Origin of the sequence: Hathewaya proteolytica DSM 3090 (assembly GCF_900142225.1) — a bacterium.
GTDB lineage: Bacteria > Bacillota > Clostridia > Clostridiales > Clostridiaceae > Hathewaya > Hathewaya proteolytica.
Genome location: NZ_FRAD01000006.1, coordinates 115,343 through 163,733 on the forward strand (window position 1 = coordinate 115,343; position 48,391 = coordinate 163,733).

The 48,391-nt window shown below is 34.0% G+C and carries 51 protein-coding genes, 2 pseudogenes and 2 other annotated features (1 of these 55 only partly in view); of the genes and pseudogenes, 10 read left to right on the forward strand and 43 right to left on the reverse strand.

Translation table 11 applies throughout. From position 1 onward, the window contains the following. Together aspS and thrS are read right to left on the reverse strand one after the other, a co-directional pair. Positions 1-226 carry the 5' portion of an aspartate--tRNA ligase gene (gene aspS / locus BUA73_RS04320; protein ID WP_072902756.1) on the reverse strand. It extends 1,532 nt beyond the left edge of the window, so 226 of the gene's 1,758 nt are visible here — the first part of the coding sequence; the start codon lies at positions 224-226; its stop codon lies off the left edge, out of view. A 150-nt stretch (positions 227-376) separates the two neighbouring features. Continuing rightward, positions 377-2,308, reverse strand: a complete 1,932-nt coding sequence (thrS, locus tag BUA73_RS04325; RefSeq protein WP_072902758.1) for a threonine--tRNA ligase — start codon at positions 2,306-2,308, stop codon at positions 377-379. Between the two features lie 85 nt (positions 2,309-2,393). Next, positions 2,394-2,634: a binding site (T-box leader), on the reverse strand. Between the two features lie 171 nt (positions 2,635-2,805). On the opposite strand from thrS, the gene rbr reads away from it, so the two are divergent. The 5 genes from rbr (at position 2,806) to BUA73_RS04350 (ending at position 6,501) form a co-directional block, all read left to right on the forward strand. Further along, on the forward strand, positions 2,806-3,393 hold the full coding sequence (gene rbr / locus BUA73_RS04330; protein ID WP_072902760.1) for a rubrerythrin: 588 nt from the start codon (positions 2,806-2,808) through the stop codon (positions 3,391-3,393). Between the two features lie 206 nt (positions 3,394-3,599). Continuing rightward, entirely contained in the window at positions 3,600-4,076 is a 477-nt protein-coding gene (locus BUA73_RS04335; protein ID WP_072902762.1) for an RNA polymerase sigma factor, read from the forward strand. Next, complete coding sequence (locus BUA73_RS04340) at positions 4,073-4,771, forward strand: zf-HC2 domain-containing protein (RefSeq protein ID WP_072902764.1); 699 nt, start codon at positions 4,073-4,075, stop codon at positions 4,769-4,771. The genes BUA73_RS04335 and BUA73_RS04340 overlap by 4 nt, the downstream gene beginning before the upstream one ends. Before the next feature lie 173 nt (positions 4,772-4,944). After that, positions 4,945-5,916 (forward strand): biotin--[acetyl-CoA-carboxylase] ligase, encoded by a 972-nt coding sequence (locus BUA73_RS14225; protein ID WP_278319401.1) that lies wholly within the window; start codon positions 4,945-4,947, stop codon positions 5,914-5,916. 21 nt (positions 5,917-5,937) lie between these two features. Next, positions 5,938-6,501, forward strand: a complete 564-nt coding sequence (locus BUA73_RS04350) for a biotin transporter BioY (RefSeq protein ID WP_072902769.1) — start codon at positions 5,938-5,940, stop codon at positions 6,499-6,501. Between the two features lie 83 nt (positions 6,502-6,584). Here BUA73_RS04350 and BUA73_RS04355 read toward each other — a convergent pair whose 3' ends face one another. From BUA73_RS04355 to BUA73_RS04365, 3 genes are all read right to left on the reverse strand, one after another. Next, positions 6,585-7,253: a hypothetical protein gene (locus BUA73_RS04355; protein WP_072902771.1), complete on the reverse strand. Its 669-nt coding sequence runs from the start codon at positions 7,251-7,253 to the stop codon at positions 6,585-6,587. Positions 7,254-7,356: 103 nt separating this feature from the next. Further along, positions 7,357-8,217, reverse strand: coding sequence for an AraC family transcriptional regulator (locus BUA73_RS04360; RefSeq protein ID WP_207649859.1), 861 nt, complete (start codon positions 8,215-8,217; stop codon positions 7,357-7,359). A gap of 194 nt (positions 8,218-8,411) precedes the next feature. Beyond that, on the reverse strand, positions 8,412-8,897 hold the full coding sequence (locus BUA73_RS04365; RefSeq protein ID WP_072902773.1) for a radical SAM protein: 486 nt from the start codon (positions 8,895-8,897) through the stop codon (positions 8,412-8,414). A 137-nt stretch (positions 8,898-9,034) separates the two neighbouring features. On the opposite strand from BUA73_RS04365, the gene BUA73_RS04370 reads away from it, so the two are divergent. Next, the gene (locus BUA73_RS04370) at positions 9,035-9,520 is read left to right on the forward strand and encodes a ferritin family protein (RefSeq protein ID WP_072902776.1); all 486 of its coding nucleotides are present in this window, start codon (positions 9,035-9,037) and stop codon (positions 9,518-9,520) included. A 64-nt stretch (positions 9,521-9,584) separates the two neighbouring features. On the opposite strand, the gene BUA73_RS04375 is transcribed toward BUA73_RS04370, so the two are convergent. The 37 genes and pseudogenes from BUA73_RS04375 to BUA73_RS04545 all read right to left on the reverse strand — a co-directional run bounded on the left by BUA73_RS04375 (position 9,585) and on the right by BUA73_RS04545 (position 41,435). Then, on the reverse strand, positions 9,585-10,385 hold the full coding sequence (locus tag BUA73_RS04375; protein ID WP_072902779.1) for a TspO/MBR family protein: 801 nt from the start codon (positions 10,383-10,385) through the stop codon (positions 9,585-9,587). Between the two features lie 136 nt (positions 10,386-10,521). Beyond that, positions 10,522-10,659 (reverse strand): VOC family protein, encoded by a 138-nt coding sequence (locus BUA73_RS13870; RefSeq protein WP_143146971.1) that lies wholly within the window; start codon positions 10,657-10,659, stop codon positions 10,522-10,524. 52 nt (positions 10,660-10,711) lie between these two features. Beyond that, positions 10,712-11,263 (reverse strand): GNAT family N-acetyltransferase, encoded by a 552-nt coding sequence (locus tag BUA73_RS04380; protein ID WP_072902782.1) that lies wholly within the window; start codon positions 11,261-11,263, stop codon positions 10,712-10,714. Positions 11,264-11,332: 69 nt separating this feature from the next. Continuing rightward, positions 11,333-11,404: pseudogene (locus BUA73_RS14540) on the reverse strand (MBL fold metallo-hydrolase); the annotation flags it as partial. An 88-nt stretch (positions 11,405-11,492) separates the two neighbouring features. After that, a complete protein-coding gene (locus BUA73_RS04385; protein ID WP_072902784.1) occupies positions 11,493-12,197 on the reverse strand; it encodes a DUF4351 domain-containing protein in 705 nt (234 codons plus the stop codon). 377 nt (positions 12,198-12,574) lie between these two features. Beyond that, positions 12,575-13,270, reverse strand: coding sequence for a flavodoxin family protein (locus tag BUA73_RS04395; RefSeq protein ID WP_072902789.1), 696 nt, complete (start codon positions 13,268-13,270; stop codon positions 12,575-12,577). 216 nt (positions 13,271-13,486) lie between these two features. Further along, positions 13,487-14,092: an HD domain-containing protein gene (locus tag BUA73_RS04400; protein ID WP_072902792.1), complete on the reverse strand. Its 606-nt coding sequence runs from the start codon at positions 14,090-14,092 to the stop codon at positions 13,487-13,489. A 302-nt stretch (positions 14,093-14,394) separates the two neighbouring features. Next, entirely contained in the window at positions 14,395-14,802 is a 408-nt protein-coding gene (locus BUA73_RS04405; protein WP_072902794.1) for an NUDIX domain-containing protein, read from the reverse strand. A 282-nt stretch (positions 14,803-15,084) separates the two neighbouring features. After that, entirely contained in the window at positions 15,085-16,146 is a 1,062-nt protein-coding gene (locus BUA73_RS14495) for a pyridoxamine 5'-phosphate oxidase family protein (protein WP_084672051.1), read from the reverse strand. Positions 16,147-16,390: 244 nt separating this feature from the next. Further along, positions 16,391-18,076: a methyl-accepting chemotaxis protein gene (locus tag BUA73_RS04420; RefSeq protein ID WP_178139220.1), complete on the reverse strand. Its 1,686-nt coding sequence runs from the start codon at positions 18,074-18,076 to the stop codon at positions 16,391-16,393. A 368-nt stretch (positions 18,077-18,444) separates the two neighbouring features. After that, positions 18,445-18,945, reverse strand: a complete 501-nt coding sequence (locus BUA73_RS04425; RefSeq protein WP_072902796.1) for a MarR family winged helix-turn-helix transcriptional regulator — start codon at positions 18,943-18,945, stop codon at positions 18,445-18,447. Between the two features lie 207 nt (positions 18,946-19,152). Then, positions 19,153-19,578, reverse strand: a complete 426-nt coding sequence (gene fabZ / locus BUA73_RS04430; protein WP_072902799.1) for a 3-hydroxyacyl-ACP dehydratase FabZ — start codon at positions 19,576-19,578, stop codon at positions 19,153-19,155. Positions 19,579-19,605: 27 nt separating this feature from the next. Beyond that, positions 19,606-20,844: a beta-ketoacyl-ACP synthase II gene (fabF, locus tag BUA73_RS04435; protein WP_072902801.1), complete on the reverse strand. Its 1,239-nt coding sequence runs from the start codon at positions 20,842-20,844 to the stop codon at positions 19,606-19,608. Positions 20,845-20,867: 23 nt separating this feature from the next. Next, the gene (fabG, locus tag BUA73_RS04440) at positions 20,868-21,605 is read right to left on the reverse strand and encodes a 3-oxoacyl-[acyl-carrier-protein] reductase (RefSeq protein ID WP_072902804.1); all 738 of its coding nucleotides are present in this window, start codon (positions 21,603-21,605) and stop codon (positions 20,868-20,870) included. Beyond that, positions 21,595-22,536, reverse strand: a complete 942-nt coding sequence (gene fabD / locus BUA73_RS04445) for an ACP S-malonyltransferase (protein ID WP_072902806.1) — start codon at positions 22,534-22,536, stop codon at positions 21,595-21,597. The genes fabG and fabD overlap by 11 nt, the downstream gene beginning before the upstream one ends. 45 nt (positions 22,537-22,581) lie before the next feature. Next, complete coding sequence (locus BUA73_RS04450; protein WP_072902874.1) at positions 22,582-23,643, reverse strand: NAD(P)H-dependent flavin oxidoreductase; 1,062 nt, start codon at positions 23,641-23,643, stop codon at positions 22,582-22,584. A gap of 4 nt (positions 23,644-23,647) precedes the next feature. Beyond that, entirely contained in the window at positions 23,648-24,580 is a 933-nt protein-coding gene (locus tag BUA73_RS04455) for a nitronate monooxygenase (RefSeq protein WP_072902809.1), read from the reverse strand. 13 nt (positions 24,581-24,593) lie between these two features. Continuing rightward, entirely contained in the window at positions 24,594-25,529 is a 936-nt protein-coding gene (locus BUA73_RS04460) for a beta-ketoacyl-ACP synthase III (RefSeq protein ID WP_072902811.1), read from the reverse strand. Continuing rightward, positions 25,516-26,340 (reverse strand): acetyl-CoA carboxylase carboxyltransferase subunit alpha, encoded by an 825-nt coding sequence (locus BUA73_RS04465; protein ID WP_242942328.1) that lies wholly within the window; start codon positions 26,338-26,340, stop codon positions 25,516-25,518. The genes BUA73_RS04460 and BUA73_RS04465 overlap by 14 nt, the downstream gene beginning before the upstream one ends. Before the next feature lies 1 nt (position 26,341). Then, entirely contained in the window at positions 26,342-27,274 is a 933-nt protein-coding gene (gene accD / locus BUA73_RS14315; protein ID WP_242942331.1) for an acetyl-CoA carboxylase, carboxyltransferase subunit beta, read from the reverse strand. Then, a pseudogene (gene accC / locus BUA73_RS14320) lies at positions 27,269-28,594 on the reverse strand (acetyl-CoA carboxylase biotin carboxylase subunit); the annotation flags it as partial. The gene accD and the pseudogene accC, both read right to left, overlap by 6 nt. Beyond that, on the reverse strand, positions 28,587-29,090 hold the full coding sequence (locus BUA73_RS04475; protein ID WP_072902817.1) for an acetyl-CoA carboxylase biotin carboxyl carrier protein: 504 nt from the start codon (positions 29,088-29,090) through the stop codon (positions 28,587-28,589). The pseudogene accC and the gene BUA73_RS04475, both read right to left, overlap by 8 nt. 45 nt (positions 29,091-29,135) lie before the next feature. After that, positions 29,136-29,369: an acyl carrier protein gene (acpP, locus tag BUA73_RS04480; RefSeq protein ID WP_072902819.1), complete on the reverse strand. Its 234-nt coding sequence runs from the start codon at positions 29,367-29,369 to the stop codon at positions 29,136-29,138. A gap of 241 nt (positions 29,370-29,610) precedes the next feature. Then, on the reverse strand, positions 29,611-29,808 hold the full coding sequence (locus BUA73_RS04485; protein WP_072902821.1) for a hypothetical protein: 198 nt from the start codon (positions 29,806-29,808) through the stop codon (positions 29,611-29,613). Between the two features lie 53 nt (positions 29,809-29,861). Beyond that, positions 29,862-30,806, reverse strand: a complete 945-nt coding sequence (locus BUA73_RS04490) for an MBL fold metallo-hydrolase (protein ID WP_242942329.1) — start codon at positions 30,804-30,806, stop codon at positions 29,862-29,864. Positions 30,807-30,839: 33 nt separating this feature from the next. Continuing rightward, on the reverse strand, positions 30,840-32,192 hold the full coding sequence (locus BUA73_RS04495; protein ID WP_072902823.1) for a sensor histidine kinase: 1,353 nt from the start codon (positions 32,190-32,192) through the stop codon (positions 30,840-30,842). Positions 32,193-32,358: 166 nt separating this feature from the next. Beyond that, a complete protein-coding gene (locus BUA73_RS04500) occupies positions 32,359-32,802 on the reverse strand; it encodes an ATP-binding cassette domain-containing protein (RefSeq protein ID WP_072902825.1) in 444 nt (147 codons plus the stop codon). Next, positions 32,802-34,184 carry a radical SAM/SPASM domain-containing protein gene (locus BUA73_RS04505; RefSeq protein ID WP_072902826.1) on the reverse strand — a complete coding sequence of 461 codons (1,383 nt, stop codon included), beginning with the start codon at positions 34,182-34,184 and terminating at the stop codon, positions 32,802-32,804. The genes BUA73_RS04500 and BUA73_RS04505 overlap by 1 nt, the downstream gene beginning before the upstream one ends. Before the next feature lie 65 nt (positions 34,185-34,249). Next, positions 34,250-34,387: a hypothetical protein gene (locus tag BUA73_RS14040; protein WP_178139221.1), complete on the reverse strand. Its 138-nt coding sequence runs from the start codon at positions 34,385-34,387 to the stop codon at positions 34,250-34,252. A gap of 238 nt (positions 34,388-34,625) precedes the next feature. Next, positions 34,626-35,351: a LytR/AlgR family response regulator transcription factor gene (locus BUA73_RS04510; RefSeq protein ID WP_072902827.1), complete on the reverse strand. Its 726-nt coding sequence runs from the start codon at positions 35,349-35,351 to the stop codon at positions 34,626-34,628. A gap of 217 nt (positions 35,352-35,568) precedes the next feature. Continuing rightward, on the reverse strand, positions 35,569-35,946 hold the full coding sequence (locus BUA73_RS04515; RefSeq protein WP_072902829.1) for a BlaI/MecI/CopY family transcriptional regulator: 378 nt from the start codon (positions 35,944-35,946) through the stop codon (positions 35,569-35,571). A gap of 101 nt (positions 35,947-36,047) precedes the next feature. After that, positions 36,048-37,346 (reverse strand): hypothetical protein, encoded by a 1,299-nt coding sequence (locus tag BUA73_RS04520; RefSeq protein WP_072902830.1) that lies wholly within the window; start codon positions 37,344-37,346, stop codon positions 36,048-36,050. After that, positions 37,343-37,903, reverse strand: coding sequence for an RNA polymerase sigma factor (locus BUA73_RS04525; protein WP_072902832.1), 561 nt, complete (start codon positions 37,901-37,903; stop codon positions 37,343-37,345). Before BUA73_RS04525 ends, BUA73_RS04520 begins: the two co-directional genes overlap by 4 nt. A gap of 62 nt (positions 37,904-37,965) precedes the next feature. Beyond that, on the reverse strand, positions 37,966-39,501 hold the full coding sequence (locus BUA73_RS04530) for an ATP-binding cassette domain-containing protein (RefSeq protein ID WP_072902833.1): 1,536 nt from the start codon (positions 39,499-39,501) through the stop codon (positions 37,966-37,968). Positions 39,502-39,867: 366 nt separating this feature from the next. After that, complete coding sequence (locus BUA73_RS04535) at positions 39,868-40,587, reverse strand: DUF6199 family natural product biosynthesis protein (RefSeq protein ID WP_072902835.1); 720 nt, start codon at positions 40,585-40,587, stop codon at positions 39,868-39,870. A gap of 223 nt (positions 40,588-40,810) precedes the next feature. Continuing rightward, on the reverse strand, positions 40,811-41,041 hold the full coding sequence (locus tag BUA73_RS04540; protein WP_072902836.1) for a hypothetical protein: 231 nt from the start codon (positions 41,039-41,041) through the stop codon (positions 40,811-40,813). A 16-nt stretch (positions 41,042-41,057) separates the two neighbouring features. Further along, on the reverse strand, positions 41,058-41,435 hold the full coding sequence (locus tag BUA73_RS04545) for a hypothetical protein (RefSeq protein WP_072902837.1): 378 nt from the start codon (positions 41,433-41,435) through the stop codon (positions 41,058-41,060). A 201-nt stretch (positions 41,436-41,636) separates the two neighbouring features. Between BUA73_RS04545 and BUA73_RS04550 the strand changes: the two genes are divergently transcribed. From BUA73_RS04550 to sstT, 3 genes are all read left to right on the forward strand, one after another. After that, on the forward strand, positions 41,637-42,071 hold the full coding sequence (locus BUA73_RS04550; RefSeq protein WP_072902839.1) for an RrF2 family transcriptional regulator: 435 nt from the start codon (positions 41,637-41,639) through the stop codon (positions 42,069-42,071). Between the two features lie 179 nt (positions 42,072-42,250). After that, positions 42,251-43,183, forward strand: coding sequence for a cysteine synthase A (gene cysK / locus BUA73_RS04555; protein ID WP_072902841.1), 933 nt, complete (start codon positions 42,251-42,253; stop codon positions 43,181-43,183). Positions 43,184-43,408: 225 nt separating this feature from the next. Next, on the forward strand, positions 43,409-44,620 hold the full coding sequence (sstT, locus tag BUA73_RS04560) for a serine/threonine transporter SstT (protein WP_072902843.1): 1,212 nt from the start codon (positions 43,409-43,411) through the stop codon (positions 44,618-44,620). A 92-nt stretch (positions 44,621-44,712) separates the two neighbouring features. On the opposite strand, the gene BUA73_RS04565 is transcribed toward sstT, so the two are convergent. Continuing rightward, positions 44,713-46,686, reverse strand: coding sequence for a class I tRNA ligase family protein (locus BUA73_RS04565; protein ID WP_072902844.1), 1,974 nt, complete (start codon positions 46,684-46,686; stop codon positions 44,713-44,715). Positions 46,687-46,754: 68 nt separating this feature from the next. After that, positions 46,755-47,025, reverse strand: a binding site (T-box leader). Positions 47,026-47,215: 190 nt separating this feature from the next. Here BUA73_RS04565 and BUA73_RS14580 point away from each other — a divergent pair. Beyond that, positions 47,216-48,205: a helix-turn-helix domain-containing protein gene (locus BUA73_RS14580; protein ID WP_072902879.1), complete on the forward strand. Its 990-nt coding sequence runs from the start codon at positions 47,216-47,218 to the stop codon at positions 48,203-48,205. Positions 48,206-48,391 lie beyond the last annotated feature (186 nt).

Consider the following 48,391-nt stretch of genomic DNA (forward strand, 5'->3'; position numbering starts at 1 on the left):
CGCCCATAATAGAAATAGTAGACTCAAAGTTTATTTCATCAAATTTTGCCATCATTTCTTCATTGTCAATAACTAACTGAGTCTTTCCGTAAAAATCCCTTATAATAGCAAAGCCAAGATTTTTGCTTACTTTTCTCATATTTTCATACCAGCCAACCAAAGTTACCGATTTACCAACATCATTTATTCTTAATTCGTCACAATTATGTGTTCTAGACTGAATCATATTTTTTCCTCTTTTCTCAATTAATTTTATATTTACTTTGGAAAAACACCATTATGCCACAATCTAGACAGGCATCGTCTCTATGCCTCATAACATCACGACCTTTCAAAAACGAGACCTCACATTTCTATGCAAAGTCTCGCTTATATATTATTCTTCTGAATCCATAACTGGCATTGCCTTTGTATCTATTTCTTCTCTTATTCTTGATATGAACTTCTGAAGGCTTACAATACCCTCATCACCCTTTTGTCTGCTTCTAAGTGAAATAGCTCCTTCGCTTTCTTCTTTTTCGCCCACAACGATGATATATGGTATTCTTTCGTTTCTAGCTTCTCTTATCTTGTAACCAATTTTTTCGTCTCTTCCGTCAAATTGAACTTTAATGTTATTTTTCTTTAATTCTTCTACAACTTTTTCACCGTATTCATTGAATTTATTTGATATAGGTAGCACTATAGCCTGAACTGGCGAAAGCCAAACTGGGAATTTACCAGCAAAATGTTCAGTTATGATACCAATAAATCTCTCTATACTTCCTAAGACAACTCTGTGAATTACTATTGGTCTATGCTTTTCGCTATCAGCACCGATATAATTTAAATCGAATCTCTGTGGAAGTTGGAAGTCAAGCTGTATAGTACCACACTGCCATGTTCTCCCTAAGCTATCCTCAAGATGGAAGTCTATCTTTGGACCATAGAAGGCTCCATCTCCTGCATTAATTTTATATGACATGCCAATTTCATCTAAAGCTGCCTTCAGTGAGCTCTCAGCCATTTCCCATTCCTCATCAGAACCCATAGAATCCTCTGGTCTTGTAGAAAGTTCTACATTGTACTTGAAACCGAATTTAGAGTAAACTTCGTCGATAATTGAGATAACGCCCTTTATCTCAGATTTTATTTGCTCTGGCAACATGAATATATGGGCATCATCTTGAGTAAATGCTCTTACTCTCATAAGACCGTGTAATGCACCGGAAAGCTCATGTCTGTGGACTCTTCCAAGCTCAGCCATTCTAAGAGGTAAATCCCTATATGAATGTGCTTCTGATTTGTATACAAGCATACCACCTGGGCAATTCATTGGTTTTAATGCAAATTCTTCCTCATCTATAATGGATGTGTACATGTTTTCCTTGTAGTGATACCAGTGACCTGAAGTCTCCCACAATTTTTTATTTAACATTATTGGAGTTTCAATTTCTACATAATCATTTGCCTTATGAACCTGTCTCCAAAAATCAACTAAAGTATTTTTCAGCTCTACACCTCTAGGCAAGAAGAATGGGAATCCAGGGCCTTCATCCATAAATGTATATAATTTAAGTTCCTTACCAAGTTTTCTATGGTCTCTCTTTTTTGCTTCTTCAAGATTGTGCAAGTATTTATCCAGCTCCTTTTTGCTAGCAAAAGCTGTACCGTATATTCTCTGAAGCATTTTATTCTTTTCATTTCCTCTCCAGTAAGCACCAGCAACACTTAGAAGTTTAAATGCCTTAAGGTACTTTGTAGATGGGATATGTGGTCCTCTGCAAAGATCAGTGAAATCCCCCTGTCTATACATTGAAATATGTTCACCCTCTGGAAGATCTCTAATCAACTCTAATTTATAAGGCTCTTCCTTTTCAGTCATGAACTTTATAGCATCTTCTCTTGGAAGGTCAACCCTCTCAAAAGCTAAATCCTCGCCAATGATCTTGTTCATCTCAGCTTCAATTTTTGCAAGATCCTCTTCCGTAAAAGGTTTTTCCATATCAAAATCGTAATAATATCCATTTGCAATAGATGGTCCTATGGCAAGTTTACATCCTTCTCCAAATACTCTCTTTACAGCCTGTGCAAGGATATGCGATGATGAGTGTCTTATAACTTGAAGCCCTTCCTCATCTTCTGCTTTTATAATGCTAACTTCGTCCCCGTCATGTAATTTATGAGATAAATCCACAAGAGAACCATTTACTTCACCTACAATGGCGTTCTTTGCAAGACTATTGCTGATAGACTTTGCTAATTCATATACAGTTATATTATCTTCTACTTCTCTTACAGAATTGTCTTTTAATCTTATTTTTATCATAACTTTTTCCTCCTATATCTATACTTTACCTATTTACATTGATGCTCCGCATCATAATTTTAAAAATAAAAAAACATCCATCCCGCACTGGGACGAATGTAATATCCGTGGTTCCACCCAAATTGAATCATACAAACAATTCAATTCTTCTCATTTTAATAACGGTATTCCCGATGGCATTTCACAATGCAAAATATATATCACATCATTACTAAACCATAGCTCCAGGTTAGTTTTCTTATAAACATATCTAGAAATACTTTCAGCGCATCATATTTCCTCTCTAAAGACTGTTTTTATAATACTCTTCCTATCATAGCTGTAAATATATTCAGTTATTCTTACCATGGTTATTAATAACTTAAGCTTAAAGATATATTATCACAGTAAATTATCATTGTAAAGAGCAAAAATAGCATATTTTTTATAACTTTGCAAATGATATAGTCAGCATGATGTAAATTTTAATTTGATAAAACTTAGGAGGAATTTAAATTATGGATCTAAAAGACAGTAAAACAAAAGAGAACCTTATGCGCTCCTTTGCAGGAGAGAGCCAAGCAAGAAACAGATATACCTTTGCCGCTGATGTAGCCAAAAAAGAAAACTACCCAATCTTACAACAACTTTTTACATACACAGCTGACCAAGAAAGAGCCCATGCCTGGGAATTTATGAAAGCACTAAAACAATTTTCAGGACAAAACATTGATATCTCAGCTGGCTACCCTGCTGAAGTAGAGACTACAACTCTACCCTTATTAAAATCAGCAGCTAAAAATGAAAATGACGAATATGCAGATATCTACAAAAACTTCGCTAATGTTGCAAGAGAAGAAGGATTCGATGCCATCGCTGACCTATATGATAGAATTGGATCCATAGAAAACGTGCATAGCCAACGATTTGCCAGGTATGCTGAAGAGCTTGAAAACAACACACTTTTCAAAAAAACCACTGAAGTTAAATGGATTTGTTCAAACTGCGGCTTTATTTTAGAATCCACGGAAGCTCCAGCAACATGTCCCGTATGCAAATATCCTAAAGGGTATTTTATGGTTTTTGAAAAATCACAATTTGAATAACCTTTCTTTTAAATGGGCTACCACATTAACATAAAAAATGCTAGTGTGGTAGCCTGTTCTATTATTGCCCCACCACTGAGAAGTCCAACACAGCTTTTTACTCATAATAATGAATTATACCTTATAACTAAGAGAAAAAAATGTTAAAATGTATGTAACGAATTCTATTTTCATTAGTCATACATATGAGAGAGTGAGGTGAAGTAGTGTTAGATTTCGATAAGATATACGAAGAATATTTTCTTAATATTTACAATTTTATTTTTTCCTTATGTAGAGATTCCTCAATTTCTGAGGACATAACACAAGAAACTTTTTTTAAAGTTATGAAAAACATAGATACTTTTAAAGGCCAATGCAAGTTATCCGTTTGGCTATGTCAGATTGCAAAGAATACTTACTTTTCATATTATAACCGTGAAAAATTATATACTGACTCGGAATCATTAAATTATGCCGATGATAATAACTCTATAGAAGATGCATTTATACGCCGACAATCTGCTTTTGAGATACAAAAGATGCTTCATGAAATTGAAGAACCATATAAGGAAGTATTTTCACTGAGAATCTTTGGAGAGTTATCTTTCAGTGAAATAGCTATAATATTCAATAAAACAGAAAGTTGGGCCAGGGTGACTTTTTATAGAGCAAAATTGAAAATAAAGGAGAAATTGAAATGAAAGATTCATGTGAAATTATTAGGGACTTGCTTCCTCTATATCATGATGAAGTATGTAGCGAAGAGACAAAGCTCATGGTCGAAGAACATCTTAAAGGCTGTATTAGCTGTAGCAAAGTATTAGAAGACATTAGTTATAACATAGATTATCCATCATTAGGTTTAGATTTAAAAGAAAATGCCGATCCAGCAGAAGCCTTAAGAATATTAAAAAAGCAAATAAAGCGAAAACGAGAACCGTGTAGTATAAAGTCTATTATAATTTGTGTTTTCATAATTATTCTTTTTGCCGTCACCGTGTATAAAGTATTTTTTAGTGATACTGCCTATGTAGAAAGAATGGTAAAAGCATTTGATGAATGTAATAAATTTGCCATAGTTAACACTGTTGAAAAAAATAATACGAATAATCTGCATTTATATGACCTAGCTTCACATACTAATGAAGTTTTCCCTTCTTTCATAGAGAGTGTAAAGCGCCCTATATTTAACGATAACTTCAACGAAGTAGAGTCAAAATACAAATATACCGGTTACGATATAATCCTTTATCATGATTATTCTCAGAAACATTCTATGAAAATCTATAAAACAGAAGAAAACGTGAAATATAAAATACTGCTAGCCTATGACAATATCTACAGTTATACTGATGATTCCAATGGGCTCATAGAACTCATGCAAAATCAGGAATAAATAAAAATCCCTTCAACCCTTCAGTTGTTGGGATTTTTTATTTAAAGTATTTTGCTTAATAATTGTTTACCTTTCTAAAATTTAGGTTTACATTCTCTTGTAAGTGGTGTATTATATATTATATAAAATATTTTAATTATTTTTTTTTAATTATATAAAGGAGGTGTATTAAAATAAGCGTAAAACAAGCAACTCTAGATTTATTAGAAAAGAACAAGGGTGAATATGTATCTAGTAAGATCATATGCCACAAGCTAAATGTCACCCGTGCCGCTGTATGGAAAGCCATCAATACTTTGAAGGAAGAAGGCTATAAAATCTCAAGTAAAAGCAATATGGGCTACTGCCTTTGCCATGAATGCGATATTCTCTCTTCTGAGAGTATAAAACCTTATTTCACCGTAGATAAAAATCTCTTTGAAATTCAATGTTTTAAAACCTTGGAATCTACTAATGATTATGCAAAAGATCTAGCTTCTAACGGTGCATGTGAAGGCACTGTAGTAATTGCAGAGGAACAAACTAAAGGACGAGGTAGACTTAATAGAAACTTTTTTTCACCTGGCAACACTGGAATTTATATGAGCCTAATCTTAAGGCCCCATATTAAAGCTGATGAATCACTTTGTATTACCACAGCTGCAGCTGTGGCTGTGTGCAATGCTATTGAAAGTGTTATGAACAAAAAAGTCTCTATAAAATGGGTTAATGATATTTTCTATAAAAATAAAAAGGTATGTGGCATACTAACAGAATCTGCTTTTAATTGCGAAATTGGAACACTGGATTATGTGGTTTTAGGCATTGGCATCAACGTAAAGGCTCCCCAAGAAGGATTCCCTGATGAGTTATCAAAAATTGCTTGTTCACTATCTGAAAATTGCGCTAGTGATATACGAAGTCGACTTGTGGCTTGTATTCTAGAAAATTTTTGGTTATATTACATGGAACTCACAGATAAAAAATATCTTTCCTCTTACATAAAATACTGTAGCTTTCTTGGTAAGGATATAGATATTATCACCAACAATGGCTCTGTACCTGCCAAAGCCTTAGAAATATGTGATGATTTCAGCCTTGTTGCACTTACTAATGATGGAAATAAGTTAAAGCTTAATTGCGGTGAAATTAGTATAAAACTATAATATAATGTGGAGGTTTTCATTATGAAAAAAGTATTAAGCACAAAAAATATGGCACTTTGTGGTATGTTCACAGCATTAATTGCCATTGGAGCTTTTATTAAAATTCCTTTTCCTACAGGTGTGCCTTTTAGTTTGCAATTTATGTTTACCATGCTAGCTGGGTTTCTTCTTGGAAACAAACTGGGTTCCCTAAGCGTACTCATATATCTCTTCATCGGTCTTGCAGGTATCCCCATATTCACCAGTGGCGGTGGTATTGGTTATGTTTTAAAGCCTACTTTTGGTTATATGATTGGCTTTGTCTTATCGACATTCACAATAGGTACCATATCTAGAGCTGAAACAAAACCTTCATACCTTCGTCTTGTTATTGCAAATTTTGCTGGTACATCTATTGTATATATCTGTGGAACAGTATATTTTTACTTTATAATGAAATATGTATCTGGCACTGTTATTGGCTTTAAAGCCCTCATTACCAGCTGCGTTTTAATGACCATCTGGAGCGATATTTTCTTTTGTTTCTTTACAGCATTTATTGCAAAAAAACTTATACCAAAGCTTAGAGATAAAATTGCAGCATAATAAAAGTAGATTACTGTAATAGCCTAAAAGGTAAATCAATAAAATCAAGGTATATGCCATCACCGACATACACCTTGACTTTATTAGTTGATATACTTTATTCTTACCTTGGGGTTATCCTCTTTTTTTATATTATAAACCAATGATCTTTTTTCAGTATAATGAACATTTTTCACCAACTCTTCTTTGGTTATGATTTCATATTGTTTTTCTGGTCCAATTTTTAAATAAAATAAGTACTTATCAATATACATCTCAATATAAAGTATATCTTTATACTTACTTAATATATTTCGCTGCTCTTCAGTTAAAGATTCCTTAACCTTAAAAGAATGCGGTATACCCCAACTTTTAGTTATATCGCTTGCATCTTCTAGAATTAGACTCCAGTAGTTATACTCATTGTTATGCTGAGGATCTTCATAAAAGCCCTGACTTCTTGGGTCTTCTAGAATATTATTTTCTATTAGTTCCTTTGGCGTATACATACAAGAACTAAATTTAACATTTTTCTGTCCTGGTTTTTTATTTACAACGTCATAATATTTCCAAAGTTCATTGTTTTTTTGGTAATCGCCATCATATTGAATATCAAATAGATTCTTATTCTTCATCTGCTCTATACATATTGGATCATTTAAATTATTAATTTCCTTTATCTCCGCCACTGGGCGACTAAAATATATGACTACCATAGTCACACATAAAACTGCTGTCACACCCAAAGCTATCATCTTAAATTTTTTCCCCAAAGAAGATCGCCTCCCCCTAGACATTATTCCCTTAGTCACTATTTGTTAATATCATTATAACATTTAGTTAATATATTGCAACATTTAATTAATATATTGTGTATTATTTTTTATCTACTGGTATCCATATCTCACTTTTGTAATCTTCCGAAGCCATATCCCCCTCTGAATACCACTCCATCTGCGGACCGTCTGCTATTTTATAGTTAGATTTTGGAAACCACTCTGTAAAAATTCTCTTCCATACATTCTGCTGACCCTCTGGAAGTTTTCCTATACACTCAAAAATTACATACGTACTGGCAGTAACTATAAGTTCACACATGTCTTCAGGGACTTCTTTACTTGAACCTGTAGCTATATAATAATCAAATCCCTCTTCATCTCCATGGGCACATACGCCCATGCAACATAGATTTTTATTATCATTGTACCTAATCATAGCTTCACATTTGCCAGATTCACATATTTCATTCCAGAATTTTGGTATTCTCTTAAAATTCTCACCATTTTTCATATCCATTCTTTCCTTGTACCCTACAAGACGAATTTCTCCAAACTCTTCAATACGATAATTCATTGATTCCACTCCTTTAATTGATATTTGAAATGATATTGGAGGGTATGCTTTGATTTTAACTCCTGGTTTTCTTACATCACTGGGATTTACTCCATGAACAGCATAAAAAGCTCTTGTAAATGATCCTGGTGAATCATAGCCATACCTCATAGCCACATCTATAATTTTCCCTTTGGACTCCAAAAGCTCCATGGCCGCCATAGATAGGCGCCGCCTTCTTATATACTCCCCAATAGGAATATCCGTTATAAAGGAAAACATACGTTGAAAATTGAAACTGGAACAACAAGCCTGTCTAGCAACCTGTCCCATATCAATATTACCATCCAAATTGTCCTCTATATAATTAAGTGCGTCATTCATCTTCTCCAACCAGTCCTTCAAATTGAACCACACTCCCCTCGTTACAATACAATTATAGTATCGACTAAATTTTTATTCTCAACTTTTTCTGCACAATAAAGTTAACTAGGATTTTCATCTAAAGAAAAACCATTTTTCCTGATATTCATTTTATTTACCTCAACTTTACTTTTTTTAATATAGTATCAACCACTTCTTTTGCTTCACAGCAACACCTATTTTTGCGAAAACACTCTTATATACTTGTCCACCGTCTCATCAAACTCTACTATAGAAGTTTCCGCCTCTTTTAGTGTAGCTTCTTCAGCCTTGCGCAATAATTCAATGTAATTCATTAGTTTTTTATCTTTAGGTATTTTAAGACTTTCATAAGCTTTGCCAAAAGTACATTGAGTTGCTAATTTTTTCAATTTTTCCTGAGACATAGCCAATCCATTGGATGCGAAATTAAAAGGAATCTCCAATTCCTCAATATAATCCATGATTTCAAATATATCCTTTCTCATTATGGGCTCTCCACCCGTTAAAATAATATATCTTCCACCTTGCTCCTTAAATTCTTTTAATATCTTTTTAATCTGCTCAGTGGACATTTCTGCCACTTTATTATGAATTCCCCCATCTAAATAGCAGTGTTTGCAATGTTGATTACATGCATGGGTAACCTCTATATATAAAGTTTTAATTTGTAAGTATTTCATATCCCTTATCCCCTTTTCTCTTAATAATATAAAATATACTTCATCTCTTCAGATTCTTAAAATACTTCATTGATAATTATTCTCTTATAATGTATCATTTACTTAACAGGTGATTACAAGAAAGGATGGGGAATAATATGTCAACTAATTTTAGTATACTTGAAATGCTGAAAATTGCAATTTTAACCGAAGAGGAAGGACGCAATTTTTATTTGAATGGTGCAAAACACACCTCTGGTAAAGTTAAAGATTTTTTAACCATGGCAGCTGGTCAAGAGCTTATGCACAAAGAAAAATTTGAAAAACTTTTTAATGATTACTCTAATAAAACGGAGAATGATTTGAACTCCGACTACCTTTATGATGCTGAAGTAAGTGAGTATTTGAGAAAGTTAATTGAAAATAAAGCCTTTAAGAAAAATGATGTACCTGAAAATGCCTTTGATAATTTAAGATCCGCCGTTGAAAGTGCGCTTAACTCAGAAAAGCTTACAGTAGAGCTATATACAAACATGTACAAAGGTATTCTTTCTAATGAAGTTAAAGAAATGTTCAATATCATAATCGAAGAAGAAAAAGAACATGTAAACTACTTTTCAAAACTTCTTGAAGAAATAGCTTAATTATCTACACAAAATACAACTAAAAAGCCTAGTAAAGCATTAAAAGCGCTCTACTAGGCTTATTTTACCGGTTTTCGCTATCTGAAACATAAGGTAGTAATTTAAATTTATTTAGATAAAGCTGGATTGCAGCGGCTCCTATTAAAACTACCATGCCACTAAGAGCTACAATTTTTAAAAGCATAAATTTTCCTTCCAAACCTTCTCCAGAATTCAATTGCTGATAAATACCAAAATATGCCCACGCAACGGGAAGTGGCAATACAGCATTTTTATTTCTCCTTAGCAATAGAATTACTACTAACACTGCTACTATAAGCATTACAATAGCTCTAAATTCTTCACTAAATCCAAATCCATTCCAATTTATCTTTACAAGTGATGCCGCTATATTCACAAAGGTCGCTATAACTAACCAACCTGTGTATATTCCAAAACTCAAAGGCAAGAGCCAACGATTGCCGTTGTGTAAACTTGCAACTTTTCGACAAATCAATAGCAAGGAAATCAAAAAACCTATTATAAAGATAACAGACAATCCTAGCTGGACATAAGAAAAAGTAACTATCCATGCAATATTAAGAATACATGAGATCCTAAAAAGAATCGTAATTTCATCAACAGCTTTGTTATAATAAGGATCCTCCTTTTTAATTATCATAAAAACCAATGAAGCTAGTAATAATAAATATATAATGCTCCAAATGCTAAATGTAGACGGGCTTGGTGTAATAGGCGTCAGGTACATATCCGAAACTTCCTTTTGTGACATCCCATTTATTATCCCAAAGGCTCCTAAAGTATTAATAACTAAAGTAATTGCGAAAAATATCACATTAATCCAAGCTTTTTTTGTTCTCTCCATAATGCCCTCCTTTTTATCTCACATTATTATCCATGTTTTCCTTATACGTTTTAAAAAATATACTATTTAGTAAACCCTTATAAGCCTTACCCTTAAATTTATTTTAATACATTCATATTGAATATTCAAATACTTTTTAGAATTTAATGACTCTTGTACAATTCTTGCAATTACCGCCACTATCAAGCACCTTTTCCAAGCCAAACATATCGTGATAAAACTGTTTTGATCTCTCAATGTCCTTAACAACAATCAAAATATTTTTTAATTTCATATTTTCTCACCGCCAAATTCCTATTTATAATATTAAACCTTAAAATTTCTCTTTAAGGATATAAAATATACTTCATATCTTCAATGTCTCGTTCACCTTGTTCTGTCACATATTTGCTCTGCTTTACAAATTTGAAGCCACACTTTTCGATAACTCTCTTTGATTGATTGTTATGCAAAAAGTGCCCAATGGTTAATGCCTCTACTCCACATTTATTAAAGCAGAAATTTATTAATTCCTTTACTGCCTCAGGCATTAGCCCCTTACCCCAATAATCTTTTGAAAGTACATAACCAATTTGTTTTAGTTTAAGCTCCTTATATTCCACCTCATCATTTGCCCATGATTCATGCATCCCCAAGGATCCTATGACCTTACCATTCTCCTTATACACAATAGCAAATACATTCTTACCATCCATGAAAGCCTTTAATATTTTCTTTGAAACTTCTATAGAGCTGTGATGTGGCCACCCCGCCATCTCACCCACACCTTCCACAGATGCATACTCGAAAAAATCATTTAAATCACTTTCTTTCCAAGCACGTAAAATAAGCCTATCCGTTTCCAAAACCGTCTTTGAAATATCAATTATAATATCCATAAAATTCTCACTCCTTTATTTTAAAACTCCATAACCAATCCCGTACTTAATTGATGAACACAATTTCCTGCAACTATTAAAAATCACCAATCCTTTTGTTGTATCAAAAACGAGACTTTGCTCATGAGAGAAATCGTCTGGAATTCATTTCATATTCAATAAAAATGCTCATTCCCTATTCACAAAAAGCTAGTTTACTACTTTAAGCTAGCTTTTAATATGAATTACTCTAAAAGTATCTGTTCAATTGCTCTATAGATTCTAAATCAAAAATATCCATTGCAATAACATCTAGAGTCTCTTCTGGTAATGCTTTTATTTTTTCTCTGTATTCATCAGGTAACTTTTTAAACTTTTTAATAAGCATTTTAATTAATATTTCTGTTTTACCTTCTGCTCTTCCTTCTGCTCTTCCTTTTTCCTTTCCCTCTTGAATTAAACTTTTTCCAAGCTCAGTCAATTTCAATTCCTCCTTTACTTTATTTAACGCTCTTCCACTTAAAAATTTACTAGCAAACGCATATAATATTGATTCTACATCATACTTATATTCACTATACACATTCTTCACTATTTTTATGGCATTGATTATCTTATCTGCTATTTCAGTATTTCCACCCATAATCGGTGTAAATGTTAGAGATATAATATCTTGCTTTGTAATCTTTTCACCCAATTCTATTTTTAATAGAATATCGCTGTATATCTTATCTCCATCCATATCTGCCATAGATATGGAATTAACTTTATACTCATTTATTCCTGTTTTCAGAATGCCATCTGTACTCTTTATATTACCCGAATAAACAACATATGTAACAACTTCTTTTCCAGTTTGATGACTTAGTAAAGCTTCATATGCCCTAAATCTTCTCAAATCAGTTTTTCCTTTATCAGTTGTCTGAAACTCAAAATGTGTAAAAGTATCACCCACCCCTCCATAAACCTAAATTCTGCCTCCATTTTATTATTTCAGCATTTCCATCCACTGATCATTTTCCTTATAAAAATAATATTCTGCTATGTCATCATTATTAAATACCTGTAACATCTTGTCCATTCCTTCAGCAAGTTTTAAATCCATTAATTCACTCATCTTCACCCAGTATACTTGTCCTTCATCCGATGATTTAAGTTCCCCTTTAAAATTATTAGTCAACCTGGAAACGTTATACCAGTATACTCCTTGTCCACTCTATCTTGCACTAATACATATCCATTTTCATCATATACCATGCACATATTTGTTAATATTACTTTTTCACTTCTGTCCATTATTTTCTTCTCCTCTGTTATGTTTTAATATTTTCCCTAAATTTTTATCCAACCTTTATTAACCCAATGCTGATTGTCCACCGATAAGTTTTTCTCATTTTTTGCAGCGTATTTATGCATACCTTTGCAAATTAAGAATTTCATTTTAACGATTATATTCCTGTGAGGCATACAAATTTTTTTATATTTTTTAGCAAGCTTTTTAGTTTTATTTATGATAATATTTTTACGCTTGTCACTTAAATCATTCCAAATAATGCCCTCAAGTAATGGTATTCCTAACTTTTTAATATGAGATATGCCCATCCATGATAAGCTGGTAGCAATGTCTTTCTGGGCTCCACCATTAAAAATGCCAATAGCATTGGTCAAAATTACAGCTTTCTTGTTAAACATTTTTTCTTCAGGCCTGTGTACCATCCAATGAACACACAAATGATCAAGTAAAGTTTTCATCTGCGCTGTAGTCCTTAAAGCATAAACGGGAGAAGCGAAAATTAGCAAATCAGCCTCTAAAATAGCATTCCATATTGGCTTAACATACTCAGCATGTGGACAAAATTCTTCACCTTTTAAAAAGCAATTTTTACACCCACAACAAAAATGTGGTAGATCCTTTGGCAAGTAAAATTCCTTTACTTCATTTTTACCACGCAAAACTTCTAAAAAACTTTCTTTTATATGATAAGTACATCCTCTTACTTCTGTTCCATTTATCACAATGATATTCACATTGACATCTCCCCTATTTTATTCATTCAAATAACTTTTTAAAGTTAACCTGTTTCTTATCTCCACTATATCAACAATGGCGGTAAAACTCATGAGCTTCGATTCTTGTTGCTCCAGAAACCAAACGAACTCCGCAAGCATTGTATTATGCATTCTCTAATTTGAAAATCCATGTTAGTTGCCTCCTATATATCATATTTTTTCTCCATAAAATATTTATCTTACATTTGGCAAAATATCATAAATTAAAACTCCTATTTTCTCCTCAAAAAAGCTCTGTATCTCAAATGTTATCTTCCACTTTTCTAATGTAAATTCATTAAACCCATACCTCATTACAACGTCTATCATTCTCTTTTCTAATATGCAAAATCCCGATGGTAAAGCTAAGGAATCACACATTTGAATCAATTTATCATATGTTGAAAATTCTATATTGTCCAAGTACTCTTTCATAATATTGCGCTCCTCCTCTGTACAATCTTTTTTTCCACATACATCATCAACATTCTTACATAAGTAGCCATGTGTCATACAGATTCTTGCCCATAAGTCATAACCATTTTCCATAGCAAATTTATATCCATCAAAACTATGTCTCTCGTTAGTTACCCCATATCGTCTGCCAATATCATGTAAAAGGCCTAAAATATATGCCACTTCTGAATCTAAACCTTCTACCCGCTCTGCTATTAATTTAGCTGCCTCAGCTACATATAAAGAATGCTCTACCCATGGACCTGGATTTAATTTTTCTGCTTCCTTTAGAAATACCATTGCTTCCTCTCTTGTAGGTACTCCATATTCACAATAATTCTTCATGTATTCATCCCCCTAGATTCAAAATTAGCTTGCTTATTTTTCCTATTTTATTCATTCAAATAACTTTTTAAAGTTGACCTGTTTCTTATCTCCACTATATCCACAATGGCGATAAAACTCATGAGCTTCGGTTCTTGTTGCTCCAGAAACCAAACGAACTCCGCAAGCATTGTATTATGCATTCTCTAATTTGAAAATCCATGTTAGTTGCCTCCTATAATCTGAAATTTATATAGTTATTATATAAATCTGTATTCTTAATTTTAAGATAATCGCTTTCGTTAATTTCATATTAATAATATTTATTCAATGAATTCCTTCGCTTCATTTAGTATTCTTTTTGAACTCTCAAATTGAAAAGCATTCATTGCTTCCTTATATGTCATTAAATAAGCACCTTCTAACTCCTCTTCTTGATAACATAGTTGCTGGTTATCATACTCTGCAACAAAATATATTATTCTTTTAATCACATCTTTCTTTTTAATAATTGGATATTCATCAATTGTCCTAAACCCTGCAAGAATTTGTGGTTTTACACCTATTTCTTCATATATCTCCCTTAACGCAGTCTCTTCTTCAGTCTCATTTCCTTCAATATGCCCTTTTGGAAATCCATAAACCCCTTCTAAGGATTTAACAATAACAAAATAAATATCCTTGCCTTTGCGTGTAAATACTACTGCTCCACTTGAAACTTCATACTGCATAACATACCTCCGTCATGATTATTATACAAATTTCTTATACTTCTCTAAAATCATTCGCTGATTTTATAATCTTCCTTGTTCACAAAAAGCTAGCCTACTTTAAGCTAGCTTTTTGTTTTTCCATCACTGTTATATACAAAAGAGCCACATGGAAGGCATCTCTAATTCTTTTTCGTTGCTAAATGGTAAATTCTCCTGGCACATTTTCATTTGTCCAAGATGAATGCTCATGAAATCTATTGAGAATAAATTCGTTTTCGATAACTGAATTAATGATCTCACTTAAGGTATATCGTCTATAACTGCATAATAGTTATAATCAATAAAGCCATAATTTACAACGTTATCATACTTTAATTTACATGTATATTTTGTTTCTACATGAAAATACTTATCATACACTCTTAATATTTGGTTATACAATTCACCATTGGGTGTTTTCTCATCTGTACGAGTCATGAACATAGCTAGTGTGCCACCTGATTTCAAAAGATTATATACCTTGGGGAATGCGATTTTTTCTGGTATCCATTGTATAGTAGCTGCGGAGTATATTAAATCAAATTTCTTGTTTCCGAAGTCATAAGTTTCAAAATCCCCATGTACCACATTGAAATTATCATAAGAATTAAATTTATTTTTTGTGAAATCCACAAAATTTTCTCCAAGCTCTATGGCCATGTAATCACACCCAGTTTTTAAAAAAGGTTCTGTGGCCTGCCCCGTTCCTGGCCCAATCTCAAGTACTGATTTACTTTCATCTATTTTTGCATATTCTATTACATCATGAAAAAGTTCATTGCAGTACCGTGATCTCCATTTATCAAATTGTTCTGGAATAGCATCGTAGGTTTTTCTAAAATCCTTTTTTACAAGTTCTATGGCTTCTTTGCCAGACATATGTTCTATACACAATTCCAATACGCACACGCGTTGCAGGCTACCCTCTATTTCTTCTTCACGTCCTTGCACCTGATCTGGCGAATATTTTGCTGCCAATACTTCAAGAGCTTTCCTTTTTTCTGTTGGTTCCTCTAAAACACGAATTTTCCCAAAAGCAATGACACTGCGAAAATAAGTAGTATATTCTTCAGGTACTATAGTATCTTCATCAATGACACAGAAAGAAGCTTTATGGTTATTTTTAATAGCATCTATTTTGTGTCCAGTTTGAGCACAGTGAAAAAATACCTTTGAATCACAGTATACATAACTCATTGGCACCGCATAAGGATAACTATCATCACCAGACAAAGCTAGCACACCTGACGTGCCTTTGCTAAGAACTTTAATGGTATCTTCTACTGATAATGCCTGTTTTTTTCTACGCATTTCTCTAAACATTTATACTACACCTCTCTTATTTATCATAATACTTATTTTCTACTTCATTATTAAGCTTTTATATCCATTCCATAAATGTTCAATTTTACTATTAGCATAACTATTTCTCCCCTGATATTTTATTGATAATATGAATATTATAACATATTCTTCTATTTGGTATTTTATATTTTATAAGATAATGCAATAACTAAAAGTACAATAAAAAGGGCTCAACACGTGGTTGAAGCCCTTTTTATTTCAACTATCTTAACTTAAATTCCTGCACCATTGAATTTAAAGTATCTGACTGTGCTGTTAACTCTTCACTAGCCGCAGCACTTTCTTCTGCTATAGCTGAGTTCGATTGTACAACCTCTGATATTTGATCTATTCCAGCATTTACTTGGCTTATAGATTGCGATTGTTCTAAGGTATCAGCTTTTATTTCATTTACTATTTCAGTTACTCGATTTATGTTTTTAACCACTTTTTCTAGAGATCTGGCAGTATCATCTGCTATATTCTTTCCCTTATTTACAGCATTTATTTCTGATTCAATAAGTTTTGCTGTTTGCTTTACAGCCTCTGAACTTTGTTCCGCTAGTTTTCTAACTTCATCTGCAACTACGGCAAAACCTCGTCCTGCTTCCCCTGCCCTTGCAGATTCTATAGCTGCATTAAGCGCTAATAAGTTAGTTTGCTCTGCTATGGCATCAATAGCCTTAATAATACTACTAATATCTGCTGATGTTTTTTCAATTTCATCCATGGCTTTAACCATGTCCACCATTTGCTCATTGCTCTTCTCTATGTTTTCAGCTAATTCCTCAGTAATATCATTTGTATCCTTTGCACGTTGAGCCGTTGCATGAACTTGCTGATTTATTTCATTCATTGATGCTAAAAGTTCTTCAACTACACTTGCTTGCTCTGTAGCACCTTGAGATAGACTTTGTGCTGTAGCTGATACTTGCTCCGAACCACCGTTAACTTGCCCTATAGCTTCTCTGATCTCTAAAAAATTATTATTTAAATATATTATTATGTTTTCTAAGCTATTTTTAATATTAACAAAATCACCTATATACTCTTTTTCAATAGTAACTGTCATGTCTTTTTGTGATATTTTGTTTAATATAGAATCAATATCATCTATATATTCTTTTAAAAATCCTTGTGTCTTTTTTACTGCAAATACTAACTGCCCTAATTCCGTATCATTTTCTTCTATGGGAACTTCAATATTAAGGTTTCCCTGTGATAACAATATAAATTTATCTTTTATTATTTCTATAGGTTCAACTACCTTTGATTTAATTTCTTTATTATAGTGTGCATTTATTCTTAAGATTATAGCTAAAATTACTATTAAAACTATTATAGAAAGAGTTAATATTATTTGTGATATTTTAGATGAATTATTAGCTCTTGTTTCTATCATATCAGCAAACTTTATTGTTAAATTATCTATCTCTTCCTTATCAGTAAAATACTCTTTGTCAAAAAGTATTTTCTCTGCACCATCTTTTTCCCCATTTTTAACATATTCTATTGCTTTAGTTTCTTTTTCTGCTAATTTATTGGACTTATTTAAAGCTTCTTCAATTGTATTTTTTTCCTCCGTCTTTATTCCAATATTATTTATTTCTTCTAAAGCCTTGTCTCTTCTTTTAGTTTCATTTACCTCTTTGTTATAATTATCTAGATATTTTTCATCTCCTGTAATGGCATAGTATCTAACTTGATCTGTTAAATAATCAGAGCCATCTTTTAATTGTTGACTATAAGTATTTAATTTTAATCTTTGAGAGTTTAAGCTACTTGTTTTATAGGATATACCTAAAACTAAAATTGCAGCTACCATACTAACTATCAGCGATATAGAAGTAATTCTGGACATGTTTTTCATCAACTGTGATACACTTACCATTTTTCTTTTTTCATCCATAATTTTTCTCTCCAAAATATTTTTTATATATTTTATCATATTTTTATAAAATATTTTTATCAATATTTAGCGATTTTAAATGAATTTTCGCGTTTATTTTTAAAATACTTTTATTTAATACTCTTATCTACTTTTTTATAATTCTTTAATTTATTTATTAATTTAATTATAAAAATCATACAATACAATTTCTATCAAAATATTCCTTCTAATTATAATCTCAATTTTCAAACTTTTATTATTTTTCTTATTCTAAGTATTAGGTAGATTCCTGACTGTAACTGTTAAAAAATGCGGCAACTACTTTTAAGTAATTACCACATTTTTAAAATTACGTTATTGTTATAGTGTCCAGAAATCCCATGTCATTAATTTTCTTCTAAGTGTCGTCTCGTTTCTCTTTGGATTTCTTCTCTGTAATCAGCCTTTGTCTTAATATTTACTTCTTCCATCAGTTCCTTTGATATAACGTCTAGCATATACTCCATTTTATCTAGGTCCTCCTGTGGAAATCTATTTTTGATACGCTCCATTACTACTCCTATATAATTGTAATTTATAGCATAGTAGTTTAAGAATTTATCCGTCACCTCAAGATAAAATTCCCTCTTATCCAACTCAGACTGTGTTCTTTTTACATACCCCTTCTTCACAAGGCAGTTTACTTTATAAGCAGCATTGGGAGGTGATATCTGTAAAAATGTTGAAAACTCGTTTATGGTAGGCTTGTTCAATGCATATATTGTCTCTGCACAGAAAACTTCTAAAGTTGACAAGCTTGCCTCTCTTGTTTCAAAATTTCTGCATACCTGTGAATAAAAATGGAGTTTAAATTTAGAATAAACATCTAAAAAAACATTAAGTAACATATCATACACCTATCCTAGTATTATTTATCCAATATTCACGTATTTATTGTTTCAATAAATATACTTGAGAAGCAATATAAAATGCGTTTTGGATAATAAAATCTGATTTAAGTTAACTTAAAGCTTATGATAAATCAAGATTTTTCTTCGTATAACTTATATTATACTAAAGCATACTTATCTTTTCAATTGTTATACAAAATATTTCTAGCCCACAGCAAAAGACAACTCAGCTTTTGCAGCAACTTTTCCATTTACTGTAGCCACGGCACTGCCAAATCCAACATTGCCTTTACGGGCAATTATCTCACATTTCAGCTCTAACACGTCTCCAGGTACAACTTGTGCCTTAAATCTGGCATTCTTAATACCACCAAAAAATACTATTTTACCTTTGTTTTCTTCTTCCGTCAATATGGCAATAGCCCCTACTTGAGCTAAAGCTTCTATAATTAAAACTCCTGGCATCACATGCTTTTCAGGGAAATGGCCACAAAACTGCATTTCGTTTACTGAAACACACTTTATGCCCTGTGCCCATTTTCCTGGCTCATAGTCACATATTTTATCCACCAGCAAGAATGGATATCTATGCGGAAGAATTTCTTGTATTTCATTTGAATTCAGTTCCATAAAATCCGCTCCCTTAATATATCATATTTATTTTTCATATTTTTTTAATGCCAGTGTGCCATTATGACCACCAAATCCTAGGGAATTGGAAAGGGCAAATTTTATATCTGCTTTTCTTCCCTGGTTGGGAACCACATCAAGATCACAATCCTCATCTGGAACTTTATAATTTATAGTAGCTGGAGCAAAGCCTTCTTTTATAGCCATTGTTGTAAGTATAGCTTCTATTCCTCCTGCGGCGCCTAGCAAATGGCCTGTCATAGATTTTGTGGAGCTTACCATTACTTTCCTACAATGTTCTCCAAGGGCAGCTTTTATAGCAAGAGTTTCGCCCTTATCATTTAAAGGTGTAGAAGTACCATGGGCATTGATATAGTCTACTTTATCAGGAGTCTCACCTGCATCGTGGATGGCTTCCATCATGCACTTTGCAGCACCTGAGCCGTCAGGTAATGGAGACGTCATGTGGTATGCATCACAAGTAACACCATACCCTACAATTTCTCCTAAAATATTTGCCCCTCTTTTTATGGCATGTTCATAATCCTCTAGTACAATTACTCCAGCCCCTTCACCCAAAACAAAGCCTTCTCTTTCCTTGTCAAAAGGAATAGACGCCCTATTAGGATCTGTGCTTTCACTTAAAGCCCTTAAGGATGTAAACCCACCTAAAGCAAGAGGTGTTATGGTGCTCTCCGTTCCTCCACATATTATTACATCACTATAACCATGTCTTATTTGCCTAAAAGCATCTCCAATAGCATTGGTTCCACCAGCACAAGCTGTTACTGTACATGAACAAATGCCCTTGAATCCAAATTCTATAGCCACTGTGGCAGATGCCATATTGCATATACACATAGGAATAAAATATGGGGATACCTTGTCAAAACCACGTTCTAACCCCCTAGAATGCTCTCTCTCGATAATCTCAAGACCTCCCACTCCAGAAGAAATAATTACTCCACATCTAAAAGGAGCTTCATTTTGCAATTCAATTCCACTTTGCTTTACCGCTTCTCTTGCAGCTATAACAGCGTACTGTGTAAAATTGTCCATGGTACGGATTTCTTTTTTATCAAAATAACTCAGTGGATCAAAATCCTTAACTTCACCACACAATTTTACCTTCTGTTCCGAAGTATCGTAACGAGTTATAGGACCTATGCCACAAACTCCCTTTTTGGCATTTTCCCACATCTCTACAGCTGTATTGCCTATAGGTGATATAGCTCCCATGCCTGTTATCACAACTCTTCTATTCATGTATTCTTTCTCCTTTATACAGATTATATGGCCATGCCACCATCTACGCACAACACCTGACCTGTTATATACTCAGAGCACTCTTCCGCAAAAAATGATACCGCCCTAGCCACATGATGTGCTTCACCTAATTTGTTTAGCGGAATTTGCTTTAAGATAGCATCTTGTATATCCTCTTTTAAAATTGCTGTCATATCAGTCTTTATAAAACCAGGTGCCACCGCATTTACCGTTATATTTCTGCTAGCTAGCTCCTTAGCAGCTGACTTTGTCATGCCGATTATTCCAGCTTTACTAGCTGAATAATTAATTTGACCTGCATTACCTCTTACACCCACCACGCTGCTGATATTGATGATTCTGCCATATCTCTGTTTCATCATTATCCTACATACATTTTTAATGCACAAAAACGCTCCTTTAAGGTTGGTATCTATAACCTGGTCAAATTCCTCTTCTGACATTCTCATAATCAAGTTATCCCTTGTGATTCCTGCATTATTCACAAGTACATCTATTCTTCCAAAATTCTCTACAACCGCGTCTATCATAGCTTTACACTCAGTGTCTACACTTACATTGGCCTTTATAGCCATAGCTTTTACTCCAAATTCCTGGCACTGCTTTACAACTTCCATAGCCTTTTCTTCCCTAGAAGAATAGTTTACAACTATATTGAAGCCCTTTCCCGCCAATTCAATGGCTACAGCTTTTCCAATACCTCTGCTTCCGCCAGTAACCACCGCTACTCTACTTTCCATTTATCTCACCCCACCTATCCTTTAAATCCTCAAAATCCTCGCAATTTTCCACAGCAAAGGTATTCACTGAAGGGTCTATTTTCTTTATAAACCCTGATAGAACCTTTCCCGGTCCTATTTCAATGATATTATCTATCCCACAGCCTATCATGTATCTTACACTATCTTCAAAATAGACACTGCTCTGTACTTGTCTTTCCAAAAGTTCCTTTATAGTTTCACCACTGCCTATTGTTCTACCAGTTACATTAAAAACAACAGGTATATTCATTTCTCTGAATTCCATGGATTTAAACTTCTCTGCAAGTTTATCTCCCGCTATTTTTAAAAGAGATGTGTGAAATGGTCCGCTTACATTCAATGGAATGCACCTTTTTGCCCCTTCACTCATACACATTTCGGAAGCTTTATCCACAGCCTCTGCTTCACCTGCTATTACTAGCTGCCCAGGGCAGTTATAATTTGCTATCTCCACTACGCCATAGCGGGAAGCTTCTCTACATATTTGACGGAGTTTTTCTCTATCCAATTTAAGTACTGCCACCATTTTACTATGAAGGCCCATAACTGCATCTGCCATGGCATTGCCCCTAAAGGCTGCTAGTCTTACTGCCGTTTCACCCTTCATGGCCCCCGCTGCACTTAAAGCTGAATACTCTCCAAGACTTAGACCTGCCACCATGCTAGGAGTTATATTGCAAGATTTTAAAAGCTGTGTCATAGCATAAGCAAAAGCAACCATAGCGGGTTGTGTATTCCTGGTATCCGCCAATTCTGCTTCACTACCATGAAAACAAAGATTTTTAAGTTTACCACCATCATAGTCCACACTATCAAAGGCGTTTTTGAAAGTCTCATACTTATTGTATAAATCACTACCCATGCCTTCCTTTTGACTTCCCTGACCTGCATATACAAATGCTGTTTTCATATTCATATCCTCACTTTTAACCTAAGCAAAATCATCTCATAATACTTAATAATCATTGACCTTGCCCATCAATTCATCTATGACATCATGAACTTTTACAATTTTGTCCATTTTATACCCTTCTGCACCTACAAAAAACAATCCTTCTTCATAGTTCCCATGTTGCGCTTCAATTAAGGCTTTAGTTATGCAATAAGGTGTAGTTGAAGGATTGCATGGAACAATACAATTGATGCATCTTTCATGTCTTATATTCTTTTCTTTCTCCATCCGCTGTATAAGTGGAGTGTATAAGGCCCTCCCCGGCATGCCTACAGGACTTTGAACTATTCTAATGTCTTCTTTAGTTGCATTTATTACAATATCCTTGTATCCTTTAGAAGCATCACACTCTTCAGTGGCGATAAACCTTGTAGCAACCTGCACCGCATTTGCACCAAGATCAAGGTACTTTTTTACATCCTCATCATAGCTTATTCCTCCAGCTACAACTATTGGAATGTATTTAGAATCCTCTCCTTGAAAAGAGTCCACCATTTCCCTTACTTCCTTATATATTTCCTCTAAAGACTGTGATTTGTTGTCCAACAACTCCTCCCTTGAGAAGCCAAGATGTCCTCCAGCTTTACTTCCTTCCACCACAACAAAATCTGGTAGTCTATTGTATCTTCTCTTCCAAAGTTTACAGATAGTGTGAACCCCACGGGCACTAGAGATTATTGGTGCTATAAGAATATCAGCACCTGCTGTCATCTCTGGCAGTGACTTTGGAAGCCCTGCCCCTGAAATTATGCAATCAGCTCCAGCATCAATACAATCCCTCACCAAAAGTTCATAATCTTCCATGGCAACCATTATGTTAACACCTATCATACCCCGACCACCTGAAAGCTTTTTTGCCTTTTTAATCTCCCGTTTAAGGGCCCTTGTATTAGCTTCCCTTGAATTTGTCCAGAAATCCTCTTCATCAAAGCCAGGATTAGCTGCTGAAATTACTCCCATACCACCGCAAGCCGCCACTGCACCTGCCAGGTTCCCAAGAGAAATACCGATTCCCATTCCTCCTTGGACTATGGGAATTTGCAACTCTCTGTTTCCAATTTTCATCTTTTTATTCATCTCCACAAATTTTCTGAAGCTCCAACTTATACTCCTCAGTAATCCTTTCAAATATTTCTTTAAGAGATTTTATTTCCTTTAGTTGTCCACATACCTGACCAGCCATCACTGAACCATTCTTTACATCACCTTGAAAAGCAGCTCTCTTCAGTCCACCTATGGCGATTTTCTCCAGTTCCACTCCAGTAACGCCCTTTTTCTCCAGGGAAATATACTCTCTAGTCATGGAGTTTTTTAAAGCTCTTACGGGACTTCCCGATATCCTTCCCGTCACCATGGTATCTGTATCCTTTGCTTCAATCAATGCATTTTTATAATTTATATGGATAGGACACTCCTCGCTTACTAACAAAGCCGTCCCCATCTGCACACCACAAGCTCCTAAAATACGAGTTGCCAACATTTGTTTGCCATTGGCTATTCCTCCTGCAGCTACCACAGGTAAACTTACATTTTCCACAATTTGAGGAATTAAAGTCATAGTGGTCAGTTCTCCCACATGGCCTCCAGCCTCTGTTCCTTCTGCAATAATGCCGTCCACACCGTACCTCTCCATGCGGATTGCCTGAGCTACACAAGCAACTACTGGAAAAATCTTAATACCCTGAGCTTTCCATTGTTCAATATATTTTGATGGACTTCCAGCGCCAGTGGTGACCACTGGAACATTCTCCTCTACAATAACCCTTGCAAGATCATCTGACAGTGGGTTCATCAACATGAGATTTACTCCAAAGGGTTTGTCCGTTCTCTCTTTGCACGCTCTTATATGTGTTCTCAATGTTTCTCCATCCATAGCTCCAGAGCCGATTATTCCAAGGGCTCCAGTGTTAGATACTGCCGCTGCAAACTCGCCAGTGGCTATATTTGCCATGCCCCCTTGTATTATTGGGTATTTTATGCCTAATATTTCATTTAATCTCATACGCATCTCCACCTTACCATTCAATTAGTAATCCGCTCCAAAGGAGACCCGCTCCAAAGCCCACCATGATTACCTTATCTCCTCTATTCAACATATTCTTTTTATTCATATCATCTATTGCTATAGGAATGCTAGCTGCCGATGTATTGCCGTATTCTTCTACATCCATAAAAAACTTTTCCTTAGACAAATTTAGATTTTTTTGTACCCTAGATATAATCCTTTCATTGGCTTGATGACAAACAATATAATCTATATCGTTTAAACTTATTCCAGATTCTTTGGCCAAAGAGTGTAAGCTTTCTTCAATAGATTCCACGGCAAACTTAAATACCTCTGAGCCTATCATTTTTATACCTTTTTCTTCAGAATTATTCTTGCAATACAAAACATCGAAATTACTTTTACATCCATTTACAGAATACATCTGACTTTCTGCGCAGTACTTTACAACGGCAGCACCAGCGCCATCACCAAACAATACACAAGTTGTTCTGTCTGTAAAATCCAGAACCCTTGATATTACTTCGCTCCCTATGATAAGAGCGAATTTATCCTGATTTTCTGCTAAAAGCCCCTTAGCAACTTGCAATGAGTATATAAATCCTGTGCACGCGGCGTTTAAATCAAAAGCCATTGCCTCCCGTGGAAGTCCAAGGAGACCATGGACTTCAGAAGCAACAGAGGGGGTGTAATTATCCGGCGTAAAAGTTGCCACTATAACACAGCATATTTTATCTTTATCTATGCCCGAGCTTTCCATTGCCTTAATTCCAGCCTTTGCAGCCAGTTCCGCATTGCTTTCCTCATTAGCAAAATAACGCCTCCCAATGCCAGTCCTAGACCTTATCCACTCATCACTGGTATCTACAATTTTGCTCATATCTTCATTGCTGACGGATTTTTTAGGCACATATGATCCTACTCCAACAATCCTAATTCCTTTCATTTACATTCCTTTCCAGAGCATTTCCCATACTTCTCAATTTTTTATATCTTCTCTGCACAAGTTTATTTCTATCTATGTTTCTTAATTTTTTTATCTCGCCATATATTACTTCATCTAATTTTTCGTATACGTTTATAGGATTTACTTGTATTCCACCATCAGGCTCAGGTACAATATAATCTGCTATATTGTACTGATATAAATCTTGTGCCGTAAGCTTCATCAAAGAACAAGCCTCCTTGCTTTTTGAGCTGTCTTTCCATAAAATCGATGCAAATCCTTCAGGTGACAACACCGAAAATATAGAGTTTTCTAGCATTATCATAGTATCTGCAACACCTAAAGCCAAGGCTCCTCCACTACCGCCTTCTCCAATAACTACGGATATAATAGGCACCTTAAGACCACTCATAGTGGCAAGGCATTGAGCTATGGCTTCACCTTGTCCCCTTGCTTCTGCTTCAATACCTGGATAAGCTCCTGGAGTATCAATAAAAGTTATTATAGGTCGGCCAAATCGCTCCGCCTCTTCCATGATTCTTCTAGCCTTCCTATACCCTTCTGGGTTTGGCATGCCGAAATTGTATTTTATATTTTCTTCTAGATCTTTTCCTTTTCTGTGCCCTATAACCGTCACTGGTATGCCGTGATAAAATGCTATTCCACACAAGATACTCTTATCGTCAGCACACAATCTATCGCCATCTAAAGGGAAAAAGTCATTGAATAAGTTATCTATATACGCCATTATGTTTGGTCGTTCTGGATTCCTAGCCAATTTAACTCTTTCAAAAGGACTTACATTACACATATCACATCTTCCTTTCATGCAATTTTAGCAACAATGACAAAACATGCTTAATTTTATTTCTAGGTACAATATTGTCGATAAACCCATGTTCCTTAAGGTATTCCGCACTTTGGAACCCCTCTGGAAGCTTCTGTTTTAAGGTTTGCTCGATTACCCTAGGACCAGCAAAACCGATTAAGGCTTTTGGCTCTGCAATAATGATATCTCCAAGACTTCCAAAGCTGGCAGTTACTCCTCCTGTGGTAGGATTGGTGAGAACTGATATATATAGTAGACCAGCCTTTTTATGCTTTTCTAGTGCAGCAGAAGTCTTTGACATCTGCACCAGTGAGAAAATTCCCTCCTGCATTCTAGCTCCACCACTAGCGCAGAATATTATGATAGGCAACATATGTTTTGTAGAGTACTCAATTGCTAAGGTAATTTTTTCCCCCACAGCAGTACCCATGCTTCCCATCATAAATCTACTGTCTAACACAGCTACAACCACAGCTTCTCCACTTATTTTACCTACGCCTGTAACTACGCCCTCTTTAAGGCCAGTTTTTTCTTGAAGTTTTCTTATCTTTTCATCATAATCTGGAAATTCCAAAGGATTGCTTCCAACAATGTCCTCATTGATCTCTCTAAAAGTGCCCTCATCGAGGACTAAACTTATTCTATAATTTGCCGATATCTTAAAATGATAATCACATTCTGGGCAAACATACATAGAATCCAATAAAGATATCTCTGAAAAAGTTTTTCCACAGTGTGGACAATTTTCAAAAAGAGCACCTTCTATTTCCTTTTTTTCAATAGTTTTTGATTTATTTAATAGCTTTGCTTGGTATACAAGTTCAGCTTTTCTTCTTTTAAAAGGATCTTTAAATTCCTTTACGGCTTCAGCCGTTCTCTTATCTATCTCAAGTATATTATCTGCATTGTTTTCAATAAAACCAGTATTATAATTGCCCTTTAAAAAATCAGGATGAAACATCAACAGATGCTGAAAAGATTGATTTGTTTCTATGCCTTCAATTAGAGTTTCCTCTAAGGCTCTTCTCATCCTCCTAATGGCATCCAGTCGATTATTTCCGTGAACAATCACCTTTGCAATCATAGAATCATAAAATGGATTTGTCTCGTACCCATTGTATATGGCACTATCTATCCTTACCCCATTGCCCTGTGAAAAATGCAAAAAGCTTATCTTTCCCGGACAGGGTTTGAAATTCTCCTTAGGATCTTCGGCATTTATTCTGCACTCAATGGCATGACCTCTAAACGTTACATTTTCCTGATTTATGTCCAGGGAAAGACCTGATGCGATTCTTATCTGTTGTTTCACAATATCTATCCCAGTAATCAACTCAGTGATAGGGTGTTCAACCTGTATCCTTGTATTCATCTCTATAAAATAAAAATTGTTATTTTCGTCTACTATAAATTCTATTGTACCTGCCGATTCGTAGCCCGATGCTATCCCCGCTCTAACAGCGGCTTCACCCATTTCTCTTCTAAGCTCTTCAGTGAGACATTTCGCTGGAGCTTCTTCTACCATCTTTTGATTTCTTCTCTGCATAGAGCAATCTCTCTCTCCAAGGTGGATCACATTTCCGTGGCTGTCGGCTAGTATTTGGAACTCTATATGTTTAGGATTTATTATTAGCTTCTCAATGTACATTTCACCATTGTTGAAGCAAGCTACCGCCTCTGCCCTTGCAGACATAAAGGCTTGAGCTATTTCTGCCTTTGAATTAACTCTCCTCATCCCTCTGCCTCCGCCCCCCGCTGAGGCTTTTATAAGCACAGGATATCCTATTTCTTCTGCTATCTTTTCTGCTTCCTCCACAGTATCCACGGTTCCCTCTGAACCCGGTACTACTGGAACATTGTTTTCTTTCATCAGCTTTCGCGCCATGGATTTGTTGCCCATCTTATCCATTACGTCTCCACTAGGGCCTATAAACTTTACTCCTGATTTTTGGCACAGTCTAGCGAACTCGCTATTTTCAGATAAAAAACCGAAGCCTGGGTGTATGGCTTCACACCCAAGTTCCGTTGCCACAGTGAGTATGTTTTTCATATTTAAATAGCTATCCTTTGCCTTGGGTGGCCCTATACAAACTGCTTCAGTGGCAAACATAGAATGGAGTGCTGTTTTATCTGCTGTAGAGTATACAGCCACAGTATCAATCCCCATATCTCTGCACGCCCTGATTATTCTTATTGCAATTTCACCTCTATTGGCAATGAGTATCTTTTTAAACATCTTTCTCTACCTCTATTTCCATAAGCACTTCATCAAAGGATATAAGCTGCTCATTGGATATTAATATGGAGCGTACGGTACCAGTGTATGGGCTTTTTATTTCATTTATCATTTTCATAGCTTCAATAATACCAATTACGTCACCTTTTTTTATGAACTTGCCAACTTCAACAAAGGGCGGTTGCCCCGGTGCCTGACTTTGATAAAAAACTCCTACTAGAGGAGCTTTTATCTTTTGCAAATTATTGTCTTTTACATCATTGTCTTTTATACTGTTCTCTTCTTTTGATTCCCGTAAATTCTTTTCCTTTAGGCTGATTTTTCTGTTGTTTTCTACCTCACAGCTCATATTGGGGCTAATATCCCCATTGTTTGTGTTGAGCAAACTTTTATTTTTCTCTAGCTTTATAGAAAAATCCTGTTCCCTTAGTTCCATCAAATCTATATCCATAGAATTAAATAAAACAACTAAATCTTTTATATTCTCATAATTCATAAGATCCTCCCAGTTCGGTAAAAAAATTTACCCTCACTGCAAAAATTATTCGCCCTTTTCTTTTTTGTAGTATTCTACAATATCGCCTACAGTCTTTATTTTTAGCAATAAGTCATCTGGTATCTCTACTCCTAACTTATCCTCAAGCGCCATGTTAAGCTCTACTGCATCAAGAGAGTCCGCTCCAAGGTCTTCAATCAACCTTGTATCCTCCCTAACCTCATTTTCATCACAGCTTAGTGTATCCACAATAACTTCTTTTATTTCTTCAAATATCATATTAATTTCCCCCTGGTTTTAATTTGTTAAATTTTAGTTTTCTATTTAAGTAAGATTTAAATAAATTTCTTTATTTAAATTTATTTAAATAAACATTTTTAATTCATTATACCATATTAAACATCAGTGTCAATATTTTTTAAAAAAATTTGTTATATTTTTTTCTATTTTATACCATGATATTCGCAAAAAAACCTGCCAATTTACTTTGGCAGGAAATTCTTATTTTCTGTTTAAAATCTTATTCTCTTTGCCCTACAGGTGGCATAGAAATGTTATTTTTATTAAAGCTGTGGCTCTTTACAAGGCTCATATGATATGCCTTAATGGCAATGTAATCCTTTTGACCCTTTTCATCTAAAGTACCCTCTTCCTTTTTTTTCTCTAGCTCTTTCATAACCTCTACTACTTGTTCAAAGCTCATTCTCATGTAATCCACAATAATCCCTCCTCTCCAATTTTTTATTAAACTATGAATATGATTCTCTAAAACTACAGATTTATTTCCATGATCTTTTCTCCTGTAATATTGGGATCAGTTCTAGAGTACATAAGGTAGCCATCCTTAAGTTCAAGTTTTATAACTCCAGCCTCATTAAGGTATTCAACATAGGATCGCACCATTCTTTGCATAAAATTGTATTTGTAACTGTTTTTGATGGGTATATTGAACTTTTCTACTGCAGCCTTTAATATATCCTCTATAGTCATAGAACCTTTTATAACAGAGTACACCCCTCTTGCCCTGTCCTTATAAAACATAATATTGTCCTCAATGAGTTCATTTATATTATCATAAACACCTTTATGGGCTATTATATACATAGAGTTATGCAACTTCTTAAGGCTATTCTTTGTCTTTAGATCTAAAGACAAAATATAAGCGTAGGGCATTTTTGCCCCCTTCATCACATCATAGCTGATAAGAGAATCACCTATATATGCTACATCGTCTGGTGTAATTATTCCTATTTGAGCTGGACTATGCCCCGGTAGGTGCAAAACATGAAATTTTACGTTAAACATGCTAATACATTCATCACGATCAGAAACCATGATGTCCGTTTCAAAGACTGAATCCCTATAATATGTTTCCACCTCAGTGAGGGTTTGCATATTATAATACATCTTAAGATTTGAAGAAGAACTGCAAATTAAAGCCTCATAAGCAGGCATAGCAATGATACAACCGTATTTTTCTTTAAAATATCCACAATTGCTAACATGGTCCATGTGAAAATGGCTACAAATTATACCTTTTATCCTTAATCCCTCTTTAAGCAGTGCTTCCTCTATACCTTCCCGTTCACCCTTAGCCCATCCAGCATCTAACATTATAACTTTATCATCATCTATTTTATAAAAAGGAACATAGGTCATTCCTGTATCAATAAAAAATGTATTTCCCTTTGCATTAATAATGTCCGTAACGCCCACATCCTCTCTGCACTTTACTTTAATTATATCTTTTTAAACAATCTTTTTATCTATTTTTTCACTTATATTTGTTCTCATCCAAATTTCTGCTGTAAACATATCCTCGCTACACTCTAAGTTAAAGGTTATATTGTCGTACTCATTAACTATTTTCTTTAAATTGTATAACCCTATTCCTCTGCCGTTTTCCTTTGTAGAATAGCCCTTTTGTGTCAACTTATAAATTTCATCCACTCTTTTAACACAACTATTTTGAACTACAAAAACCATACTATTATCTTTTTTTATAATACCAAAATTAAGATTTTTATTTATCGTCTTTTGGGCCTCCTCTATGGCATTGTCTAAAAGAATTCCAAACACCCTCATGCAATCAATGTATTCCATGGGGATTTTGTCCACAGGCTCTGAAATGTCAATAAATAAATTGCATCCATTACTTTGCGCCTTCATGAGTTTAGATATTATTATAGATTTAAATGGTAAAATTTTTATATTTTTTAATTTTACAAAGAAATCATTTTTCTCCATGTAATGTTGTGTAGGCAATATACTCTCCCTAAAATATGTTTCCAAGCCATCATAATCTCCAGAATCAATGTATCCTTCCATGGACATCAGTATATTTTTGTAATCATGCTTAAATTGCCTTATATTTGTATACAACTCTTCCATATACCCTGCATATTCTTCCATTCTTTGAATCTCTTCATTCTTCCTTTTTATTTCCATTTCCTTCACGGAATACTTGTTGTACATATTGGCGCTGAATACAGCAGATAAAATGGAAAAAAGAAAAATCACAAGATTTATGAGATAGTTTTCATCAGCTTTTACTACCATCTTATTTATGATAAAAGATCCTATTATCATAACACCGCAAATAAAAATATTAGCATAAACGTATATTAGCCTTACCTTATTTACTTTTTTGCTGTTATCATTAATTTTAGTTTTGCTAAAATCTTTGATGATTTTCCCAAATATATTGGAAAGAATAAGTATACCAGCACAGGCACATAAAAAATAAATGGTCAGACTAACCCACCTGTAGTCTCTTAAAATACTCTTTCTAAGCACATTGGATATTAAATTGGATATAATGTCGCTTACTAAAAAAATAATTAAAGTAGATATACTATAAACAATATTGGGTATAATCTTCACAGTTTTATCGTGAAAATAATTATACAAAAATAGCACAATAGGAATAGAGCATAAATTTATAAATATATCTCTAAATATATACCCTATGATCCAAAAGCACACAAGAGTAATTAAAAGAACTGCGCCTTCCTTGAAGCTTATCTTCTTATCTTTTAAAATACAAAACCCCATTATTACAAATAAACATGTAACAAAAGAGGTAACTAATACTAATGGCATGTTTTCCCCCCTTAATTTGTGTTTTACTTTATATTAATTTATCTAATAACATTATACTATAAACATAGCGTAATTCGGATATGTTTTTTCGCCAAATAGAAAAAAAGCGCTGCAAAATTCTACATTTTACAACACTTTTCCCCTTAAACTTTCTATAAATATTCTCTTATTGTATATCTATATCATTGCATATAAATTTTAACTCCTCAATGTCCGATGAATACACAATAAAATTCTTTTTTTCTTGAGCGCTTATTTCATTTATCAAATTCTTAATCTCTATTCTACCTTGCTGGTCAAGTCCACATATTGGCTTAACTAATTCAATGGGGGATGTATCATTTAGCAACTTCTCCGCTATGTGAATCTTTACCATCATCTCTGGTGTATATTTAGATAACCGTGTTCTTTTGAATTTCTCAAGACCTACTATTTTTAATATATGCTCTATATCATAAGCTTTCTTACATTTTAGAAAACAAAATATTTTAAGATTGACATATGTGCTCAGGAACCTAATAACAAATGGATACTTCCTATTCTCCATTCTATTCTTAACCTGTTTTCTGTCATTATATATGTAAACCCCTTTTATTATGCCTTGCTCCACTATTGCACCTCCGTATATTGCTGGCTACGTCTCATCTTTTTTACAAGTTCTACAATAACTTCTTCTGTAATCCGCTTATGCATCTCACAATTAACTTCACTTTGTCTATGAATATTTCCAGTTTCAAAATAATTAGATCCTATGCATCCATGACATATGGTATTATTAAAACAATTTTTGCAACGTTCATCGTTAAACTTGCTAAAATTTATAAGTTTCGTCTTTATTTCATTATATTTTTTCGATAAAAACAAATCATCTTCATAAATATTTCCCATTTTATACTCCTGTTGATCTATGAGCATAAAGCAGGGATATACATCACCATTTACGGAAACTGATAGTAAAACCAAACCAGCCTCACATAAATACTTGCAAACTTGCTTTTTCTTCAAAATATTTATAACGGTACTTATAAGATCATTAATGGGTATATCACCAGAATTTTCTCCCATGAGATCCGAAACCGATTTTACGAACTCATCTCTATTGGATAAAATAAATTCATCATCTTCATTTCCCGAGACCGGAGTTATATGAAAATGTTCTATGCCAAATTCTTCCTTGCCGTATTTTATAATATCCTTTATCTTTACACCCATTTCTTCATGTACCCTATTATACGTGGACTCTATGCAGGATGGTTCCCCTGTGAATTTTCTTAAACGCATTATATTGTCCCCTACAACTCTTCCCGTTCCTTTTCCGTTTTTAAAAATCCTCATCTTGTCATTTACACTCTCCGGCCCATCCAGGCTAACAGTGACATGAATATTGTATTTTTTAATGATCTCTAACAACTTTTCGTCCATAACAGTTCCATTGCTAACCATGCCAAGCTTTGTTTTTTCTTTTTCTTCGTCCTTAAACTTTTCCTGTACATATTTACCAATAACCTCTATTCCCTGAGGATTTAAAGTGGGTTCCCCTCCAAAGATTTGTATGTTTTCTATATTATCATAATGTCCATAGAAAACATCCAAGGCTTTTATTATGGTATCTTCACTCATCATACATTCCTCTGAACAGTAGTTTCCTCCATTGGCATAACAATATTTACATGCAAGATTGCACACATTTGTGATGTTGATAACCAGTTTCTTTAGTATGTTTACTTCTTCTTTTCCGCTGTTAACTACCCCTTTGTCATTTTGTTTCTTATTATGACCCCATCCACAATTACAGTTTTCATCAATAACTTTTTTTAAAGATTCGTATGATTTATCGTCACAAGAAAATTGTTCCATAGTATGCTCTTTATTAATGCCTTCAATTATATCTTTCATTACATTCCTAGTCAGCTTATTTATCTCATAGAATCTAAGAGTATCAGGGAAAAAGGCCACTGTTATACCATCTTTTTCTACAAAATGTGGTTTCAAAACAACCCCTCCATACTTTGATACATCAATAGGTAAGGAATATAAACTACCCGGTTCTATTTAATTTATATCTGACACATAATACCTAAGCAGACATTACCACACCAATTTCCGTCACGCCAACCTCCATCCTTTGACTCCTTCACTAGCTTGTCTACGTCTATTTCTACCATCATAATGTCATTTTCACGTTTCTTATCCATTATTTATCCACCTCCTATACTTTTTTTACAACAAAGTTATTGGTTTAAAATAAAAAAGACAACAGATGCATTATTCTCAACCATGCCTATCTTGAGAATACTGTATATGTTGCCTTAATTTTATCACAATATTTTACTTTATTTTCAATATTATCTTCAAATGTGCTTGTTATATCACAAACGTTTAAATTATATATTTTCACATATCCTAAACGTAGTTTTTATATCCTAAACGTAATTACTTTTTCAGACCAGTCAAGCATCTAAAAGAAACAAAACACTGTTCGCCATTTTTCATCATTAAAATCCTTCTTTTTTTATCCACCTCTATAATATTATTTTTATTCACTATGTAGGCTCTGTGTGATCTATAAAAGTTTTCCGGTAAATTTTCCTCAAACTCTCGCAAAGTCCCGTAAATCTCAAAAATCCTGTTTTTCTCGTGAACTACAAGCTTATGTGGTGACTGTGATGTTTCAATGAACATAACCTCATCCAACATAATTTTGATTTTTCTACCCTCTTGCTCTAACAAAAGCACATTTTCTTTTTTCTCTGTCTTTTCAAAATTATCATTAATGTAAGATAAGGTTTTCTGTAGATTGGCTCGTACATTGTTAAAATTATCCTTAATAATATAATCAATGGCCTCAACTTTGTATTTAAACGTAAGGAAACTCATTTCGGAATGAGTAGTTAAAAAAATAATATAGCCAAGAGCATCCCTCTCCCTTATAAGACTGGCAAGCTGAAGTCCATTCACACTGTTGTTTAAATCTATATCCAGAATGTATATCCCCCTACGTACATTGTTTTCCTCTATGTATTCCAGTACTTGGTCCGGAGTTCTCGCACTGAGTTTTAACTGAAAGTCAAATTCCCATTGTCCTATTAGATCACTTACAATCTTCTCTATTTTACTGCATTGAATAGAACTGTCTTCACATATTATAACTGAAAGCATACGGTCATGATAAGGAATATCTTTTCGTTATCCCCTAATTCCTCCTCTTCAGATTTGTCATATTAATAAGAAATTATCTACATCTATTATACATTAATAATTATATTTTTCAATATATAGTTAAAACAAGCTAAAAAGTCAGCATTTTGCCCGTAAAGGAAAACACTGACTTTCATAATACCCTTGCACCAATTCTATGATAACCGTTGGAAACTCACTATTTTTTTTTATCATCCATTTCATCTAGCATATTTCTCAATTCTGTTAAATCCTCTTCTCCTATAGCATTGCCATCGTATAAAGATGTAACAAAGCGACTTAGAGAATTTCCAAACATCTTTTTGAAAATGGATTTTCCTTCTTCCTGAAGATACTTATCCTCATCCACCAAAGGAGAATAATAATTGATTTTACCTTGCTTTTCTTTCTTTATAAATCCTTTATCCTCCAGTCTAGATAAAAATGATAATACTGTATTGGGTAGGATATCTCTGCTTTTATCTAGCTTAGCTTCTATATCCATTCTTGTAACAGGGCCCTGTGAGTGCCATATTATCATCATCAGCTCTAACTCAGAGTCAGGTAACTTCTTCATGTACTTCCCTCCTCCTTCAATATTCATTAGACGTTTGCCTAACTATATTAACAGTATATTGCTTTTTATTTATTATGTCAACAATTATTTTAGGCACATGCCTAATTATACCACCCATTCCACACTTTCAGGTCAGAAAGGTATTGTTCCTCTACTGCAGGAACATAAAAAACTCCATAAGTATTTAAACCCTTATCCTCTTTCATTGTAGGAATTTCCACATAAATTTTGTAATAGGGCATATAATTTATATCCTTGCCATTTCTGTATACAAGCTCTGTCTTGCGTATATACTGTTCTCCTGGAAACTTTTCAGGTACTGTAGAGATGTATTTACCTTTGCAAAGGAGTTCCTCAGCTTTTTCCTTTGTAATAATAGGGTAGTACCCTAGTTTCTCGGAAAGATCAGGTTTATCAATGGTCATGCCAGAGAAATCACCATTTTCATTGTATATAATGGATATTATATTAAAATTATAGTTTATGATTTTGTCTATATCATTTTCTTTATCATTGTAAAAGTTAAAATTGAACCCACCTAGCTCACCATCATAGGTATAATTTCCACCATGTATGTTTGCTTTAGGATTTTTCATAGGAATTATCTTATTGTAAGTATTTTTTATATAATCTTGAGATTTAAGGTGTTTTTCGTAACTTTCTTGTTTATTACCTCTTATTTTATATTCCTCTGGCAGTTCAAAAGGCTTAACAAATTCTATAGTGGTTTCCACATGGCAATCTACACTTATATTGTACTTATCAGATGAAATGGTAGCACTTTTCAGTATATTATAGTCAAGTTCATTAAATTCAATTCCCACTTCTGAATCCCTCTCAACCTTAGAATTTATTTCTTCTTTATTTGGATGAATTTCTACAGGGTATTTTTCAGTGTCAATACCTAAAAATTCTGCTACTTCATAGGCACGTTTTTTTATGGGTTCTATATCAACCTTTATGGGCCTTCCGACTTCATCGTAGGAAAGCTTACTTTTAAACACCGGCAACCTAGTGATGTTCATGGATTCATTCCACGGATTCCCGTTTTTTAATTCACTAATATCATAGGCCATATAACCCTCATAACCCATACCATCCGTAGAAAAACTACTGAATAAACACAATTTTTCTAGTTGGCCATTTTGATTTTGTTCATGGGCTTTATCATCATTATAATCCACTTGAAAACTGTATTTATTACCTTGGTATTTGGGTTTTATTCTAGATTTTAAATAAATTCCTGTACCAACTACAGCACACATAATAACAGAAGCCGCCACCACTCCGTATCTTTTCCATGGAATACTATGCTTCATTACAAGATTCTCTTCCTCTGCTTCATTTATGATATCCTCACTTAGCATTCCCATGATTTGAAATATCCTTTCCCTCTTCATATATACACATCCTCCTTCTTCAAAAACACCTTAAGGGCTTTTCTTGTACGAAATAGAGATGATAAAACGTTGCTTTTTGAAAGGCTGTATCTTTTTTGGATATCCTCTACACTATCACAATACCAGTACCGTCTAACAAAAATAAGTCTATTATGTTGCGACTGTTTTCCTAAAAACTCATCTATTAACCTGGCAATTTCTTTTTCCTCTATGCTGCTTTCCACATCATTACTAGAAGGTATACACTGTTCCATCTCTGTTAATATAAACTCCATGTCACCATTGCCACGTTTTTTTGCTTTTTGTTTTTTATACATATCAAAGGATAAATGCCGTGTAATGCATCCAAGAAAACTTCGCATAGAATTAGGCCTCTCCTCTGGTATAGAGTTCCATGTGCGGAGATAAGTATCATTAATGCACTCCTGTGAATCTTCATTATCCTTTAAGATATTCATTGCTATTTTACAAAGATAATTTCCATACTTATTATCCGTTTCAGTTATGGCTTCCTCACACCTCTGCCAGTACAGTTCAACGATTTCTGAATCCTCCATGATATCACCCCTTTTCCCTTTCACCTATAAAGACGAATTTTTCAGTAGAAAATTGCATATTATTAAAAATAAATTTTCTTTAATCCAAGCTCTGTGAATTCATACACCGTATCAGCAACTTCCCTTATGAACTTTCTGTCGTGAGATATAGAAATTATAGTGCCACCATATTCCTTTAAAATGTTTCTGATAACCGGATTGGACAAAGCTGAAAAGTTTCTTGTAGGTTCATCTAAAATTAAAACATTGTGCTTATTCATAATCATTTTAAGGAAAAACAACTTGGCTTTTTGCCCACCAGACAGTTCACCTATATTATGCTCCATCTCCAAAGTAGTGTATTTCATGCTACCCAGAAAGGTTCGAATGCGGCTATTCTCTTCCTTGTCCCATGTTATGCTTAGAAATTCCACAGGAGTTTTATTATAGTCAAGCTCTTCTTCATAATTTTGTGGCATATAAGATGCCTTTATGTCTTTTCTCTGAAGAAGTTCTTCTGCTATAGACCTTATAAGTGTAGTTTTACCAACTCCATTTTTACCAATAATACAAATTTTCTTGCCACCCATGACTTTTAGATTTATATCTCGTGATAAAATACGTTGATGTACAAAAAGTTCATCCCTGTGGAAATCCAATACCACCTTCCCCCTTGGCAATTGAACATCCTCATTGAATTTTACCATAATGGCCTCTTCATCATGGGGCATCTCCGTCATATTCTCATACTGTTTTTCAAATCTTTTCTCCATGGATTTCACCACGTGCATCTTCTTTTTTAAAAGTTTTCCACCATGTGGATTTTGTCTAGATACGTTTTTTTGGTCATGCTCTACTTTTTGCTGTATCCTTCTAAATTTCTCCTGCTGTTTTTCATATTCCTCTTTTTCCTTTCTAGCCATCTGTTCCTGACGCTGAAAGGCTTTCAACCTTGTTTCCACGTACTCCTCATAGCCCATCTTTGCCACCGTATATCGACAAATTGTCTTTCTACGTATCTGCTCTAAGTGAACAATGATATTTGCCGTATTTTCCAGCAAAGTTTCATCGTGGGATATGAATACTACAGATAATCCACAATTATTGATAAACTCTTCAAGCCATTGTAGGGTTGACATATCAATATCATTGGAAGGTTCATCTAAAAGCAACACCTGAGGTTTTTCCATGATTATGCTAGCCATTTGCATTTTCACCTTTTCACCACCGGACAATTTTCCCATATGTTGTTGCGAGTAAAACATCTCTAACTCCATACCCATTTTGTATGCAAGATCCGAAAGTTCCTTATTGTCCATATCGTAAAAACAAGGATTCCCGCAGAAGTATTCATACACCGTCTTTCCCTTATTTTCATCCTCCAACTCTTGCGGCAAGTATGCAATTCTAACATCTTTTTTTAAGATTTGCCCATTGTATTCCACATAATCGGACACTAACCCTTCATCATATATGAGTTTTAAAAGTGTAGATTTTCCATTACCTTCCTCACCAATAATCGCCACCTTGTCTCCTTCATTCAGTACAAAGGAAAAATCCTTTATTAATTCCTGTAAATCTTTTCTATGTGTAATATTTAAATTTCTAATTTCAAGCATGATATCATCTCCTATTTTGTAAATAAAAAAGTCCGCCTCTAGCTATTAGCCAAAAACAGACTGATAATTTCCATATACAGATGATAATGCAAACTTATCCTTTCATGTTAACAAATATTATCCACATTGTGGATAACTATTTTAAGGACATTAATTTAATGGTATCTGTATAGTACATGCAAATCCGTTTTAGGCGCTAGAAACAAGCCTGCCAAGCAGACCTAAATTTCTAAAATTTCCTTAAAACAGATTACATATTCATGACTATGCATACACCCCTTTAAATTTTGCTAACTTTAATATATCACAACAGCTATTTTGTGTCAAAAAAATTATATCACATGCTACTTAAAAACAATGTAATAATCATAAGAACAGCGCAAGGATCATAAGAACAATGCCTATAACACAAACAATTATTGAACTTATTTTCTGTGCTTTAAAATAAGCTTCTGTGGGCTCTGGATTCTTTACGTATATTGGTATCATAGTTCCTCTAAAATTTGTACTAGGATACCTGTACCACAAATAACCTAATCCTATAAGAACCAATCCTATAAACAAGAAAATGAAACTTCCTCTAAAGGTAACATCGTATCCCAAAGCTGTGGTAATTACTAAGCGAACATCCACATTTGAACCATATGAAGACATATCCATAGGGTAAAATAGTGGTAATTTTTCGCCACCCGTTTGACTATTTACAGCAATAGGTTTATTTCCATACTCATGAACCACGCCACTGAACAAAAGTTTATAATTTGAAAATACCTTTACTTCTTCACCCAGATTTACTTTTTTAAGATCATCACCCATGACCTTATACTCATTCTCATATTTTCCATCTAAAATGTACTTAACACTTATTTCTCTGTCTTGATTTGTAGTATTATCCACTACTATATCTACTTTACTGCCAAGATACTTGTAATGATATTCAAAGCCTTTTTCATTACTTATTTTTCTCTTGAAACCACCATATAGACAAGTACCCCTTTGAAAGAACAAGATAAAATAACCAACCAAAGCCAATAGCACCATGACTATTGCTGCGTTTTTTTGCCAACCCTTTTTAGTAATATTCACAGAAATCCCTCCTTGTATAATATCTTACATAATATATTACATCAATTTTGAACATTTTGAAATATATTTCTGTAATTTTATTATTTACGTGCTATAATGATGTTATAAATATAAATATTCTGATTAGTTTGGAGGCCATTATGTCATTCGAGAAAAAATTTGGTATCGTCACAGATATAGCGTTTTTTATATTTTTTATACCCATATTACTCTACAGAGACTTTTATAATGCCAATTTATCAATGATACAAAAAATACTTTTATATGTATGCTCAATTTCATTGTATACTATACCCATTATGAAATATTTCACAAAATGTTCCTCTGACATGGTAAAAAAGGTAGACAGCATCTTGAGAACCATTGTTGCTATCATATTGGTTGTAACGCTATTCATTTTGTAACCATACTTTTTAAGGCAAAACCCTACCACGCTGTAACGATATTTTACCATGATAGGGTCTTTTCTCCTACTCAGATTTATTTATTATAACAAATTCTGTTCCTTTTTTCTCGAACTTTTCTAACATTTCGCCTTCCTCAAAGATAAGATTATTACCTGATACTTTAAATACAAATTTATTATTATCCTTGTCTTCAACATATACTTTTCCATCTTTGACTTCATATTTCCCAGAAAAACCCCGATCATGAAGTGGATTTACAAGAATGAAAAATTTATCTTTTTTGATGGAAATTGTAGTTTTATTAAGCTCTTTTACTGGATCCTTTAGGTCTTCTTGTCCCTTTACCACATAGTACCCTTCCTTAATAGGATCACTCTTTTGGCAAGCCACCATGAACCCAAAACATAATAAACACATTAAAATTGCAATTATTTTTTTCATGTGCATCCCCCCTTAAACTTAATTTATATTATAGAGTTAAAGCCCCACTTCAAGATAATAATTCAGTTTATACGATATATCATATATGTTTAGTATATAATATTCTATATATTTTGTATTATTGTAATAATTCTGTAATTTGTGTTGCATTGAATTTCTATAAACCCTGTGCTATACTAGGTTAATACGGAGGTGTTGCATATGATGATTTCAACAAAAGGTCGCTATGCTCTTCGAGTAATGATTGACCTCGCAGAACACAATTCTGGAAGCTATATTCCCTTATCAGATATAGCGAAACGACAGGAAATTTCCGAAAAGTATTTGGAAAGCATCGTTTCAACATTGAGCAAAAATGGTCTAGTGGACGCTTTACGTGGTAAAGGCGGAGGATATAAATTAAATCGTGAACCTGAAAATTATACTGTGGCAAGCATTTTAAAGGTTACAGAAGGTTCATTAGCCCCTGTGGCATGCCTAGACACCACATCTAACTCTAATAAATGTACACGTGCTTCTCAATGCAAAACTCTAGCCATGTGGAAAAATCTCCAGAAAGTCATTGATGACTTCTTTGAAGGGATTACTATTGCAGATCTTATGGACCATGAACCAGTGTCTGACTATATTATATAAATTTCTAAAACACCATGAGGAAACAACCTTGTGGTGTTTTTTGCTGTAAAAATAATAATTTATATTAACCTATTTACAAAGTAGGTTTAAAGGAATATAATATTATCAACCTACTAGTTAAGTATTTTACGCAGAAAATAGATTGATTATATAAAACAATTATTTGAGGAGGAATTATTATGTCAAAAATTTATACTTCAGTAGATGAACTTATAGGAAGAACTCCATTATTGGAGCTTACACACATTGAAAAAAATATGAAACTACAAGCAAAAATTCTTGCAAAACTTGAGTACTTCAATCCTGCTGGTTCCGTAAAAGATCGTGTAGCAAAGTCTATGATTGACGATGCAGAAGCTTCTGGTAAGCTTGTACCAGATTCAGTAATTATAGAGCCCACATCTGGAAACACAGGTATAGGCCTAGCCTCTGTTGCCGCTGCTAGGGGATACAGGATTATCATAGTAATGCCTGAAACTATGTCCATGGAACGCAGACAGCTGATGAAAGCTTACGGTGCTGAACTAGTGCTCACTGAAGGGGCAAAGGGTATGAAGGGTGCCATCGAAAAAGCTGAAGAATTGGCAAAGGAAACTCCAAACAGCTTCATACCAGGTCAGTTCATAAACCCATCCAATCCTAAGGCTCATTTTAAAACTACTGGTCCTGAAATCTACCAAGATACAGATGGAAACGTGGATTATTTTGTAGCTGGTGTAGGTACTGGTGGGACTGTAACTGGTGTGGGTGAATACCTAAAATCAAAAAATCCTAACGTAAAAATTGTAGCTGTTGAACCCACTGATTCCCCTGTGCTTTCTAAAGGTGTAGGTGGTTCTCATAAAATTCAAGGTATAGGTGCCGGCTTTGTACCAGATGTATTGAATACAAAAATTTACGATGAAATCATAGCAGTATCCAATGAAGATGCATTTAAAACAGGAAAGTTCATAGGAATTAACGAGGGGGTATTAGTAGGAATATCCTCCGGTGCGGCTCTTCACGCTGCTATAGAGATTGCAAAGAGACCAGAGAACAAAGGGAAAAACATTGTTGTTCTTCTGCCAGACACAGGTGACAGATATCTCTCTACCCCTATGTTTGCAGATTAGTCAGAAAAATACCCATCATTGCATTCTTTACGCTAAATGATGGGTATTTTTTGTTAAATAATAGTTTTATTTTAAATTTATCTCAGTTTTCCCATTAATAATTTTAATAAAAATTATTTTTTTATCTTTCAATCAATTGAATTATGTGATAAAATATTTTTCATTATACTTTTTATTATATATTTTTATCATATATTTTTATTTAATTAAGATGGAGGGAAAAACATGAAAAAACTAATGAAAAAATGGAATAGTTTAAGTCTTGTAAAACAGATAGTTTTAGGTTTAGTGTTTGGTATTATTCTTGCGACAACTGTTCCACAAATAGCAAAACCAATCGTAATTTTAGGCTCCTTGTTTGTAGGTGCTTTGAAAGCCATCGCACCTATATTAGTATTCTTTTTAGTTATGTCGGCTATATCTCAGCACAAATCTGGTCATAAAACTAATATGAAATCAATTATTACACTTTATCTTTTAGGAACGTTCTTAGCTGGATTTTTTGCTGTTATTGCAAGTTTTATGTTTCCCGTAAAACTAACCTTATCTGCAGGCGCCGGAAACATGACCGCCCCTGGAGGTGTTTCGGAAGTTTTAAAAGCTCTATTAATGAATCTAGTTGATAATCCCGTAAAGGCACTTTATAATGCCAACTACATCGGCATATTATCTTGGGCATTACTTCTTGGAGCTGCTTTAAAAAATGCACCTGAGTCTACTAAAACTTTACTTTCCAACGTTTCAGATGCAGTATCTCAAATAGTTAAATGGATTATTAACTTTGCCCCATTAGGAATCATGGGACTCGTATTCGATACCATTGCCACAAATGGTATTAAATCTCTGCTAAGTTATGGTCAATTACTTGCAGTTTTAATAGGATGTATGATTTTCATGGCACTTGTGGTAAATCCATTTATTGTATTTTTGTATATTCATAAAAATCCTTATCCCCTTGTATTAAAGTGCATAAAAGAAAGTGGTATAACAGCCTTCTTTACACGTAGCTCAGCTGCAAATATTCCAGTTAATATGAGATTGTGTGAAGATTTAGGTTTAGATAAAGATACTTATTCCGTATCTATTCCCCTAGGAGCCACAATTAATATGGGTGGAGCAGCTGTAACTATATCTGTTTTGACCCTTGCAGCAGTTAACACCCTTAATGTACAAGTAAATATAATCACAGCTTTAATACTAAGTATATTGTCTGCAGTATCTGCTTGCGGGGCCTCTGGTGTTGCCGGTGGATCACTATTATTGGTTCCCTTGGCATGTAGCTTATTTGGAATTCCAAATGATATTGCTATGAAAGTAGTAGGTATAGGCTTTATTGTTGGAGTTCTACAAGATTCATTTGAAACAGCACTTAACTCATCTACAGATGTGCTTTTTACAGCTACAGCTGAATTTGCCCAACGGCGTAAAAGTAAATAAAAGAAAATAATATCAGTACAAATCCCCATCACTGCAATAATCATATGCTAAGTGATGGGGTTTTTTTTATCACTGCCATTTATAAAAGAGCCCTATACATAATATTGGTGTTCCATCTTCTTGAAGAAATCTATTTTGGGCTCAAGGAACTTAAATTCATGTTTGTCACCATCTTCAAAATACACATTAATTGGCTCAAATATTTTGTCCCAATTCCACAATTCATCGCCAATGTTTAAGTATTCTTTAAACATCTCACAGCCTTCTGGAGCTATTGGGTGAACCAAAATAGCTATAACCTTGCAAGCATAAAAACAATCTGCTAGCACCTGTCTTTTGTTGCTCTCATCTTTCATATTATTTGCCCAATACTTATTTATCTCTCTTATATAATCATCAATAACATATGCAATCCTATGCAAATCTTGATTATACATATGCTTTTCATATTCTAGCACAGCTTTCTCCGTAGATTCCTTTATTTTTTGCGAAACCTCTACTTGTGGAAGCTTTTCCTCTAAACTCTGTAAAGTATAAAAACAAGAACGAATAATTCTGTTAAATACATTAGTCAGAAGGTTTCCTTCCTTTAGTACTGTGTCCACACCCTCTTTTTCCTCTTCTTTCATATATACCTGAGGCTTAAATCCAACGCTTTTTGAGGATAACCCCAAACTCATAAAATGCATACGCAATTGGTCTTTGGTGTAGAATTCCAATAACTCATCTGCCATAGGTGGTTTAACATCGGAACTACTGCTTGCCTTTTTGTCCATAAACAAAATATGTTTATTAGGAACAATGTGTGGAAGCTTTAATTCAGAAACCTCTACACTGTCACCCTTATGGGACTTTAACCCAGCAAACATAGCCATTTCAGCAATGGAATAAAAATAAATATTATCTTCACCGATAAATTGATAAACCATGGAATCCTTATCTTCCCACCAAGTATGCCACTCTTCAGGATTCTTTCCAATGGACTCTAAATACGCCTTTGTAAATGAAATCGGTGCCCACAAAGATTCTGGCCATACCCAGAAAGTCAAATCCTTCATTCCATCCCTATCTGGTACCTTTACTCCCCAAGAAATATTTCCCGACAACCTGAAAGGAACCAAAGTCTTACCACTGGTATAATGAATCTTTAATTCGTCTAAAACCGCCTTTGCTTTATCCCTATCTTCTAACTTTTCAAAGATAAAAATTAAGGAAGGTTTTTTCTCCTCATCTATAGTTTCATGCTTTGGAAATCTAGCTTCCAGAGCCTCAAGATCCTCCACATATTTTCTAGGAACGTATATCAATGGTTTCTTTAAAAATTCATCTATAGCTTTGATTTCGTATTTTCTTCTGTTAGTATTTTTCATCAAAAACTCATTGAGCTGCTGCATAAGTTCCATAGACTTATCTAATGTAAAATACCAATTATCCACACTTTTTAATACTGGTTTTTTTCCCGATAATGTACTTATAGGATCGATTAATTCCGATTCCATGTATTGATGACCTAAAGAACATTCTTCTGCATATGCCTTTTCAGAAGTACACCCAGCAATAGGACATTTGCCAGTGACCTGTCTCCCATTAAGAAATGTTTTCTTATCTTCATCATAAAACTGCAATGCTGACATCTTCTCTATATATCCATTTTCAAATAAGGTATTAAAGATTTCTGCAGAAAGTTCCGTGTGTATTTCTCCAGTTCTCCCAAGAGCTGAAGCACCGAATATATTTAAACTAATATCATATGCATCCAGTGTCTTCTTTTGACTTAAATGATTGCTTGTAACATAATCTTCCATAGTATTTTCATATCCACTTTCCTTAAGCTTTCTATAGCTTTCAAGGATAGGCGAACCATAGCAATCCGTACCAGAAACGAAAATAACATTGTCCTTCCCTATTCTGTCCCTCAAAAATCTTGCAAATATATCTGCGTGAACAAACATACCCCCAACATGGCCAAAATGTAGATTTTTATTTCCATATGGCATTCCAGCAGTAACTACAGCCTTCTTTGGAAATATAGGCCTCTCATCTCTTCCCAACCTTTTACTTATCATAATATTCCTCCTATAAAATTCTTTTATATTGTTATCCAAACGTCAAAAAACCCCTGCAGAAATATTCCTACAGGGGTGAAAATTCTATTTCACGATACCACCCTTTTTCCCTAAAATGTCGCCACTTTAGGCTCTTCAAGTACGTTAAATCATACTCCAGTTCTGTAACGTGAACCTACGTCATACCATCACTTACCCATGCTTACATTTAAATTGTAGCATTATAAGATCCATATGCAGCTCCGAGCCTTGTTTCATCATGACTTCATAATTTTCTTCCACCAACCGAAAACTCTCTGTGTAATCAACCATAACCACTCTTCTCTTCATAGCCTTTATTTTTTATGATTATACAATTTATTACTGAAATTGTCAAGCTACTCATGGAATATGAACCTGAACCTATGATTGATATATGATAATGTCTTATTAGACCACACGTGATTATGTCCAACTTCAGAATAAATTGTAGTATAATAACCTCACGACTTAATATGTGAGGTGCTAGATGAGAAAGGTAAATTTAAGAATGAATGAAGAGAGAAAATATGAAGTAATTAAGAGGTTAATAGATAGTAATGGAAATAAAGAGAGGGCTGCTGTAGCGTTAGGTTGTACTGTCAGACACATCAATAGATTAATTAATGGGTATAAAGCAAAAGGAAAAGAATATTTTATTCATGGCAACAGAGGTAGGAGACCTGTTCATGCTATGGATGAAAAAACTAAGCAATTAATTATAGATCTTTATAAGACTAAGTTCGGTGATTCAAACTTTACACATTTTTCAGAGCTATTATTAAAACCTTATGAGATAATAGCTTCACCAGATAGAAGAACTGTCTTTGAATATAAACAAAAAAAATCCACTTCCATTGAAGAGGATACCTTTACGCAATTCGGATATGCTTGTAAACAGCTTGGTATTGAGATTCAAGCTACTAGTGTAGCCCAAGCTAAGGGAAGAGTTGAACGCTTGTTTCAAACTCTTCAGTCAAGACTCCCAGTCGAGATGCGCTTAGCTGGTATAACAACTATTGAGCAAGCAAATGAATTCTTAAACTCCTACATAAAAGAATTCAATTCTCAATTTGCATTACCTCTTGATAATACCAAATCTGTTTTTGAAACGCAACCTTCGGCAGAAAAAATTAATCTTATTTTAGCAGTAATTTCTCAGAGGAAAGTTGATAATGGATCCTGTATAAAGTATAAAAACAATTACTATATTCCCGTAAGCAATAGTGGAATAGCAGTTCACTATCACAAAGGGACCTCCGGTCTTATAATTAAAGCATTTAACGAGCAACTATACATAAGCATAAAAGATAATGTATATTCATTAGAATTGATTCCTAATCATGTTCCAACTTCGAAGAACTTCGACTTTATATCATTACCTAAAAAGCCACGAAAAAAATATATACCACCAATGAGTCATCCATGGAAACAAGATTCTTTTGAGGAATATTGTAAGAAACAAGCTCACCGTATGGAAAACGTAGCATTATCCGTATAACTCGAAAAACACATGTAACAACTATAAACGTAGGAGTTTTATAGAAAAATTTAGCACCAGAAAACTGGTGCTAATAATTAAATTTTTTTGGGACATTATCAAAAATGGTTGACAATAATTTGCAACACATTTGTTGCAATGGTTGCTTGAGCTTTACATACCACATAGTTAAGATAAGACAATTTA

Excerpts from the sequence above, each read along its gene's own strand:
- BUA73_RS04525 (WP_072902832.1), bottom strand. The coding sequence starts at position 37,903 with ATGGAGGATTCAGAAATCGTTGAACTGTACTGGCAGAGGTGTGAGGAA.
- BUA73_RS04340 (WP_072902764.1), top strand. The coding sequence starts at position 4,073 with ATGAAAGATTCATGTGAAATTATTAGGGACTTGCTTCCTCTATATCAT.
- BUA73_RS04545 (WP_072902837.1), bottom strand. The coding sequence starts at position 41,435 with ATGAAAAAAATAATTGCAATTTTAATGTGTTTATTATGTTTTGGGTTC.
- BUA73_RS04515 (WP_072902829.1), bottom strand. The coding sequence starts at position 35,946 with ATGAAGAAGTTACCTGACTCTGAGTTAGAGCTGATGATGATAATATGG.
- BUA73_RS04405 (WP_072902794.1), bottom strand. The coding sequence starts at position 14,802 with ATGCAGTATGAAGTTTCAAGTGGAGCAGTAGTATTTACACGCAAAGGC.
- BUA73_RS04520 (WP_072902830.1), bottom strand. The coding sequence starts at position 37,346 with ATGAAGAGGGAAAGGATATTTCAAATCATGGGAATGCTAAGTGAGGAT.
- BUA73_RS13870 (WP_143146971.1), bottom strand. The coding sequence starts at position 10,659 with ATGAAATTAAAAAATATTTTGATTGTTGTTAAGGACATTGAGAGATCA.
- BUA73_RS04420 (WP_178139220.1), bottom strand. The coding sequence starts at position 18,076 with ATGGATGAAAAAAGAAAAATGGTAAGTGTATCACAGTTGATGAAAAAC.
- BUA73_RS04540 (WP_072902836.1), bottom strand. The coding sequence starts at position 41,041 with ATGGTAAAATATCGTTACAGCGTGGTAGGGTTTTGCCTTAAAAAGTAT.
- BUA73_RS04425 (WP_072902796.1), bottom strand. The coding sequence starts at position 18,945 with ATGTTACTTAATGTTTTTTTAGATGTTTATTCTAAATTTAAACTCCAT.
- BUA73_RS04530 (WP_072902833.1), bottom strand. The coding sequence starts at position 39,501 with ATGCTTGAAATTAGAAATTTAAATATTACACATAGAAAAGATTTACAG.
- BUA73_RS04460 (WP_072902811.1), bottom strand. The coding sequence starts at position 25,529 with ATGAAAGGAATTAGGATTGTTGGAGTAGGATCATATGTGCCTAAAAAA.
- BUA73_RS04450 (WP_072902874.1), bottom strand. The coding sequence starts at position 23,643 with ATGAAAATTGGAAACAGAGAGTTGCAAATTCCCATAGTCCAAGGAGGA.
- BUA73_RS04510 (WP_072902827.1), bottom strand. The coding sequence starts at position 35,351 with ATGCTTTCAGTTATAATATGTGAAGACAGTTCTATTCAATGCAGTAAA.
- BUA73_RS04565 (WP_072902844.1), bottom strand. The coding sequence starts at position 46,686 with ATGATAAGTAAAAGGTTGGGAAGAGATGAGAGGCCTATATTTCCAAAG.
- BUA73_RS04465 (WP_242942328.1), bottom strand. The coding sequence starts at position 26,340 with ATGTGTAATGTAAGTCCTTTTGAAAGAGTTAAATTGGCTAGGAATCCA.
- BUA73_RS04550 (WP_072902839.1), top strand. The coding sequence starts at position 41,637 with ATGATGATTTCAACAAAAGGTCGCTATGCTCTTCGAGTAATGATTGAC.
- BUA73_RS04455 (WP_072902809.1), bottom strand. The coding sequence starts at position 24,580 with ATGAGATTAAATGAAATATTAGGCATAAAATACCCAATAATACAAGGG.
- fabG (WP_072902804.1), bottom strand. The coding sequence starts at position 21,605 with ATGGAAAGTAGAGTAGCGGTGGTTACTGGCGGAAGCAGAGGTATTGGA.
- acpP (WP_072902819.1), bottom strand. The coding sequence starts at position 29,369 with ATGATATTTGAAGAAATAAAAGAAGTTATTGTGGATACACTAAGCTGT.
- BUA73_RS14495 (WP_084672051.1), bottom strand. The coding sequence starts at position 16,146 with ATGTTTAGAGAAATGCGTAGAAAAAAACAGGCATTATCAGTAGAAGAT.
- BUA73_RS04400 (WP_072902792.1), bottom strand. The coding sequence starts at position 14,092 with ATGAAGAATTATTGTGAATATGGAGTACCTACAAGAGAGGAAGCAATG.
- BUA73_RS14040 (WP_178139221.1), bottom strand. The coding sequence starts at position 34,387 with ATGGATAAGAAACGTGAAAATGACATTATGATGGTAGAAATAGACGTA.
- sstT (WP_072902843.1), top strand. The coding sequence starts at position 43,409 with ATGAAAAAACTAATGAAAAAATGGAATAGTTTAAGTCTTGTAAAACAG.
- BUA73_RS04350 (WP_072902769.1), top strand. The coding sequence starts at position 5,938 with ATGAAAAAAGTATTAAGCACAAAAAATATGGCACTTTGTGGTATGTTC.
- BUA73_RS04380 (WP_072902782.1), bottom strand. The coding sequence starts at position 11,263 with ATGGATATTATAATTGATATTTCAAAGACGGTTTTGGAAACGGATAGG.
- rbr (WP_072902760.1), top strand. The coding sequence starts at position 2,806 with ATGGATCTAAAAGACAGTAAAACAAAAGAGAACCTTATGCGCTCCTTT.
- BUA73_RS04375 (WP_072902779.1), bottom strand. The coding sequence starts at position 10,385 with ATGGAGAGAACAAAAAAAGCTTGGATTAATGTGATATTTTTCGCAATT.
- BUA73_RS04365 (WP_072902773.1), bottom strand. The coding sequence starts at position 8,897 with ATGAAATACTTACAAATTAAAACTTTATATATAGAGGTTACCCATGCA.
- BUA73_RS14580 (WP_072902879.1), top strand. The coding sequence starts at position 47,216 with ATGAATGAAGAGAGAAAATATGAAGTAATTAAGAGGTTAATAGATAGT.
- fabZ (WP_072902799.1), bottom strand. The coding sequence starts at position 19,578 with ATGGAACTGAATTCAAATGAAATACAAGAAATTCTTCCGCATAGATAT.
- BUA73_RS04475 (WP_072902817.1), bottom strand. The coding sequence starts at position 29,090 with ATGAATTATGAGAATATAAAAGATTTAGTTGTTTTATTTAATTCTATG.
- fabF (WP_072902801.1), bottom strand. The coding sequence starts at position 20,844 with ATGAATAGAAGAGTTGTGATAACAGGCATGGGAGCTATATCACCTATA.
- BUA73_RS04370 (WP_072902776.1), top strand. The coding sequence starts at position 9,035 with ATGTCAACTAATTTTAGTATACTTGAAATGCTGAAAATTGCAATTTTA.
- cysK (WP_072902841.1), top strand. The coding sequence starts at position 42,251 with ATGTCAAAAATTTATACTTCAGTAGATGAACTTATAGGAAGAACTCCA.
- BUA73_RS04495 (WP_072902823.1), bottom strand. The coding sequence starts at position 32,192 with ATGCCATTAGTATTAGTTACCTCTTTTGTTACATGTTTATTTGTAATA.
- fabD (WP_072902806.1), bottom strand. The coding sequence starts at position 22,536 with ATGAAAACAGCATTTGTATATGCAGGTCAGGGAAGTCAAAAGGAAGGC.
- thrS (WP_072902758.1), bottom strand. The coding sequence starts at position 2,308 with ATGATAAAAATAAGATTAAAAGACAATTCTGTAAGAGAAGTAGAAGAT.